64 protein-coding genes, 1 tRNA gene and 1 riboswitch (1 of these 66 cut by a window edge) are annotated in these 53,412 nt (G+C 58.4%); of the genes, 33 read left to right on the forward strand and 32 right to left on the reverse strand.

Annotated elements, in window-relative coordinates; translation table 11 throughout:
• Window positions 1-23, reverse strand: partial view of an O-succinylhomoserine sulfhydrylase gene (metZ, locus tag AC2FLZ_RS00540; protein WP_480476516.1) — the 5' end (the start) only. It extends 1,168 nt beyond the left edge of the window; the window shows 23 of its 1,191 coding nt (coding positions 1-23); its start codon is at window positions 21-23; its stop codon lies beyond the left edge, outside the window.
• Window positions 24-84: 61 nt separating this feature from the next.
• Window positions 85-162: riboswitch (SAM riboswitch) on the reverse strand.
• A gap of 123 nt (window positions 163-285) precedes the next feature.
• Between metZ and AC2FLZ_RS00545 the strand changes: the two genes are divergently transcribed.
• A complete protein-coding gene (locus tag AC2FLZ_RS00545) occupies window positions 286-984 on the forward strand; it encodes a glutathione S-transferase N-terminal domain-containing protein (RefSeq protein ID WP_480493443.1) in 699 nt (232 codons plus the stop codon).
• A 133-nt stretch (window positions 985-1,117) separates the two neighbouring features.
• Window positions 1,118-2,074 (forward strand): calcium/sodium antiporter, encoded by a 957-nt coding sequence (locus tag AC2FLZ_RS00550; protein WP_496881593.1) that lies wholly within the window; start codon window positions 1,118-1,120, stop codon window positions 2,072-2,074.
• Window positions 2,075-2,223: 149 nt separating this feature from the next.
• Here the strand turns inward: AC2FLZ_RS00550 and AC2FLZ_RS00555 are convergent, their stop codons facing one another.
• Complete coding sequence (locus AC2FLZ_RS00555; protein ID WP_480624312.1) at window positions 2,224-2,721, reverse strand: hypothetical protein; 498 nt, start codon at window positions 2,719-2,721, stop codon at window positions 2,224-2,226.
• Between the two features lie 240 nt (window positions 2,722-2,961).
• Window positions 2,962-3,333, reverse strand: coding sequence for an OB-fold nucleic acid binding domain-containing protein (locus tag AC2FLZ_RS00560; protein ID WP_480476508.1), 372 nt, complete (start codon window positions 3,331-3,333; stop codon window positions 2,962-2,964).
• Between the two features lie 127 nt (window positions 3,334-3,460).
• On the opposite strand from AC2FLZ_RS00560, the gene AC2FLZ_RS00565 reads away from it, so the two are divergent.
• Both AC2FLZ_RS00565 and AC2FLZ_RS00570 read left to right on the forward strand, forming a co-directional pair.
• Complete coding sequence (locus tag AC2FLZ_RS00565) at window positions 3,461-3,784, forward strand: 2Fe-2S iron-sulfur cluster-binding protein (protein ID WP_209504265.1); 324 nt, start codon at window positions 3,461-3,463, stop codon at window positions 3,782-3,784.
• Entirely contained in the window at window positions 3,784-4,527 is a 744-nt protein-coding gene (locus tag AC2FLZ_RS00570) for an FG-GAP repeat domain-containing protein (RefSeq protein WP_480516608.1), read from the forward strand. The genes AC2FLZ_RS00565 and AC2FLZ_RS00570 overlap by 1 nt, the downstream gene beginning before the upstream one ends.
• Before the next feature lie 134 nt (window positions 4,528-4,661).
• Here AC2FLZ_RS00570 and purD read toward each other — a convergent pair whose 3' ends face one another.
• On the reverse strand, window positions 4,662-5,930 hold the full coding sequence (purD, locus tag AC2FLZ_RS00575; RefSeq protein WP_496881594.1) for a phosphoribosylamine--glycine ligase: 1,269 nt from the start codon (window positions 5,928-5,930) through the stop codon (window positions 4,662-4,664).
• A gap of 76 nt (window positions 5,931-6,006) precedes the next feature.
• On the opposite strand from purD, the gene xseA reads away from it, so the two are divergent.
• Both xseA and AC2FLZ_RS00585 read left to right on the forward strand, forming a co-directional pair.
• The gene (xseA, locus tag AC2FLZ_RS00580; protein WP_496881595.1) at window positions 6,007-7,491 is read left to right on the forward strand and encodes an exodeoxyribonuclease VII large subunit; all 1,485 of its coding nucleotides are present in this window, start codon (window positions 6,007-6,009) and stop codon (window positions 7,489-7,491) included.
• A 3-nt stretch (window positions 7,492-7,494) separates the two neighbouring features.
• Window positions 7,495-8,136, forward strand: a complete 642-nt coding sequence (locus AC2FLZ_RS00585; protein ID WP_496881596.1) for a glutathione S-transferase family protein — start codon at window positions 7,495-7,497, stop codon at window positions 8,134-8,136.
• Here the strand turns inward: AC2FLZ_RS00585 and AC2FLZ_RS00590 are convergent, their stop codons facing one another.
• Complete coding sequence (locus tag AC2FLZ_RS00590) at window positions 8,137-8,517, reverse strand: hypothetical protein (protein WP_480516600.1); 381 nt, start codon at window positions 8,515-8,517, stop codon at window positions 8,137-8,139. It lies immediately after the preceding gene.
• Window positions 8,518-8,672: 155 nt separating this feature from the next.
• Between AC2FLZ_RS00590 and AC2FLZ_RS00595 the strand changes: the two genes are divergently transcribed.
• The 5 genes from AC2FLZ_RS00595 (at window position 8,673) to AC2FLZ_RS00615 (ending at window position 12,907) form a co-directional block, all read left to right on the forward strand.
• Window positions 8,673-9,311 carry a lysoplasmalogenase family protein gene (locus tag AC2FLZ_RS00595; protein WP_480554672.1) on the forward strand — a complete coding sequence of 213 codons (639 nt, stop codon included), beginning with the start codon at window positions 8,673-8,675 and terminating at the stop codon, window positions 9,309-9,311.
• A gap of 58 nt (window positions 9,312-9,369) precedes the next feature.
• Complete coding sequence (gene ftsY / locus AC2FLZ_RS00600) at window positions 9,370-10,512, forward strand: signal recognition particle-docking protein FtsY (RefSeq protein ID WP_480554670.1); 1,143 nt, start codon at window positions 9,370-9,372, stop codon at window positions 10,510-10,512.
• An 88-nt stretch (window positions 10,513-10,600) separates the two neighbouring features.
• Window positions 10,601-11,503 carry an EamA family transporter gene (locus AC2FLZ_RS00605; protein ID WP_480554669.1) on the forward strand — a complete coding sequence of 301 codons (903 nt, stop codon included), beginning with the start codon at window positions 10,601-10,603 and terminating at the stop codon, window positions 11,501-11,503.
• Between the two features lie 16 nt (window positions 11,504-11,519).
• Window positions 11,520-12,125: an inner membrane-spanning protein YciB gene (locus AC2FLZ_RS00610; RefSeq protein WP_480476490.1), complete on the forward strand. Its 606-nt coding sequence runs from the start codon at window positions 11,520-11,522 to the stop codon at window positions 12,123-12,125.
• A 113-nt stretch (window positions 12,126-12,238) separates the two neighbouring features.
• Window positions 12,239-12,907 carry a Crp/Fnr family transcriptional regulator gene (locus AC2FLZ_RS00615; protein ID WP_480476488.1) on the forward strand — a complete coding sequence of 223 codons (669 nt, stop codon included), beginning with the start codon at window positions 12,239-12,241 and terminating at the stop codon, window positions 12,905-12,907.
• A 218-nt stretch (window positions 12,908-13,125) separates the two neighbouring features.
• On the opposite strand, the gene AC2FLZ_RS00620 is transcribed toward AC2FLZ_RS00615, so the two are convergent.
• The 6 genes from AC2FLZ_RS00620 to rpiA form a co-directional block, all read right to left on the reverse strand.
• Window positions 13,126-14,619: a Do family serine endopeptidase gene (locus AC2FLZ_RS00620; protein WP_480554668.1), complete on the reverse strand. Its 1,494-nt coding sequence runs from the start codon at window positions 14,617-14,619 to the stop codon at window positions 13,126-13,128.
• 127 nt (window positions 14,620-14,746) lie between these two features.
• Entirely contained in the window at window positions 14,747-14,941 is a 195-nt protein-coding gene (locus AC2FLZ_RS00625; RefSeq protein WP_496822408.1) for a DUF2065 domain-containing protein, read from the reverse strand.
• Window positions 14,941-15,837, reverse strand: coding sequence for a protease modulator HflC (gene hflC / locus AC2FLZ_RS00630; RefSeq protein ID WP_480476482.1), 897 nt, complete (start codon window positions 15,835-15,837; stop codon window positions 14,941-14,943). The genes AC2FLZ_RS00625 and hflC overlap by 1 nt, the downstream gene beginning before the upstream one ends.
• A complete protein-coding gene (gene hflK / locus AC2FLZ_RS00635; RefSeq protein WP_480476480.1) occupies window positions 15,837-16,979 on the reverse strand; it encodes an FtsH protease activity modulator HflK in 1,143 nt (380 codons plus the stop codon). The genes hflC and hflK overlap by 1 nt, the downstream gene beginning before the upstream one ends.
• Window positions 16,980-17,051: 72 nt before the next feature.
• Window positions 17,052-18,410, reverse strand: a complete 1,359-nt coding sequence (gene gor / locus AC2FLZ_RS00640) for a glutathione-disulfide reductase (RefSeq protein WP_480604143.1) — start codon at window positions 18,408-18,410, stop codon at window positions 17,052-17,054.
• A 124-nt stretch (window positions 18,411-18,534) separates the two neighbouring features.
• A complete protein-coding gene (rpiA, locus tag AC2FLZ_RS00645) occupies window positions 18,535-19,323 on the reverse strand; it encodes a ribose-5-phosphate isomerase RpiA (RefSeq protein ID WP_209504279.1) in 789 nt (262 codons plus the stop codon).
• A 167-nt stretch (window positions 19,324-19,490) separates the two neighbouring features.
• On the opposite strand from rpiA, the gene AC2FLZ_RS00650 reads away from it, so the two are divergent.
• From AC2FLZ_RS00650 to AC2FLZ_RS00665, 4 genes are read left to right on the forward strand one after another with little or no spacing between them, the layout of a single operon-like run.
• Window positions 19,491-20,192 (forward strand): glutathione S-transferase family protein, encoded by a 702-nt coding sequence (locus tag AC2FLZ_RS00650; RefSeq protein ID WP_480604141.1) that lies wholly within the window; start codon window positions 19,491-19,493, stop codon window positions 20,190-20,192.
• Between the two features lies 1 nt (window position 20,193).
• Window positions 20,194-21,567 carry an L-serine ammonia-lyase gene (locus AC2FLZ_RS00655; protein ID WP_496881597.1) on the forward strand — a complete coding sequence of 458 codons (1,374 nt, stop codon included), beginning with the start codon at window positions 20,194-20,196 and terminating at the stop codon, window positions 21,565-21,567.
• A 20-nt stretch (window positions 21,568-21,587) separates the two neighbouring features.
• Window positions 21,588-22,004: a GFA family protein gene (locus AC2FLZ_RS00660; protein WP_496881598.1), complete on the forward strand. Its 417-nt coding sequence runs from the start codon at window positions 21,588-21,590 to the stop codon at window positions 22,002-22,004.
• Window positions 22,005-22,049: 45 nt separating this feature from the next.
• Entirely contained in the window at window positions 22,050-22,964 is a 915-nt protein-coding gene (locus tag AC2FLZ_RS00665; RefSeq protein ID WP_480624306.1) for a DMT family transporter, read from the forward strand.
• Here AC2FLZ_RS00665 and AC2FLZ_RS00670 read toward each other — a convergent pair.
• Window positions 22,909-23,616, reverse strand: a complete 708-nt coding sequence (locus AC2FLZ_RS00670) for a thiamine diphosphokinase (protein ID WP_480493467.1) — start codon at window positions 23,614-23,616, stop codon at window positions 22,909-22,911. The genes AC2FLZ_RS00665 and AC2FLZ_RS00670 overlap by 56 nt on opposite strands.
• 207 nt (window positions 23,617-23,823) lie before the next feature.
• Here AC2FLZ_RS00670 and AC2FLZ_RS00675 point away from each other — a divergent pair, with 207 nt between their 5' ends.
• Window positions 23,824-25,443, forward strand: a complete 1,620-nt coding sequence (locus AC2FLZ_RS00675; protein ID WP_496881599.1) for a hypothetical protein — start codon at window positions 23,824-23,826, stop codon at window positions 25,441-25,443.
• Window positions 25,444-25,643: 200 nt separating this feature from the next.
• Here AC2FLZ_RS00675 and AC2FLZ_RS00680 read toward each other — a convergent pair whose 3' ends face one another.
• The 5 genes from AC2FLZ_RS00680 to nthA form a co-directional block, all read right to left on the reverse strand.
• Window positions 25,644-25,880, reverse strand: coding sequence for a DUF2842 domain-containing protein (locus AC2FLZ_RS00680; protein WP_496714538.1), 237 nt, complete (start codon window positions 25,878-25,880; stop codon window positions 25,644-25,646).
• Complete coding sequence (locus AC2FLZ_RS00685; RefSeq protein WP_480516578.1) at window positions 25,880-27,175, reverse strand: adenylosuccinate synthase; 1,296 nt, start codon at window positions 27,173-27,175, stop codon at window positions 25,880-25,882. Before AC2FLZ_RS00685 ends, AC2FLZ_RS00680 begins: the two co-directional genes overlap by 1 nt.
• A gap of 215 nt (window positions 27,176-27,390) precedes the next feature.
• Entirely contained in the window at window positions 27,391-27,729 is a 339-nt protein-coding gene (locus AC2FLZ_RS00690; protein ID WP_496881600.1) for a nitrile hydratase accessory protein, read from the reverse strand.
• A complete protein-coding gene (nthB, locus tag AC2FLZ_RS00695) occupies window positions 27,726-28,403 on the reverse strand; it encodes a nitrile hydratase subunit beta (RefSeq protein WP_496881601.1) in 678 nt (225 codons plus the stop codon). The genes AC2FLZ_RS00690 and nthB overlap by 4 nt, the downstream gene beginning before the upstream one ends.
• Window positions 28,400-29,014: a nitrile hydratase subunit alpha gene (gene nthA / locus AC2FLZ_RS00700; protein WP_480476456.1), complete on the reverse strand. Its 615-nt coding sequence runs from the start codon at window positions 29,012-29,014 to the stop codon at window positions 28,400-28,402. The genes nthB and nthA overlap by 4 nt, the downstream gene beginning before the upstream one ends.
• Window positions 29,015-29,164: 150 nt before the next feature.
• Here nthA and secG point away from each other — a divergent pair, with 150 nt between their 5' ends.
• The 4 genes from secG to AC2FLZ_RS00720 all read left to right on the forward strand — a co-directional run bounded on the left by secG (window position 29,165) and on the right by AC2FLZ_RS00720 (window position 32,854).
• Window positions 29,165-29,524 carry a preprotein translocase subunit SecG gene (gene secG, locus AC2FLZ_RS00705; RefSeq protein ID WP_496881613.1) on the forward strand — a complete coding sequence of 120 codons (360 nt, stop codon included), beginning with the start codon at window positions 29,165-29,167 and terminating at the stop codon, window positions 29,522-29,524.
• Window positions 29,525-29,684: 160 nt separating this feature from the next.
• Window positions 29,685-31,328 (forward strand): CTP synthase, encoded by a 1,644-nt coding sequence (gene pyrG / locus AC2FLZ_RS00710; protein ID WP_480476454.1) that lies wholly within the window; start codon window positions 29,685-29,687, stop codon window positions 31,326-31,328.
• 112 nt (window positions 31,329-31,440) lie between these two features.
• Window positions 31,441-31,923, forward strand: a complete 483-nt coding sequence (locus AC2FLZ_RS00715; protein WP_496881602.1) for a bacterioferritin — start codon at window positions 31,441-31,443, stop codon at window positions 31,921-31,923.
• A 160-nt stretch (window positions 31,924-32,083) separates the two neighbouring features.
• Window positions 32,084-32,854 (forward strand): isocitrate lyase/PEP mutase family protein, encoded by a 771-nt coding sequence (locus AC2FLZ_RS00720; RefSeq protein WP_480554648.1) that lies wholly within the window; start codon window positions 32,084-32,086, stop codon window positions 32,852-32,854.
• 161 nt (window positions 32,855-33,015) lie between these two features.
• Here the strand turns inward: AC2FLZ_RS00720 and AC2FLZ_RS00725 are convergent, their stop codons facing one another.
• Window positions 33,016-34,056 (reverse strand): methyltransferase domain-containing protein, encoded by a 1,041-nt coding sequence (locus tag AC2FLZ_RS00725; RefSeq protein WP_480554646.1) that lies wholly within the window; start codon window positions 34,054-34,056, stop codon window positions 33,016-33,018.
• Window positions 34,057-34,147: 91 nt separating this feature from the next.
• Here AC2FLZ_RS00725 and AC2FLZ_RS00730 point away from each other — a divergent pair, with 91 nt between their 5' ends.
• The 7 genes from AC2FLZ_RS00730 to AC2FLZ_RS00760 all read left to right on the forward strand — a co-directional run bounded on the left by AC2FLZ_RS00730 (window position 34,148) and on the right by AC2FLZ_RS00760 (window position 39,355).
• A complete protein-coding gene (locus tag AC2FLZ_RS00730) occupies window positions 34,148-34,597 on the forward strand; it encodes a tellurite resistance TerB family protein (protein WP_209504295.1) in 450 nt (149 codons plus the stop codon).
• 20 nt (window positions 34,598-34,617) lie between these two features.
• Window positions 34,618-35,055 (forward strand): tellurite resistance TerB family protein, encoded by a 438-nt coding sequence (locus tag AC2FLZ_RS00735; protein WP_480476448.1) that lies wholly within the window; start codon window positions 34,618-34,620, stop codon window positions 35,053-35,055.
• Window positions 35,052-35,801 carry a phosphate/phosphite/phosphonate ABC transporter substrate-binding protein gene (locus AC2FLZ_RS00740; protein WP_496881603.1) on the forward strand — a complete coding sequence of 250 codons (750 nt, stop codon included), beginning with the start codon at window positions 35,052-35,054 and terminating at the stop codon, window positions 35,799-35,801. Before AC2FLZ_RS00735 ends, AC2FLZ_RS00740 begins: the two co-directional genes overlap by 4 nt.
• A gap of 128 nt (window positions 35,802-35,929) precedes the next feature.
• Complete coding sequence (locus AC2FLZ_RS00745) at window positions 35,930-36,706, forward strand: ABC transporter ATP-binding protein (RefSeq protein ID WP_209504298.1); 777 nt, start codon at window positions 35,930-35,932, stop codon at window positions 36,704-36,706.
• 34 nt (window positions 36,707-36,740) lie between these two features.
• Complete coding sequence (locus tag AC2FLZ_RS00750; RefSeq protein WP_480476444.1) at window positions 36,741-37,490, forward strand: transporter substrate-binding domain-containing protein; 750 nt, start codon at window positions 36,741-36,743, stop codon at window positions 37,488-37,490.
• 79 nt (window positions 37,491-37,569) lie between these two features.
• A complete protein-coding gene (locus AC2FLZ_RS00755; protein ID WP_480517728.1) occupies window positions 37,570-38,457 on the forward strand; it encodes an ABC transporter permease in 888 nt (295 codons plus the stop codon).
• A 91-nt stretch (window positions 38,458-38,548) separates the two neighbouring features.
• Window positions 38,549-39,355: an ABC transporter permease gene (locus AC2FLZ_RS00760; protein WP_480554643.1), complete on the forward strand. Its 807-nt coding sequence runs from the start codon at window positions 38,549-38,551 to the stop codon at window positions 39,353-39,355.
• Window positions 39,356-39,449: 94 nt separating this feature from the next.
• On the opposite strand, the gene AC2FLZ_RS00765 is transcribed toward AC2FLZ_RS00760, so the two are convergent.
• Window positions 39,450-39,526: transfer RNA gene (locus tag AC2FLZ_RS00765), tRNA-His, on the reverse strand.
• A gap of 48 nt (window positions 39,527-39,574) precedes the next feature.
• A complete protein-coding gene (locus AC2FLZ_RS00770; RefSeq protein ID WP_496881604.1) occupies window positions 39,575-40,057 on the reverse strand; it encodes a GNAT family N-acetyltransferase in 483 nt (160 codons plus the stop codon).
• Between the two features lie 77 nt (window positions 40,058-40,134).
• Here AC2FLZ_RS00770 and AC2FLZ_RS00775 point away from each other — a divergent pair, with 77 nt between their 5' ends.
• Window positions 40,135-40,323, forward strand: a complete 189-nt coding sequence (locus tag AC2FLZ_RS00775) for a DUF6324 family protein (RefSeq protein WP_117869403.1) — start codon at window positions 40,135-40,137, stop codon at window positions 40,321-40,323.
• Window positions 40,324-40,328: 5 nt separating this feature from the next.
• Here the strand turns inward: AC2FLZ_RS00775 and AC2FLZ_RS00780 are convergent, their stop codons facing one another.
• Window positions 40,329-40,760 carry an MmcB family DNA repair protein gene (locus AC2FLZ_RS00780; protein WP_480493473.1) on the reverse strand — a complete coding sequence of 144 codons (432 nt, stop codon included), beginning with the start codon at window positions 40,758-40,760 and terminating at the stop codon, window positions 40,329-40,331.
• Window positions 40,761-40,874: 114 nt separating this feature from the next.
• Between AC2FLZ_RS00780 and AC2FLZ_RS00785 the strand changes: the two genes are divergently transcribed.
• Together AC2FLZ_RS00785 and AC2FLZ_RS00790 are read left to right on the forward strand one after the other, a co-directional pair.
• Complete coding sequence (locus AC2FLZ_RS00785) at window positions 40,875-41,195, forward strand: ArsR/SmtB family transcription factor (protein ID WP_480476940.1); 321 nt, start codon at window positions 40,875-40,877, stop codon at window positions 41,193-41,195.
• Window positions 41,192-41,617, forward strand: a complete 426-nt coding sequence (locus tag AC2FLZ_RS00790) for an SRPBCC family protein (RefSeq protein WP_480604119.1) — start codon at window positions 41,192-41,194, stop codon at window positions 41,615-41,617. The genes AC2FLZ_RS00785 and AC2FLZ_RS00790 overlap by 4 nt, the downstream gene beginning before the upstream one ends.
• Before the next feature lie 214 nt (window positions 41,618-41,831).
• Here AC2FLZ_RS00790 and AC2FLZ_RS00795 read toward each other — a convergent pair whose 3' ends face one another.
• From AC2FLZ_RS00795 to AC2FLZ_RS00815, 5 genes are all read right to left on the reverse strand, one after another.
• Complete coding sequence (locus AC2FLZ_RS00795) at window positions 41,832-42,137, reverse strand: hypothetical protein (RefSeq protein ID WP_480476434.1); 306 nt, start codon at window positions 42,135-42,137, stop codon at window positions 41,832-41,834.
• 59 nt (window positions 42,138-42,196) lie between these two features.
• Window positions 42,197-42,679 carry a transcription antitermination factor NusB gene (nusB, locus tag AC2FLZ_RS00800; RefSeq protein WP_209504306.1) on the reverse strand — a complete coding sequence of 161 codons (483 nt, stop codon included), beginning with the start codon at window positions 42,677-42,679 and terminating at the stop codon, window positions 42,197-42,199.
• Window positions 42,676-43,227 carry a 6,7-dimethyl-8-ribityllumazine synthase gene (locus AC2FLZ_RS00805; protein WP_480476432.1) on the reverse strand — a complete coding sequence of 184 codons (552 nt, stop codon included), beginning with the start codon at window positions 43,225-43,227 and terminating at the stop codon, window positions 42,676-42,678. The genes nusB and AC2FLZ_RS00805 overlap by 4 nt, the downstream gene beginning before the upstream one ends.
• Window positions 43,228-43,229: 2 nt before the next feature.
• Window positions 43,230-44,351, reverse strand: a complete 1,122-nt coding sequence (ribB, locus tag AC2FLZ_RS00810; protein WP_480476430.1) for a 3,4-dihydroxy-2-butanone-4-phosphate synthase — start codon at window positions 44,349-44,351, stop codon at window positions 43,230-43,232.
• Window positions 44,352-44,455: 104 nt separating this feature from the next.
• Entirely contained in the window at window positions 44,456-45,043 is a 588-nt protein-coding gene (locus tag AC2FLZ_RS00815) for a riboflavin synthase (RefSeq protein ID WP_480476428.1), read from the reverse strand.
• A gap of 141 nt (window positions 45,044-45,184) precedes the next feature.
• On the opposite strand from AC2FLZ_RS00815, the gene AC2FLZ_RS00820 reads away from it, so the two are divergent.
• The 3 genes from AC2FLZ_RS00820 to AC2FLZ_RS00830 all read left to right on the forward strand — a co-directional run bounded on the left by AC2FLZ_RS00820 (window position 45,185) and on the right by AC2FLZ_RS00830 (window position 49,701).
• Entirely contained in the window at window positions 45,185-46,483 is a 1,299-nt protein-coding gene (locus AC2FLZ_RS00820; protein ID WP_480554637.1) for a capsule polysaccharide biogenesis protein, read from the forward strand.
• Window positions 46,484-46,563: 80 nt separating this feature from the next.
• Entirely contained in the window at window positions 46,564-47,697 is a 1,134-nt protein-coding gene (locus tag AC2FLZ_RS00825) for a polysaccharide biosynthesis/export family protein (RefSeq protein ID WP_480622381.1), read from the forward strand.
• Window positions 47,698-47,700: 3 nt separating this feature from the next.
• The gene (locus tag AC2FLZ_RS00830) at window positions 47,701-49,701 is read left to right on the forward strand and encodes a capsule polysaccharide biogenesis protein (protein WP_496881605.1); all 2,001 of its coding nucleotides are present in this window, start codon (window positions 47,701-47,703) and stop codon (window positions 49,699-49,701) included.
• 2 nt (window positions 49,702-49,703) lie between these two features.
• Here the strand turns inward: AC2FLZ_RS00830 and ribD are convergent, their stop codons facing one another.
• From ribD to AC2FLZ_RS00860, 6 genes are all read right to left on the reverse strand, one after another.
• A complete protein-coding gene (gene ribD / locus AC2FLZ_RS00835) occupies window positions 49,704-50,804 on the reverse strand; it encodes a bifunctional diaminohydroxyphosphoribosylaminopyrimidine deaminase/5-amino-6-(5-phosphoribosylamino)uracil reductase RibD (RefSeq protein ID WP_496881606.1) in 1,101 nt (366 codons plus the stop codon).
• On the reverse strand, window positions 50,801-51,271 hold the full coding sequence (gene nrdR / locus AC2FLZ_RS00840) for a transcriptional regulator NrdR (RefSeq protein ID WP_267367325.1): 471 nt from the start codon (window positions 51,269-51,271) through the stop codon (window positions 50,801-50,803). Before nrdR ends, ribD begins: the two co-directional genes overlap by 4 nt.
• Window positions 51,272-51,391: 120 nt before the next feature.
• Entirely contained in the window at window positions 51,392-51,805 is a 414-nt protein-coding gene (locus tag AC2FLZ_RS00845; protein ID WP_480476418.1) for a secondary thiamine-phosphate synthase enzyme YjbQ, read from the reverse strand.
• A 21-nt stretch (window positions 51,806-51,826) separates the two neighbouring features.
• Complete coding sequence (locus AC2FLZ_RS00850) at window positions 51,827-52,231, reverse strand: hypothetical protein (protein WP_480476416.1); 405 nt, start codon at window positions 52,229-52,231, stop codon at window positions 51,827-51,829.
• Between the two features lie 78 nt (window positions 52,232-52,309).
• Window positions 52,310-52,912 carry a DUF4166 domain-containing protein gene (locus tag AC2FLZ_RS00855; RefSeq protein WP_496808163.1) on the reverse strand — a complete coding sequence of 201 codons (603 nt, stop codon included), beginning with the start codon at window positions 52,910-52,912 and terminating at the stop codon, window positions 52,310-52,312.
• A complete protein-coding gene (locus tag AC2FLZ_RS00860; RefSeq protein WP_496822273.1) occupies window positions 52,858-53,247 on the reverse strand; it encodes a thiol-disulfide oxidoreductase DCC family protein in 390 nt (129 codons plus the stop codon). Before AC2FLZ_RS00860 ends, AC2FLZ_RS00855 begins: the two co-directional genes overlap by 55 nt.
• Window positions 53,248-53,412: the final 165 nt, after the last annotated feature.

Consider the following 53,412-nt stretch of genomic DNA (forward strand, 5'->3'; position numbering starts at 1 on the left):
CGTTTGTTCCAGTTCTCGCTCATCTCAATCCTTTCAGCCTCGGGTGGAGGCAAACAAAAAACCCCAGACGCGGCCAAGCGAAAGGGGTCTTTCATCCTGACCTTTTAGCGGTGTTGTTTAGCGTGGCCCGCAATCCGGTAACAAATCGCCACGTAGCTTCAGGATCGCAATACGCCTCGGGCGGTTCTCGGTCAAGCCCGGCCTGCGGTTCGGTCACGCTTTCGTAAGCGGTACTTGCCGAACCGGCAGAAACCCGCATGATCCCCGTCAACATCAGGAGAACACATGGCTGACCCGATTGATCTGTATTTCTGGCCGACACCGAATGGCTGGAAAGTTTCCATCGCCTTGGAAGAGATGGAGCTGCCCTACACCACCCATCTGATCAATATCGGCAAGGGTGACCAGTTCGACCCCGGTTTCCTGAAGATCGCGCCCAACAACCGGATGCCCGCCATCGTCGATCCCGACGGGCCGGACGGCGCACCTATTTCGGTTTTCGAAAGCGGCGCGATCCTGATGTATCTGGCCCGCAAGACCGGGCGGTTCTATGGCAGGACCGAGCGCGACCGGATCGCGGTCGAGGAATGGCTGATGTGGCAGATGGGAGGCGTTGGCCCGATGGCGGGTCAGGCGCATCACTTCCTGAAATACGCCCCGCAACTGGACCCGCCACAGGACCTGCCCTATGCCAAGGACCGCTACCGCGCCGAGGTCGCGCGCCTTTACGGCGTACTGGACCGGCGGCTGGCCGAAAACGAGTATGTCGCGGGCGATTTCTATTCCATCGCCGACATGTCGATCTGGGGCTGGGCCAGCCTGTGGGAAGGTCAGCAGCAGGTACTGGAGGACAAGCCGCACTTTGCCCGCTGGCTGGAGACCGTCAGCGCCCGCCCAGCCGTTCAGGCCGGACGCGCGCTTTATGCCGAGTTGCGAGGGGATCACCGGGACAAGCAGGCGCAGAGCGTTTTGTTCAAGCGGTAGGCTTGTTCCATGGCCGGTTTTGAGGTCAATCTTACGTATGCTGCGTGATGCGCGAATATCCGCCTTTGCTATTGTATAGGTTTGGCAAATCATTACATGAGCGACGGAAATCCTTCAGAAAGACCCACTCAAGATGTACGCGGCATTATTTGTCGTTTTTGGCCTTGTTGGCTTAGTGGTCGGTGGCGAATTGGTGGTGCGCGGATCGGTTTCTGCTGCCAAGTCGTTCGGTATTTCACCGATGGTCATTGGACTGACACTGGTTGGCTTCGGAACGTCAACACCGGAACTGGTTACAAGCTTGCAAGCCGCGCTTTCCGGTTCTTCAGGCATTTCAATTGGGAATGTTGTTGGCAGCAACATTGGGAACATTCTTCTAATACTCGGCATCGCAGCACTCATCGCGCCTATCGCCGTGAACCCGAGAGCACTCCGCCGGGACGGCACGGCGGTCGTGATAGTAACTCTCCTTTGTTTAAGCGTAGTTCTATACGGCGAAACCAGCCGGCTGATCGGCGCAGGGCTTGTCGTCACCTTAGCGGCCTATCTGGGCTTCACACTGTGGTCTGAGTATAGGTCCGAAGGCACGCCAGCCGCAGCTGTCTACGAGAACGAAGCAGAAGCCGTAGTCGGCCCAGAAACATCACTTGCCGTGTCGTTACTGATCACCGTTGCAGGGCTGGCGATCACCATATTTGGGGCAAAGCTCTTGGTGACAGGTGCCGTGTCTCTTGCCGAGACAGCGGGGCTTTCGGAGACGGTAATTGGGCTGACAATTGTTGCAATCGGAACCTCAATGCCGGAACTCGTCACTTCAATCATCGCAGTTCGGAAAGGTGAGGGAGATGTCGCACTCGGGAACGTCTTGGGCAGTAACATCTTCAACATCTTGGGTATCCTTGGCGTAACTGTCCTGGTGCAACCTATGGTCATTCCTGGCGAGATTATTCGTCTCGATATCTGGGTTCTGTGTGCCTCAACGCTTGTCCTTATCGGGTTTGCCCGAAGCGGCTGGTCAATCAGTCGGCGCGAGGGCGGGCTCTTTGTGCTCGCTTACGTTGTCTATCTTGGTGTGCTTCTGGCTCGATAAGCGTTCACTCGAATAGCCTAGCTGTCTAATGAAGCGGACCTTTACAGCGGTGCAGTTATGGCCCGCTTTGTCCCCGTACCAGGTTACTCCGCCCCGCACCAACACGACCAGCACCCCCGGGCGGCGAATTCTTAGCGCAGGGTGACCTGTCAGCGAAACTGGAATTCAGGTTCCGCGGCGAAAGACATGGATATGCCTGTCCAGTGCCCATTGCGCAGCCTTGCAACGTTCCGCCCGTCAACGCGCATCCGGGTTGTCAGGACAAATGTGGCCTGCCCTTTGTTCGCTCCGGCTTTCTGGGCTGCGCCGTCAGAACGCTCTGCCCTTTCGAAAAGCATCCCATCGGGTTTTGCCGACCGACGGGACCGAAAGCTCGGGATCAAATGCGGCTTTCGATCCGCTTTCTCCGCCGAGCGCGACGCCTCCATCCGCTTGAGTTGCTGCAACTCCGACCGAAGCCTTTTTGCAGTCTCAACCTGCCTGCGTTCAAAGGAATAAGCGCTCAACGCCTCATCAATCATTCGGGCGGTATGAACATATCCCGCTGAACGCGTGAGTTCCGAGAGCTCAGCCAGACGGTCGGAAATCCGGCTTTCGTCCAGAGAGACGGTATTTTGGAGCGATCCTTGGTGTGTTGCGTTGGGCATCCGAACTGACTCTGAAAAGACGTTGAGTGATGCGCAATCCGGCCCGAGCTTTGACACAAGCCGATGCGCAAAGATGCGTGTCACTACGCGCCCGGTGCCAAAGAGTCGACCATCCCGCGTTCAAGTGGCGGAAAAGCGCCTTAATCGCGCATTTGGGGCATAGAAAACATATCGCCCGCCCTTCAGGCGCGGGTTTGAGGCACTGCGACGGACAATGTCGGATTGATCCGCACAGCAGGCCTAACCCTGCCCCTGCACCAGCAGGTCCAGCATGCCCGAGATATCCTCGATCTCTTCCGCGATCACATGGGTCACCGAATGCGCCCGCTGCATCCGGCCCGTCACCTTCAGCAACCGCCCCGAGATCACCGCACGGCGGAAGCGTTCGTAGATTTTGCGCCAGACCACCACGTTGACGATCCCGGTCTCATCCTCAAGCGTCAGAAAGATCACGCCTTTGGCTGTCCCCGGCCGCTGCCGCAAGATCACCAGCCCGGCCACGGCCACACGCGCCCCTTCGGGCGGAGCCTCCAGCTGGGCGGAGGGCAGACAGGACGGCGGTCGCGGCCAGTCCCGGTTTGAAATCGCGCGGTGAAAAGGGGCAGTAAACATAAGAACAAAAATAGAACAAAATACAGGAAAGTCCAGACACGGCGCAAGGAGTCGCAAATGAGGCTGGAAACACCTAACTCCCTTCACTAAGGAAGGTTTCGAACATCGCAAAAGGAAGACGCACGCAATGGCAAAGATCACCTATGTCGAGCATGGCGGTACCGAGCACACTGTCGAGGTCGCCAACGGACTGACTGTCATGGAAGGGGCCCGAGACAACAATATTCCCGGCATCGAGGCCGATTGCGGCGGTGCCTGCGCCTGCTCGACCTGCCATGTCTATGTCCACCCCGACTGGGTCGAGAAGATCCCGGCCAAGGACGACATGGAAGAGGATATGCTGGATTTCGCCTATGAGCCCGACCCGGCCCGCTCGCGCCTGACCTGCCAGATCAAGGTGACCGACGCGCTGGACGGTCTGATTGTCCAGATGCCCGAAAAGCAGATCTGATGCTGTCCAAAGCGCCGCGTCAACCCGCCCGCCTGTGGCAATGTCGGGTGCGCAGCGCTTTGCTCCCTTTTGGCATGTGGTGCGCGCTGCCAATCGCAGTCCCGGCGGACACCATCACCGACGCTCGCTTCACGGAACCAACCACGCGATACGCGCATGGTGTTTTGGGCGACAACATCGAATACGGCGCGCTGGAACTTGTGGTCAATGACACAGTCGTAACGGTTCGCCTGCCACAGGACCGTGTATTCGAAGACCTCGCGCCGCGTCTGGCAGACATCGACAGGGACGGCGCGGTTGAAGCAATTGTCGTTGAAACGCAGGACACAACAGGCGCTCAGCTTGCGATCTACAACGCCGCTGGCGAAAAAATCGCGGCCACACCTCATATCGGCGCACGTTTCCGCTGGCTCGCCCCGGTCGGTGCTGCTGATCTGGACGGTGACGGCAATATCGAAATCGCCTATATCGACCGCCCCCACCTGGCCAAAACCCTGCGCATCTGGCGCTTCAAAGATGGCGGCCTGACCGAAATCGCCGCTCTGCCCGGCCTGACCAACCACAAGATCGGTGAGGATTTCATTTCCGGCGGCCTGAGGAGCTGTGGTGAACCCCCTGAGATGATCCTCGCAAGCGCCGACTGGTCGCAGATCATCCGTGTTTCCTATCAGGATGGCTGGCATCTGACGGACCTGGGCCCGCTCAAACACCGCGACAGTCTCACATCAGCCCTAAAGTGCTGATCCGCTTCTTCATCTGGCCAAAAATATCCTGGGGGTGAGCGGTTGAAAGGAAATCGTCCAGTGGACGATTTCGACCGCGAACGCGCGCAGCGTCGGGAGGCCGCAAGGCCGAGGGGGCAAAGCCCCATGCCCGATCATCCCTCCAAAGCGCGCCAGCCGATATCGCTACGATAGAACCCTTCGGGCCAATCCACGGCATCAACCATCTGATACGCCCGGTCGCGCGCCTCTTGCAGCGTTTTTCCGCGCGCGGTCACGTTCAGAACGCGCCCGCCGACAGCCTGCACCTGCCCCGCAGCCTCGCTAGTGCCGGCATGAAACACCATATTGCTGCTGTCCTCGGGCATGCCGTCCAATCCTTTGATGACCGTGCCCTTCTCGTAGGTTCCCGGATAACCTTTGGCCGCCATCACGACCGTCATCGCGTGATCATCAGCCCAGTTGACCCGCATCTCGCCCAGCCGCCCTTCGGCGGTGGCATGCAACAGGTCCATCGCCTGCGCGCCCAGACGCATCATCAGGACCTGACATTCCGGGTCCCCAAAACGGACGTTGTATTCCACAAGGCGCGGCTGGCCGTCCTTGATCATCAGCCCCGCATAGAGAATTCCCTGAAACGGTGTGCCCCGGCGCTTCATTTCGGCAATGGTGGGGCGCACGATTTCTTCCATCGCGCGCGCTTCAACTTCCACACTCAGAACCGGCGCCGGAGAATAGGCACCCATCCCCCCGGTGTTCAGGCCGGTATCCCCTTCGCCCACCCGCTTGTGGTCTTGGGCCGTGCCGATGGACAGGATGTCTTGGCCGTCGCACAGAACAAACAAAGACGCCTCTTCGCCGTCCATAAACTCTTCGATCACGACCTCGGCCCCGGCCCCGCCAAAAGCACCGCCGAACATGTCGTCAATGGCGTCAAGCGCCGTGTCTTCGTCCATGGCCACGATCACGCCCTTGCCGGCGGCCAGACCATCGGCCTTAACCACGATGGGCGCGCCCTGTTCGCGGATATAGGCCTTGGCGGGCTCGGGCGCGGTGAACCGCGCATAAGCGGCGGTGGGCGCGTGTGCCGCGTCGCAGATTTCCTTGGTAAAGCTTTTCGAGGCTTCCAGCCGGGCCGCTTCGGCAGACGGTCCGAAAACCAGCACCCCGGCTTCGCGCAGGCGATCCGCCACTCCGGCGGCCAAGGGGGCCTCGGGACCGACAATCACGAAATCAATCGCGTTTTCCTCGGCAAAGCTGACGACGGCCCCACCGTTTTCGATATCCAGAGCGGCACACTCCGCGATCTGAGCGATCCCGGCATTGCCCGGCGCCACGATCAGACGGTCGCATTTTGGGTTTTGCATCACCGCCCAGGCCAGGCTGTGTTCGCGCCCGCCGCTGCCGAGAATAAGGATGTTCATGGGGTCGTCTCCGATCTGCTTGGCCTCGCCTGCGCGGCGTTCTAAGCTGGGTGAGCAATTGAAACAAGGCGCTGAAATGTCCGACCTGCTTGATGACCCGATTCCGGGCCAAAACACCCCTGAATACACGGTTTCCGAGGTCTCGGGCGAGGTGAAGCGCACGCTGGAAGGCGCGTTCGGGCGAATCCGCGTGCGCGGCGAAGTTGGCCGCGTGTTCAAGGCCCGGTCCGGGCACCTGTACTACGACATCAAGGACGACCGGAACGTTTTGGCCTGCACGACATGGAAAGGTCAGGTTTCCAGCCTCTCGGTCGTGCCAGAGGAAGGGCTGGAGGTTGTCGTCACCGGTCGCCTGACCGCTTTTGGCGCACAGTCCAAATACAACCTGAATGTCGATGAAGTTGCGGTCGCTGGTCAGGGCGCGCTCATGGCCTTGCTGGAAAAGCGCAAGAAACAGCTTGAGGCCGAAGGTTTGTTTGCGCCCGAGCGCAAGAAGCCCCTGCCGTATCTGCCGCAGATCATCGGCGTTGTGACATCGCCTTCGGGCGCGGTGATCCGTGACATTCTGCATCGGCTTCGGGACAGGTTCCCGCGCAAGGTACTGATCTGGCCCGTGGCCGTGCAGGGCGCAAACTGCGCCCCCGAGGTTTCCCGCGCCATCGAAGGGTTCAACCAGTTGACACCCGGCGGTGCACTGCCCCGTCCTGACCTGATCATCGTGGCCCGTGGCGGTGGGTCGATCGAAGATCTTTGGGGCTTCAACGAAGAAAGTGTCGCGCGCGCCGCCGCCGCATCGGACATACCGCTGATTTCGGCCGTTGGGCATGAAACCGACACGACCCTGATCGATTTCGTCTCGGACCGCCGCGCGCCTACACCCACAGCTGCGGCAGAGCTGGCCGTGCCGGTCCGCATCGAACTGCTGGCCTGGACCGGCGAGCAAGGCGCCCGCTTGTCGCGCGCGGCAACGGACGCGGTGCAGCGCCGTTCGCAAAGGCTGCGCGATTTGTCCCGCGCCCTGCCGCGCCCGGACAGTCTGTTGAACTCCCCCCGACAACGCCTTGATTTGATTGCAGATCGCCTGACCCCGGCTTTGAAGCGAGGAGTGCAAAACCGTCGCCTGCAAGTGGTGGAACTGTCAGCGCATCTGCGCCCGTCAACTCTGCGCGGGGTGGTCTCGGCCCGGCAGGAATCACTGCGCAACCTGTCGTCGCGCCTGTCCCTGCGCCCGCTTCAACGCGAGATCGGCCAGCACGCGCAAAACCTTGCCCGGCTTGGTGATCGGATGAACGCGGCACAGACCACGCGGCTGGATCGTCTGAAACATCAGTTGGAGGCCACAGACCGCCTGCGCGAAACGCTCAGCTACAAGGCGACGCTGGAACGCGGATATGCTGTGGTCCGCGCAGATGGGAATGTCATCACGACCAAGGCCGAGGCCGCAAAACACACAGTGCTGGACATCGAATTCGCCGATGGCATTCTTGGCACCGGGACAGCCGCAAAGCAGACCAACCGGAAATCCAAACCGGATGCACCAGATCAGGGATCGTTGTTCTAAGCCATGCTGACAATCTGGGGCCGTAAAACGTCATCGAATGTTCAGGCCCTGATGTGGTGCGTCGGAGAGCTGGATCTGCGCTTTCATCGCCACGATGCAGGGCACAGGTTCGGCGGGCTGGACACCGATGCCTTTCGCAAGCTGAACCCGAACGGCACCATCCCAGTACTACAGGATGGCGATCACCCACCGCTGTGGGAGACCGGCGCAATCCTGCGCTACCTGGCGAATGCCTATGGCGGGAATGCGTTCTGGCCACGCGACCCGGTTCAACGGGCCGAAGTCGACAAATGGGCGGAATGGGCCAAGATCAATGTCGCAATGGATTTCACGGTGCCCGTGTTCTGGCAGGTTGTGCGAACTGCTCCGGCGCAGCAGGACCAACACGCGATTAAACAGGCCGTTGCCGCACTGGAAAGCAAACTGGCACTTGCCGATACCCGGCTATCAGAAAACACCTACCTGTGCGGGTCCGATCTGACGCTGGCCGATATTCAGCTGGGACATATCCTTTATCGCTATTACGACATCGCCATATCTCGCAGGGTCCTGCCCAACCTGCGGCGCTATTACGAAAAGCTGACAGAAAGACCTGCATATCAGGAGCATGTCATGCTCAGCTATGATGAGCTTCGGGTGATCTAGTCAGACACCGACGTCGGGGCCATAACACACCATTTCTTCACCGATATCTTCCGCCTCGTACAGCTCGGTCGCCTGCGGGTCACCTTCAAACTGCGCGACGAGGCCACCGCCGGATCGCGTAAAGACCCAGCATTGCGGATCAAACCGGTCTTCGTAGATGAAACAAATCTGCTCTTCCTGCTGATACCAGACACCTTCCTTGCAATCGCCATCCAGAAAAGACCAGATCACGCGGCGGTTGGGCAAATAGCGTTCGACCCCGTAGACCTGCCCTTCGAACCCGTAAAACAGGGTCTTGCCCCGCGTATAGGTGTCGAATTCGGGGCCGGACAAAGGGGTCTGGGCCACAGCGGGCGGTGCGGCAAAACAGGCGAGAATCATCAGCGCTCGGAACATACGCCCATTGTGTCAGATGCGATCCGGCGACGCCATTCACCCTTTGGCCGAGGGTTGGCGAAACACGCTTAACTCCACGTAAGCGCTTGATTATTTGCCCCACTCGGGATGATGGTATTCGAAAACCGCAGTGAGGTGACATGACAACCTTTCTCTTCTGGATCGCCCTTGGCTGCGCATTGGGATACCTGCCCCTGACGGTCCGACCAGCCAGTTCCTTGCGCACTGTGCTGAAAACCGCCTCGGTCGCCGTGTTGGCAGTCATTGCGGTTCTGCAGGGCGGCCCATGGATGCTGGCCGTTGCGCTTGCACTGTGCGCGACCGGGGACGCGCTGTTGTCGCGTGAAACGGATGCCACGTTCATGGCTGGTATTGCCGCTTTTGCCGCCGGGCATCTGGCCTATATCGCCTTGTTTCTTTCGCATCCCGCCAGTTCCGCCAGCCTGATCTGGGACGCCCCCGCGATCGTGTGGTCTCTGATCATTCTGGGCATTGTCATGGCCACCTTGCTTGCCTCTCGGGCCGGAGATCTCAAAGGCCCTGTTCTGGCCTATATACCGATCATCCTTGGCATGGGGATCACCGTGCTGGCGCTGCCCCAGACAGGTGCCCTGCGATGGGCGTTTCCGGCTGCAATCGCCTTCATCGCGTCCGACCTGATCCTTGCAACGGAAAAGTTCCTGCTGCCTGCGAACCATCCCGCCCACAAGCTGACTCCCTATCTGATCTGGCCGCTCTACTGGGGCGCGCAATTTGGGTTCGTCTTCGCTTTTGCGTGACCCTTTGCAACTGCCGCAAATCCGCATTAGGTGAAAGGAACACCTGCGGAGACCAAATATGGCGTTTTTCTCAAAGCTAAAGGACAAGCTGTTCAAATCCTCATCCCGCCTCGAACAGGGGCTGGACGCCATCGTCGAGGATGGTGGCGAGGAAATCGCCGCACCCGACCCAGTCCTCCCCGAACCAGAGCCCGAGCCGCAACCGGTCCCGGAAATTCCGGCCCCTGAACCGGCGCAGGAACCGTCTGAACAACCTGCCCCCGCGCCGGCAGACCCCAAGCCCATTGCCCCACCGCCGGAAATTCCCGAATCCAAAGGCATCCTGAACCGCCTGTTCAGCCGCGGCGGCGACGCCACTGAAATGCGCCGCACGCTGGATGACGACATGCTCGAGCAGCTCGAAGAGCTGCTGATCGCTTCTGACATGGGCGTCGACACCGCCCTCCGTGTCACCTCGAACATGGCCGAGGGGCGCTTTGGGCGCAAACTCTCGACCCGGGAAATCAAACAGCTTTTGGCGCAGGAAGTGTCCCGTGTGATGGAGCCCGTGGCCAAGCCACTGCCGATTTACCCCAAACGCCCGCAAGTGGTGCTGGTCGTCGGTGTCAACGGCTCGGGCAAGACCACGACCATCGGCAAACTGGCCAGCCAGTTCAAGCAGGCTGGAAAAAAAGTCGTCATCGCCGCCGGTGATACCTTTCGTGCTGCGGCCGTCGAACAGCTGCAAGTCTGGGGCGACCGCGCCGGGGTTCCGGTTCTGACCGCGCCCGAGGGCTCGGATCCCGCCAGCCTCGCCTTTGACGCGCTGACCCGGGCACAGGCCGAAGGCGCGGACCTGCTGATGATCGACACCGCCGGACGCCTGCAAAACCGCACGGATCTGATGGAGGAGCTGGCCAAGATCGTCCGCGTCATCCGCAAGGTTGACGAGACCGCGCCGCACAACACCTTGCTGGTCCTCGATGCCACCACAGGCCAGAACGCGCTGAGCCAGGTGGAAACTTTCCGCAAGCTGGCCGATGTCTCGGGCCTGATCATGACCAAGCTGGACGGAACCGCCAAGGGCGGCGTGCTGGTCGCTCTGGCCGACAAGTTCGGCCTGCCGATCCATGCAATCGGGGTGGGAGAGCAGATTGATGACCTTGCCCCCTTCGACCCCGAAGAATTCGCCGCCGCCCTGACCGGGCTCGACAAGGGCTGATCCGCCACTTCATCTGGCCCTAAATATCCTCGGGGGTGTGGGGGCAGACAGCCCCCACCCCTTTCCGCCCGGCAAAAGGTTTGCGTATTTGAGCGACTGGCTGATCTCACTTGAAGGCACCGAAACCGGTCACCAACTGGCGCTGGCACTGGCGTTGATGGCTGCCTTCCTGCACGCCGCGTTCGGGGCGCTGCAGAAAGGCCGCCATGATCCATGGCTGTCCCGCGGTGCCATTGACGCCAGCTATGGCCTGATGGCCGCCCCGTTTGCCTTTTTTGTGGTGCCTTGGCCTGAACCACATATGTGGCCGATCTTCGCCCTCGTCTGGCTGATCCACATTGCCTACAAGACGCTGCAGGCCGCGGCGTACACCAAGGGGTCCTACACGGTCGTCTATCCCGTCGTGCGCGGGACAGGCCCGCTGTTTACGGTCATTGGTGCCTATCTCCTGTTCGGTGAAACATTCTCGACCGTGCAGTGGCTGGGCGTCGCAACCCTGCTGGCCGGGATATTTGGCCTGGCCGCCTATAATTTCCGGTTTCTCGAAACCAACCGGGACACACTGGGGATTGCGCTGGTCCTGGCGATCATTACGGGCCTGTTTGTAGCGCTTTACACCACCTATGACGCTTATGGCATACGCGCCACCGCCGACCCGTTCACATTTCTGGCCTGGTTCTTCATGATCGACGGCGCGGCGATGCCGGTCTACGCCTTCCTCAGATGGCGCGCGATGACACATCGCCCTGCACCCGGCCCGCTGATGCTGCGGGGTCTGGCTGGGGGCATCATCGCGCCTTTGTCATTTGGGTCGATCATGCTGGCCACACGGCTGGACAAAGTCGGTGAAGCCGCCGTGCTGCGCGAAACCTCAACCGTCTTTGCGGCGCTGATCGGCTGGCTTGTCCTGAAGGAGACCGTTGGCCCAAGACGCATTGCATTGATGGCATTGATTGCACTCGGCGCCGTAATAGTTGAAATGGGCGGGTAAGCAGCAGGACATACCGATGACAGGCAAAAAAGATATCAACCCATTTCTGAAACAGGTGCTGGAGCTTGGCCCGCCGCTGGCCTTCTTCTTCATCTACCTGCGCTTGCGTGATGACAGCTTTCTGATCGGTGGCACCGAGTATTCCGGCTTTATCATCGCCACGATTATCTTCGTCCCTTTGATGCTGGGGGCAATGGGTATCCTGTGGTATCTGACCGGCCAGCTTAGCCGGATGCAGATTTTCACGGCCTTCATGGTCATTTTCTTTGGTGGCCTGACCGCATGGTTCAATGACGAGCGGTTTTTCAAGATGAAAACCACGCTTGTCTATGGCCTGTTCGCCCTGATCCTTGGCATCGGGTTGCTGCAAAAGAAATCTTATCTGGCCTACGTACTGGATGAATTGCTGCCGATGAAGCACGAAGGGTGGATGATTCTGACGCGCCGCCTTTGCGCCTGTTTCGCCGTTCTGGCCGCCGCAAACGAGTTTGTCTGGCGCACCATGTCGACCGACCTTTGGGTCAAAATCGAAACCTTCGGATTTCCCATCGCGCTGATGGCCTTCCTGATGCTGCAATTCAGCATCCTGCAACGCTATATGGACGACCCGGAACAGAAATAGCTGTCCTGACGTCGCAATACCTGCAAAACAAACAAAATTCTTGGCTTAGCCGCCGAGCTATGGGAAGTTGTGCCACCACCCACACTCACACCTTACCCAAGATCGGTGTATACATGACGGCCTTTCCCACCAGCGGCTTCCTTTCGGAGGCCTCCGACGGGCTTAGAGAGATGCTTTCGGCGCAGGCGACCGACATCTCGCTGGCTCAAGGCGAAACCCTATTCGAACAGGGCGATGAAGGCGATTCGCTCTACGCCATTCTGGAAGGCACGCTTGAAGTGTCCTTTCTGGCGATGAGCGGGCGAAAGCTGACGCTGACCCTGATGCGCCCTGGCGAAGTCTTTGGCGAAATTGCACTGTTTGACAACGGCCCGCGCACGGCGACTATTGCGGCGGCCGAGCCATCGCGCGTTTTGCGCGTACGTCGCAATGACGTCATGAACCAGATCAGAAAACAGCCTGATCTTGCCGTGGATCTGATCCGGTTGGCCGGGGTGCGTATGCGATGGATGGGGTTGCAGCTGAACGAGCAGGTCTTTTTGCCCATGCCCATTCGATTGGCCCGAAAGCTGTTGCATCTGTCGGAATTGCAGGACGACCCAACGCAGCGCATCACCCTGTCGCAGAGCGAACTGGCCGAATTCGTCGGGGCCACACGCGAGGCCGTTTCCAAGACGATCTCGATCTGGAAACGCGACAATATTGTCGAATCCTCGCGCGGCGGATTGCTGATTCAGGATTTCGACGCTTTGCGGGAACTGGCCGATTCCGAACTTATCTGACCCAGTGTGATCTGGTTCACATACGAAGAGGTCGGCGTTGACCTAAGGTGAAGTTGTTACCGTAGGAGGTCAGAGAATCATCCCCGATATCTGTCCACTGATCTCTCCCTGTATCTGAGCCATACGCAATTACCGCGTATGGCTCATTTTCTTTCTGCATGCCTCTTCAGGTGTTCAGGCAATGAAAAAGGCCGGGTGCTTGTCCCGGCCTTTTCTAATCACTCTTCCAGGCTTAGCGCCACAAATCGCGGCTCGCCCCCCCTGCGAACCAAAAGCAGCAGGGATTTCCGCCCAGCCTCTCGCGATTGGTCCATTCGGGCCTCCAGATCCGCGATGGTTTCCACCTTTTGCTGACCCGCTTCGGTAATCAGGTCACCCGCGCGCAACCCTTTCGCGTAGGCTTCAGACGCTTCGTCGACATTCGAAATCACCAGACCTTCGGCATCTGCATCCAATCCCATATCCGCGCGCAGCGTATCTGTGAGCGGGGAGATGGTCAGCCCGAGAATATCGGCGTTTTCTTCGACCGGAGCATCTTGCGTTTCTTCTTCGTCATCTTCTTTGCTTTCTGCGTCTTCGCGGCGTCCCAGCGTGACCAGAATTGTCTGCGTGCCGCCATCGCGATGCACAATGACCCGGACAGCTTTGCCGACTTCTGTTTCGCCAACCTGACGGACCAGACCACGGGTGTCTTCGACCTCGACACCGTCAAAGCTGATGATCACGTCGCCTGCTTTCAGACCGGCCTCCTGGGCGGGGCCTTCCGGAACATCGCTGATCAGCGCGCCACCGGGCTTTTCCAGCCCCATGGCCTCGGCCATGTCCTCGGTCACGTCCTGAATGCGGACACCCAGCCAGCCGCGCCGGGTTTCACCAAACTCGCGCAGCTGATCGACAACCTTCACTACCACGTTCGACGCCATCGAAAAGCCGATGCCGATCGAGCCACCGTTGGGCGACAGGATGGCGGTGTTCACGCCGATCACTTCGCCGTCCATGTTGAACAACGGACCGCCCGAGTTGCCCCGGTTGATCGCCGCATCCGTCTGGATGTAGTCGTCATAAGATCCGCTGAGCGCCCGGTTGCGGGCGGATACGATACCAGCGGATACAGAAAAGCCCTGACCAAGCGGGTTGCCCATGGCAATAACCCAATCACCCACACGCGCCACGTCGCTGTCGCCGAATTGCACGTATTTCAAGGGGCCGGACGCTTCGACCTTGAGCAGCGCGATATCGGTTTTCTCATCGGTTCCGATGACCTTGGCCACCAGTTCTTTTTTGGGCTGCCCGTCGCCGGGGAAGAATTCTATGAGGATTTCATCAGCTTCCGCAATGACGTGATTGTTGGTGACAATAAAGCCATCCTCGGAGATCACAAAACCCGACCCAAGGGCGTTGCTGCGTCGGGGCGGGCCGTTGTCATTGCCGCCGTTGCGATCCTGAAACTCGCGAAAGAAATCCTCGAACGGAGACCCCTCGGGCACGATGCCCTGCGGACCTGTCTGACCTTCGATCAGGGTGCTTGTGGTGATGTTCACCACGGCCGGGCTGATCTTTTCCGCCAAGGGCGCAAGGCTTTCGCTTCTGGCCTGAGCGGAAACCGACTGCGCCAGCACAAGCAGTGTACCAGCAAAGGCCAGCCACATTAGCCGCATCCAAACACTCACGTCGTCCCACCGGACGGATAAACTGCGCGCTTTTGCCTGCACTTGAGCTCTCCTTGTCGACAATCTTGCCAAGGCCTGTATCGGCCTTTCTTAGTTTCCAATGTAGTCAGTTTAACCCGGTGAGCAACTCGGGATCGCAGCGAAATCACCCGCACGTGAAACCGCCCCGTCAAAAGCCCAGTTGATATGCCCCCCAGAGCAGGATCAAACCACTGACAACACAAAGCAACCCGGCCAGACGCCGGGCCTGTAAGGGCATGGCGCGCAGCGCCTCCAGCATCCGTTCGATAAGCGAAGGGGCCAGCGCATAGGCCAGCCCCTCGACAATCAGTACCAGCCCGAAGGCCAGAAGGATCATGCCCATTATTCAGAGACCGGAGCCGCCGGAACACTCCGCCCTGTGGGTGAACCCAGGTAATTGAAAAACTCGGAATCCGGGCTCAACACCAGCGAGCTGTTACCGCCTTGCAGCGCATTCTGATAGGCCGTCAACGAGCGGTAAAATTCAAAGAACTCCGGATCGGCGCTATAAGCTTCGGCAAAGATCGCGTTGCGTTCGGCGTCGGCTTCACCGCGGGTGATCTCAGCCTCACGGCGCGCATCCGACACCAGTTCAACCACAGTCCGGTCAGCCTGCGCGCGCACACGTTGCGCCGCCTCGTTACCACGTGCGCGTTCATCTGTCGCTTCACGTTCCCGCTCGGCCTTCATCCTGTCAAATGTGGCCTCAAGGTTGGCCTGCGGCAAGTCGGTCGCTTTCAGGCGCACGTCGATTACGGTGACGCCTAACGCCTGCGCTTCGGCAATCGCGCTATTTCGAATCCGCAGCATCAAGGCTGCACGGTCCGAGCTGAGGATGTCACGCGAGGAAACCGAACCCAGTACTTCGCGGGTTTCAGCACGCAGAATGCGGTCCAGACGATCCTCGGCCACCGGGATACCACCGACGCCAACGGCCTGACGGAACTGTTCCAGATCAGAAATTCGATAACGCGCAAACGCATCAACCACCAGACGACGATCATCCAGCGGAGTAACTTCCAGCGGGTGGACATCGATGGACAGGATGCGGTTGTCATAGCGCACTACTTCTTGAATCACCGGTATCTTGAACGCCAGACCTGGCTCCTCCTTCACCGCGACAACGCGGCCAAATTGTAAAACTAGAGCACGTTCGCGCTCGTCCACGATGAAAATCGAGGAAAGAACACCGACTACCGCGATGAAAACGATCGGCAAAATAAATGTCGTCTTACGCATCAGTTGCTCTCCCCAGAAGGACTACGGCGCAGCTCATTCAGTGGCAGGTAGGGCACGACGCCCTGCCCTTGTCCACTCGAACTCGGGTCTAGAATGATCTTGTCGACGTCACCCAAAATCTGTTCCATCCGCTCCAAGTACAGACGCTTGCGAGTCACGTCCGGTGCCTTGGAGTATTCTTCCAGAACCGCGCTAAAGCGGCTGGCCTCACCCTGAGCACTATTGATTTGTTGGGCGCGGTACCCTTCAGCCTCTTCCAGAATCTGTGCGGCTTCACCGCGTGCCTCGGCCAGCACACGGTTGGCATAAGCGTCTGCCACGTTCTGCAACCGGTCACGTTCTTGCGCGGCAGCCTGGACATCGCGGAAGGAGGCGATCACGTCCTGTGGCGGGTCGGCTTTGTCAAAGTTGACGCGAATGATGTTCACACCCGAATCGTAGCTGTCCATTGTATCCTGAATCAGCACCTGCAAACGGTCGGCGATTACGCCGCGATCACGGTTAAGGATCGGTGCAAGCTCGCTTTGCGCAATGATCTCACGCATCGCGGATTCGGACACGGCTCGGATCGTCTGGCGCGGATCACGCAGATTAAACAGGTACTTGGCCGGGTCGTTGATGTTCCAGACAACCTGATAATCTATGTCGACCACATTCTCGTCGCCGGTCAGCATCAGGCCATCGTCGCTACCACGCGCGCCACCCATGTCTTCGTTCTGTTCGCGGGTCACCGGAATAACCTCGGCGGTTACAAACGGCCATGGCGCAAAGTTCAGGCCCGGATTGCCGACGGCCGAGAATTCACCCAGAAACAGTTCGACAGACTGTTCTTCGGGTTTGACAGTATAAAAGCTCGCAAGCCCCCAGACTACTGCAGCTGCAACAAGGCCAATCGCAACTGTGCCCTTGGTAAAGGCCGGACCGCCACCGCCCTGACCACCGCTACCGCCACGGCCACCGCCGCCACGGCCGCCCATGAGGACGCGCAGCTGTTCCTGGCCTTTTTTCATCAGTTCATCGATCTCGGGAATATGCGGGCCATCGCTTTCGGGAGGCTTGCGCCCGTTCCCGTTGTTACCCTGATTTCCTCCGCCACCGGATGAGCCTCCGCCCCCCCAGGGGCCGCCGCTGTTGCCCGCCATATGTATCTTTTCCTTCGTTTTGGACCGTGTGATCACGGGTTCCCTTGTAACCTGTGTGCGCGCGCTTGCAAATCAAGCCGTGCGCACAGGTTGCCGCATTGTCACCAGTTCTTCGGCCATGACCGGGTGAACTGCAACCGTGCGGTCAAAATCTTCCTTGGTCGCGCCCATCTTTACGGCGATTCCCGCCAGCTGGATCATCTCGCCGGCACCGGGGGCGACAATATGGCAACCCAGCACCTTGCGCGTGGCCTGAGAGACGATGAGTTTCATCAGTACCCGCTGCGTGCCGCCAGCAAAAGATTTCTGCATCGGCTTGAAAGATGTGGCATAGACCTCGATCGGTTCCTGTTCTGCTGCCTCTTCTTCGCTGAGGCCGACAGTTCCCATCTCGGGCTGAGTGAAGATCGCAGTCGGGATCAATTCGTGATCTACCGGTGTCGGATTGCCTTTGAACACGGTTTCCACAAAGGCCATCCCCTCGCGGATCGCGACCGGGGTCAGGTTCACCCGATCGGTCACATCGCCAATGGCAAATATCGAGGGAACGGCGGTCTGGCTGTATTCATCCACGATGATCTCACCCTTACGACCGCGTTCAACGCCCAAAGCCTCCAACCCAAGGTTATCGGCATTCGGCGCACGGCCCGTGGCATACATCACCACATCAAAACTCTGCTCGGAGCCGTTGGTGGCCTTGACCCAGATCTTGTCGCCTTGCTTTTTCATCTCAAGCACATTGGTGCCCAGATGCAGGTCGATGCCGTTCTGGCACATTTCTTCGCTGATCAGTCCACGCGCCTCGTCATCAAAACCCCGAAGGATCTGTGCGCCGCGATAAAATTGAGTCGTCCTGACCCCCAGCCCGTTCATGATCCCGGCAAATTCACAGGCGATATAACCGCCCCCTACGATCAGGATGCTTTCTGGCAGCTTACCCAGATGGAATATCTCGTTCGACGTAATCGCCAGTTCCGAGCCCGGAAAATCCGGAACAACCGGGCGACCGCCAGTGGCGATCAGAATGTGTTTGGCGGTTTTGCGGGTTCCATCGGTCAGCTCGACCGTGTGGGCATCCACAAGGCGCGCACGCTGGTCAAAGCTTTCGACGCCGTTGTTCTTCAGGATATTGCGATATATCCCTTCCAACCGATCAAGCTCGGCCACCAGCTTGCCGTGGAAAGTGTTCCAGTTGAACGCGCCGGGCTGAATGTCCCAGCCATAGGCCTGCGCATCCCCGACCATGCCCGAGTATTCGCTGGCAAAGACCATCAGCTTCTTTGGCACGCAGCCCCGGATCACACAGGTGCCGCCATACCGGTCTTCTTCGGCCAGCGCGACCTTGGCGCCGGTTTCGCCCGCCGCAACACGCGCCGCGCGGACCCCGCCCGAACCTCCGCCGATGACAAAAAGATCATAGTCAAAGCTCATGCCGGGTTCCTTCGTTCAACTTTCAAAATTCTCTGGATATCTGGGCGTAAAAAAGCCTGTGCCAACCCCCGGCGCGGAAAATTCGAACTTTCATAGCCACTTGCCGAACGGAACTGCACGAAACTCAGTCCGAAAAATCGGAGAACAGATTGTCGCGCGACCCGCTGAGCAGCTGATCCAGTTCGACCGTGCCCGCATTGATATCCCGCAGCTCGACCCGGCCATCGCCATGGCCGATCACGACCTTGTCGCAGATGTCGATGAACAGGCCATTTTCCACAACACCGGGCACCTGGTTCAGGATCAGCGCCATCTGGCGTGGGTTGCCGATGCGCTTGAGGTGCAGGTCAAGGATGTGGTTACCCTCATCCGTTACAAACGGGGCCTCACCATTCATACGCAGCGCCGAGGATGTCCCAAGCACATCCATTGTATCCAGCGCTTCCTCAATCAATGTGCGCGTTGTCTGCCAGCCAAAGGGAATGACCTCGACAGGCAGTGGAAAGGCCCCCAGAGTTTCAACTTCTTTGCCTGCATCGGCGATGACGATCATCTGATCGCTGGCCGTGGCCACAATCTTTTCCTGCAAATGCGCACCGCCGCCCCCCTTGATCAGGTTCAGGTCCTGATCGAACTCATCCGCGCCGTCGATGGTCATGTCCAGCCAACCGGCCTGATCCAGTGAAATGACGTCAATACCAACCTCGCGGGCAAGCTGCGCCGTGCGGGTCGAGGTTGGAACACCCTTAATCCGCAGGCCGTCTTCGCGCACCCGTTCACCCAGACGGCGCACCAGCCAGGCGGCTGTCGATCCTGTGCCAAGGCCCACGCGCATCCCGTCTTCGACCATGTCGGCGGCACGGTACGCGGCAACATATTTCGCGGTGTCGATTGGCGACAGATCTCTGGTCATAGCAGCTTTCCCAGTTTATTCTGACGGAGTTATAGGGAATGCGTCAGGCGACTGCGACCCCATTTTGCGATCCGACAGGCGTTAAGATGTCTCAGGACTACGCGTTTCCTGTCGGAAAAGTCGCAATCATGTCTTACACCCACATCTTTGCGCTGTAAGTTGCGCGCATGTTGACCCCGTACCGCCTGCACTATGCCCCTGACAACGCCTCGCTGGTGATCCGGCTGGCGCTGGACGAGATGGGCGTGGCTTATGAAACGGTGCTGGTGGACCGCCGCCAGAACGAGCAGGACAGCGACGCGTATCGGTCGCTTAATCCCAACGGGCTGATCCCGGTTCTGGAAACGCCGCAGGGCCCGATCTTTGAAACCGCGGCGATCCTGCTTTGGCTGACGGAGCGCCATGGTCAACTTGCCCCGACGGCGGATGATCCTGAACGCGCCGGATTTCTGAAATGGCTGTTTTTTGCGTCCAACACGTTGCATGCGGATCTGCGCATCCTGTTCTACGCTGAAAAATACATAGACGCCTCACAGGCCGACACGCTGCGCGCGGGCATCCGACCCCGGTTGCTGCAGCACCTGCGGCTGCTGGATGCGCTGGCGCAACGCGGGCCTGAGTGGTTTCGCGCAGGTGTCCCATCGGTTCTGACCTATTATGTCGCCTGCATGATGCGCTGGATGGCCCTGTACCCCGTAAGTGCTAACCGTAGCTGGTATCAACTGGCCGACACGCCGCATCTGCAGAAAGTTCTTCTGCACCTTGAGACATGCCCCGCCACCCGTTCGGCAATCGCTGCGGAAGGTTTGGGCGTTACACCTTTCACATCCCCTACTTACGCTAATCCCCCGGAAGGCTCGGCTATCTGATATGTTCCTATCTGTCTTCGATATGTTCAAAGTGGGCATTGGCCCGTCTTCATCGCACACAATGGGCCCGATGGTGGCCGCGGCGCGCTTTTTGGACATGATGCGCGCCTCCCCCTTTGAATTTACAGGCCTGAAAGGATCGTTGCACGGCTCGCTTGCCTTCACCGGTGTCGGTCACGCGACCGATCGGGCGACCATTCTGGGTCTGGCGGGTTTTGTTCCTGACACCTATGACAATGAAAAGGCCGAGGCCGCGCTGGCTGATATCGCCCGCACGCACACGGTCACGCCCGAAGGCCTGCCGACGCTTCATTTCGATCCCAAGGCGGATCTGATCTTTGACTACGACAACAATCTGCCCGGACACGCCAACGGGATGATCCTGATGGCCACCGACGCACAGGGCGATGTGATCCTGCGGCAGGTGTTCTATTCGATCGGCGGCGGCTTTGTCCTGACCGAGGAAGAACTGGCCGAGGGGAAAGACACCGACGAAGGCGACCCGGTCCCGTTCCCGTTCAAATCCGCCGCAGAAATGCTTGAGATGGCCAAATCCAGTGGCAAAAGCATTGCCGGGATGAAGCGCGCGAACGAGATCGCGCGGGGCTGCGCCGACAGTTTCGCGAAAGGCTCGGCCCGCCTGTGGGACGTCATGAATTCCTGTATCGAACGTGGCTTGACCACTGACGGCATCCTTCCGGGCGGGTTGAAAGTGCGCCGCCGCGCGAAAGGCATCTATGATGCGCTGATGGCCGAGCGCGGCATGAACCTGACCGCGCCGCACACGATCAACGACTGGATGAGCGTCTATGCCATGGCGGTCAACGAGGAAAACGCGTCGGGCGGGCAAGTTGTCACCGCGCCCACCAACGGGGCCGCAGGTGTTCTGCCCGCTGTTCTGCGCTATTATCTGGATCACGTACCGGGCGCGTCCGAGAGCCATATCGAGGATTTCTTGCTGACCGCAGCGGCCATTGGTGGATTGGTGAAATACAACGCCTCAATCTCGGGTGCCGAAGCGGGATGTCAGGCCGAAGTTGGCAGCGCGGCCGCCATGGCGGCAGCCGGGCTTTGCGCCGTGATGGGGGGAACCCCCGAACAGGTGGAAAATGCCGCCGAGATCGCGCTGGAGCATCATCTGGGCATGACCTGCGACCCTGTTGCCGGGCTGGTTCAGGTTCCTTGTATCGAACGAAACGGGCTGGGGGCCATCAAAGCGGTCTCAGCGGCCTCGCTGGCCTTGCGCGGGGACGGTCAGCATTTCGTGCCGCTGGACGCGGTGATCGAGACGATGCGCCAGACCGGCCATGACATGCATGAGAAATACAAGGAAACGTCGCTGGGTGGTCTGGCTGTGAACGTACCGAACTGCTGAAACAGAAAGCGAGGGGCGACATGCGTGGACATTGTCTGTGCGGCAAGATCCGGTTCGAGGTCGACCCTCCGGTACTGTCATGCGTCAGCTGCCATTGCGACAGTTGCCGTCGCCAATGCGCAGCGCCGATGACAACGTATTTCGGAGTTCACGATGGCCATTGGCGGTGGACCGGTGAAGAGCCCAAGCGTTTCAACTCCTCTCCCGGTGTCGAGCGCAGCTTCTGCCCGCACTGCGGCACGCCAATGTCCTTCCGTTCAACCGCCATGTCGGATGTGATGCACCTTTTTGTCGCGACACTGGACTCTCCTGACACGCTGGAACCTACGTTGCATGTCGCGCATGAAGAAAAGCTGAAATGGCTGAAATTGGAGGATGGTTTGCCTACCTGCAACGGGCCGGATTACACCAAGGTTCAGCCCCTGGCCGACCGCTGACAACAGCGCTTCCCTCTGCGTCGCGAAACAGTTAGCGTCGCGCTCGTGACTCAGGACAGACCCGTCTTTGGCATCTTTTTGATGCTCGGTTTTTGCGTGCTCGCGCCCTTGGGGGATGCGATGGCGAAGCTGTTGGGCGAGACCACGCCGCTGGGTCTGCTGGTCACGGTGCGTTTCGCGGTGCAAGCGGTGATCCTGATCCCGCTGGTTGCGGTGACGGGGCGACCCTGGCGGATGCGCGGACGGATCCTGCGGCTGACCCTGCTACGGACGCTGCTGCATATCATCGGCATTTCGGCCATGTTCAGCGCGCTGCAATTCCTGCCCTTGGCGGACGCCGTTGCTATTGCTTTCGTCATGCCATTCATCATGCTGCTGCTGGGCAAATATGTTCTGGAGGAAGAGGTCGGTTCCCGCCGTCTTGCCGCCTGCATTGTCGGGTTCATCGGCACATTGCTGGTCATTCAACCCAGCTTTGCCGAGGTGGGTGCACCTGCGTTGCTGCCACTGATCGTTGCCGTAGTCTTTGCCTTGTTCATGCTGGTCACACGGCAAGTCGCGAAAGAGACCGATCCGGTGTCGTTGCAAGCCGTGTCCGGCGTATTTGCGACAGTCCTTCTGGCTCCGATCCTTCTGATTGGCACGCAAATGAACATTCAAGAGCTCTCGATGACCCTGCCGTCCAGCGACCTGAACTGGCTGCTGATTGCGATCGGGGTGTTGGGTACGGTCGCCCATCTGCTGATGACTTGGTCGCTGCGCTATGCGCCCTCTGCTACACTGGCCCCGATGCAATATCTGGAAATCCCGGTTGCAACCCTGATCGGATGGGTGATCTTCAGCGACCTGCCCGACGGATTGGCTGCAGTTGGCATCGTCATTACCATTGCCGCAGGCCTGTACGTCATTCTGCGCGAGCGGGCCAGCGCCCGGTCTGCCCCGACAGAAACACCTGCATAAGCGGATCGAGTGCAGCGCGCGGGATCATCACCAGCAAGCCCGGCCCATCCATCTTCAGCTCGACAGGTGCCAGTGCGCGGTTGGACGTTCCCACCTGCCCGTCCGGCCGAAAGGCCAGATCGTCAATCGGCCATTCCAGCCCGGTACTACGCCCCGTCACTGACTGCATCGGAAACAGCGAGACCACATCGCCGGGCGCAACCGGCAGCTTGATCTCTGGCGGTGCGTGAAAAACCAACTCACGTTCGCCCAGCAATATGCAGGCCTGATCCTGCCGTCGGACCAGAACATTCAGAACGGCCAGTTGATGATCAAGCCGCCCGCCAAGAAACCCTGCCCCCAGAACCAGCGGAGCGTGCAGATTGCGCAGAGCCTTGTCGAAATCGGTACTGTCCTGTTCGCGGATGGCAAACAGGCGATCCGCGGGAATTTTTGCTTGCGTCGCTTGGCTCAGCGAATCGAAGTCACCAATCACCGCATCGGGAATCCGGCCTGATTCTGTCAAAACGTCCGCTCCGCCATCGGCGGCAACGACCGAATTGACGCGATTCAGCACCAGATTCAGGTCTCCATATCCGATAAATCCCCCTCCGAACAACCCAATTGGATCGGCAGAGCGTACAATTGGCTTGATTTTCCTAAGATTGGCCATTTTTCCCGGATTTGGACACATTAAGACCACAAAATGATAGGTTCATGCATAAAGTTCAGAGCCTTCGTGTGCTCCCGATTCCGGGTAAGTGGGCTCTCGTAGTTTGTAAAGGACGTGCGTCTGATGGTACAGAATAACAAGGTATTAACCGTTTCATATGGAACCTTCTCCTGCACTTTGGAAGGATTTGATGATTCCTTTGAAACGATGAAAGCCATCGCCGAGTATTTCCGCGATCTCGCAGCGGATGACCGTTACTTCGGCTCGGAACCCCCGCAACCGGATGCCGAAATGCTGACCCGCATCGCCCGGCGCGATGCATCACAGCGCGTCGAAGCCCGTCAGAACGAATCCGGCCTGTTGCTGCGCGCCACTCAGACCACCGAAACTCCTGTCGCTGCTGAAGAACCGGCCCCGCACACGGCCGCTATCAAGGCTGCCGAAACTCCCACTCATGTTCAGCCGCAACCGGCCCCCGCGCAGACCGGGTTCGCCGAAGCGGAACCTGTCGCGGACACCCCGCCACCGGCTGCTGACAGCATCGCGGCGAAACTGCAACGCATTCGCGCGGTCGTCTCTCATTCCGACGTGCCCGCTGCCGAGTATTCCGAAGACGAAGAGTCGCCGCTGCTGGCCAATACCGCCCCCCCGGTAGATGCTGTGGCCGCTGCGTTTGAGGCCGGTGCGCTCAGCGCAGAAGACTTTGCCGAACCCACAGAGCCTGAATCCCAGGAAACCGAAGAGCCCGCGGCACCTGCGATTGATGAGTTGCAGGATCAGGAAGCTGAAGAACCGCAAGCGGCTGAGACAGCAGAAGCGCTGATCCCCGAAGGTGCTGAAACTCAGATCGAAGAAACCGTTGACTTGCAGGCGCCCCTGACCCCCCAGCCCCTGCATATCGACGAAATCGAAGACGCGCCGGTGGCGGATCAGTCCGCTGCCGAGCCTTTGTTCGCTGATCTTGAAGACGTTGCCGAAGACGATTTCGACGAAGAAGATGCCCCCAACATCCTCAACGTTGAAGACGTAGCAATTGAATCCGACGATGAACCGGTCGAGGAAGACCTGACGCAGGGTGTATTGACGGCAGAAGACGAAATGCACCTGTTGACCGAAATTTCCGAGATCGAACAGCACCTGTCCGGTCGTTCGAGCCAAAAACTGGCTGACGATGCGGATCCCGATCAGGATATGTCGCGCCTGATGGCAAAGACCGGCGAGCATATGGATGACCCCAGCAGCAGCGATGCGCGCGAAACCTATTCGCACCTGCGCACCGCCGTCGCAGCCACCGAAGCCGACCGCGACGGTCAGGCGCGCTCGAAAGAGGCGGCCGACCGGGAATACCGCGGCGATCTGGCATCCGTGGTCAGCCCACGGCGACCCGAAATCAAGGTAACCAGCATGCGTCCGGCACCGGAAGCTCCGGCGCCACTCAAGCTGGTGGCCGAGCAGCGCGTGGATGAACACGGAACATCCGCAAGTCCGGTCTTGCCACGTCGCGTCACTACAGACCAGGAAGCAACCGGATCAGAGGAAGGCGGTTTTGCACAGTTTGCACAGGAACAGGGTGCGCAATCGCTGCCTGATCTTCTGGAAGCGGCTGCCGCCTATCTGTCCTTCATCGAAGGTCAGGAGCAGTTTTCGCGCCCGCAGCTGATGAACAAGGTGCGTTCGCTGAAACAAGACGAGTTCAATCGCGAAGAAAGCCTGCGTTCTTTTGGGCAGTTGCTGCGCGATGGTAAAATCGAGAAAGCCGGAGGCGGGCGTTTCGCGGCGTCCAACCTGATCGGTTTTCGCCCCGATGACGAGCGTGCCGTAGGCTGATCACGCTTGAAGGTTATCAATCAAGGCCGGGTTTACCCCCGGCCTTTTTGCTTTTGGCCATTGGACCAAACGCCCGTCCTGAATGACAAAGCCCGAACGTTTCGACTGTTACCAGACGGTCGTCACCAAAGCGCCGAGGACCACGCGTTTTCCCGCACGGCACTCAGCAGGCCCGGTCATTTACACGTACCTCACGAGCGCTAGGACTGATCGGGGTCTTCTTTACCGACGCCGCGAAACACGAACTTGAACGGCAGGGCCCAAAGGATGCCCAGCACGATATAAACCAGCAACTCAATCCAGATCGGAGGACGCCCCAGCAAGTTCACGATCGTCACCACGGCGATGATGTACAGCGGAAGGCCAAGCACAAGGATCACCAGCGACCAGCGCCGGCGTGCCTTGTAACTCAACCCTTTCTTCTGTTTCTCGCGCATCAGTCAGCAAAGGGGTCCGTCACCAGAATGGTGTCGTCCCGCTCCGGGCTTGTGGACAAAAGCGCAACCGGGCATTCGATCAGTTCTTCGACCCGACGCACATATTTGATCGCATTTGCAGGTAAATCCGCCCAGCTGCGCGCGCCTTCGGTCGATTCGCTCCACCCCGGCATTTCTTCATAAATCGGGGTACAGCGGGCTTGCTGATCAGCAGCGGTCGGAAGGTAATCCAAACGTTCGCCATCCAGCTCATACCCGGTACAGATCTTAAGTGTCTCAAACCCGTCCAGAACATCCAGCTTGGTCAGCGAAATACCGTTCACGCCGCTGGTTGCGCAGGTCTGGCGCACCAGACAGGCGTCGAACCATCCGCAGCGGCGCTTGCGGCCTGTTGTCGTGCCGAATTCGTGCCCGCGTTCACCCAGACGCTGACCGTCTGCGTCTTCCAACTCGGTCGGGAACGGCCCTTCTCCAACACGGGTGGTATAGGCCTTAACAATGCCAAGCACGAAATTGATCGAGCCTGGGCCGATACCAACACCGGTTGCCGCCTGCCCCGCAATCACGTTTGACGACGTCACAAAGGGATAGGTGCCGAAATCGATATCCAGCAGCGCGCCCTGCGCCCCTTCAAACAGGATGCGTTTCCCGGCCTTGCGCTTTTCGTTCAGCACTTTCCAGACGGGAGCTGCAAACGGCAGAATTTGTTGCGCGATCTCTTTGAGTTGAGCAATCAGCGCGTCGCGGTCAACCGGCTCGATACCCAGACCCTTGCGCAACGGATCGTGATGTTGCAATGCGCGGTCCACGCGGGCCTCCAGCGTGGCTTCGTCCGCCAGATCGGCAACGCGAACAGAACGCCGCCCAACCTTGTCTTCATAGGCCGGGCCAATTCCGCGACCGGTTGTTCCGATCTTGGTGCCTTTGCTCGCAGCTTCCTCGCGCGCACGGTCCAGCTCGCCATGAATGGGCAGAATCAATGGCGTGTTTTCAGCGATCATCAGCGTCTCAGGAGTGATCTCAACACCCTGCGCCCGGATGGTTGCGATCTCATTGACCAGATGCCAGGGGTCCAGAACCACGCCGTTGCCAATAACGCTCAACTTGCCGCCGCGTACCACGCCCGAAGGAAGCGCGTGCAGCTTATAAACCTCACCGTCGATCACCAGCGTATGACCGGCATTGTGACCGCCCTGAAAACGCGCGATTACGTCCGCCCTTTCGCTGAGCCAGTCGACAATCTTGCCTTTTCCTTCGTCGCCCCATTGGGCGCCGACAACAACCACGTTGGCCATATCCGGTCCTTTTCGTGCTGAGTGATCAAACCCGGCTCATATAGCGGGGCAAAAACGGCAGGGAAACCGATATTTCGCCGCAGAGGAAAATCGGGCTCGCGCGCGATGCCTCCAGCGGGGATATTTGTAGCCAGATGAAGAGTGGATCCCCTGCTTCACCTGGCTGTAAATATCCCGGGGGAGGCGCCCGGAACGGGCGGCGGGGGCAGAGCCCCCTAACCCTGTCGCCGTAAGTGGACAGGTTGCCCATGCGGAGTGGTCAGGTAAGCCTCTTCCCAGGCCTTATGCAGATCAAGCACATCTTTCGGCCTTGCAGCGCCCTGTTCGGCCAGCAATGCCTCAAGCGTTTCCAGCCATGCGTGGAAGTAATCGTCACCGCCATCCAATTCCCGGGCAAGCCCATTGTGTTTCAATGTCGCTGAAAAGCGCGCCGCCCAATCCGCCCACTCGAACCGCCCAGCCTCGTTCAGCGCGACGGTGACGGCAAAGACCTGAGCGTGCCAGGGCTCAGCAAAAACCGGCTCGGGGGCTCCGTATGTGATACAGTCGTTCATGCCGGTTGCAGGTAGCTTTGCCAGAGGTCCAGAACCACCTGGTCAGCGGGATGTTCGGGGGCGGCCCAGAGTTCTGATGCCGCAAAGACCACTGCATAAATCGGCTCTGGCGCCTCACCCAACCCATGCGCATTGGAATCGGGCAGAACATGGGTTCCGTGCAGGCGCAGGATTCGGCCCCTGGCACCGGATGCATAGACAGGCAGGCGCGTGTGACCTCCATCCACGAGGCGATTTGCTGTCGGCCGGACCGTGACAACCTCTTGCCCCACAGAATACAGCGCCGCGACATTGGAAGGCCTGTCCGCAGGCCCGCCTTTGGCCAGCGCAGCGGACACCGCTTCGGCCTTGAGCGCTCTGTCTGCAAAGGGGTGCGGATTGTCGCCGCTCACGCCACGCAGATCATCCAATGTCAGAACACCCTTTTCGACCAGCAGATCGGCCAGACCGGATATCCATTTCTCATAATACGAAAACCGGGTGTAATCCTTCGGAGACAAGCGTTCGCGCGCGTGGCGCGAAACGTCGATGTTCCACTGCCCCAGAAACCCGGATGCAAGTGTCACCGCAAGAGCGCGGGCGTGCCAGTCTTCGGCAAAAACAGGCGCGTCCTCTGCCTCGGGGTGTATCGGACCATCACCGAAACGGCCTCCCATATCGTGAACGCGGGTCATGATGGCACCTTGGGAAGGCCCGTGCCGATCATGCTGTCGCGCGTCACAAGCGCAGCAAGCTCATCTTCGCTCATTCCGTCTGTGCCTTCAGGGCGCATGGGCAAGACGAGATAGCGAATCTCGGCCGTCGAATCCCAAACCCGTACAGAGGTGTCTTGGGGCAAGGTGACGCCGAATTCGGCCAACACCTTGCGCGGTTCTCGCACTGCGCGGGCTCGGTAGGCGTCGGATTTGTACCATCCGGGCGGGATACCCAGCAGCGGCCAAGGGTAACAGCTGCACAGGGTGCAGACGACCATATTGTGCCGGTCCGGTGTATTCTCGACCACCACCATATGTTCGCCCTGGCGGCCATAGTAGCCAAGGTCCGCTACGACCGGAGTGGCGTCTTCAAGCAGGGCAGCTTTGAAGGCAGGGTCGCTCCAGGCTTTGGCAACGACGCGCGCGCCGTTTTGCGGCCCGATCCTGTTCTGATAAGTGTCGATGATCTCATCCAGAGCCGCCGGATCGATCAGCCCTTTGCGGGTCAGAATCGTCTCGAGCGCTTTGACGCGCAATGCGGGTTCAGGTGGCAACAGGGCATGCGGGTGGTCGTGATCGTCATGTGGCATGGCCGCAGCCTGCGTCACAAATCAACACACTGTCCAGTCCCTTTGACGTGATGGGATACATCAAAGAAGTTGATGCCAACTCCTGACTTGCCCCCGCTGGCAAACTTGCATAAGTACCACGCGATACACGCCACGCTGTACAGGACCACCATGGAAAACGTCGTTCTCATTATCCATCTTCTTCTGGCTCTGGGCCTGATCGCCGTTGTCCTGATGCAGCGGTCTGAAGGCGGTGGCCTGGGTATGGGTGGTGGCGGTGCCATGGCCGGTCGCGCAGCAGCGACGGCATTGGGCAAGCTGACGTGGATTCTGGCGGCCTGTTTCATCGTCACCTCGATCACGCTGACCATTCTTGCGGCTCAGAAATCTTCGGGCAGCTCGGTAATCGACCGTCTGGGCGCTCCGGCACCGGCTTCGACCGAGGAAAGCGCACCGGCGATTCCGTCGGTTGATGATCTTTTGCCGCCGGCACAGGACGACAACGCGCCTCTGATCCCGCAGGCGGATTGATCCACAAAACCTAGAAACATGAAAGAGGACTGCAACAGCATCTTGCGGTTCTCTTGCGCTTTTGGCGCGAATCCTTTATACGTGAAGTCCCGTGATGCAGCGGTTTTTCGGAACCGCCGGGCAGCTGATTTTGACGTCTCACGGGAGCAGCCGAAAAACTATGGCACGTTTTATTTTCATCACCGGTGGTGTGGTTTCGTCCTTGGGCAAAGGGCTGGCTTCGGCAGCTTTGGGCGCTTTGTTGCAGGCCCGCGGTTATTCGGTGCGTCTGCGCAAGCTGGACCCCTATCTGAACGTCGATCCCGGCACGATGTCGCCCTTTGAGCATGGCGAAGTGTTTGTCACCGATGATGGCGCCGAGACCGATCTGGACCTTGGCCATTACGAACGGTTCACCGGTGTCGCAGCGCGCAAGACCGACTCGGTCAGTTCCGGGCGGATTTATTCAAACGTGCTCGAGAAAGAACGCCGCGGCGATTACCTTGGCAAGACCATTCAGGTGATCCCGCACGTCACCAACGAGATCAAGGATTTCATCGCCATCGGCGAGGATGAGGTTGATTTCATGCTGTGTGAGATTGGCGGTACCGTGGGTGACATCGAAGGCCTGCCCTTCTTTGAAGCCATCCGACAGTTCAGTCAGGACAAACCGCGCGGCCAGTGTATCTTTATGCATCTGACGTTGCTGCCCTACATCAAAGCGTCGGGTGAGTTGAAAACCAAGCCTACCCAGCACTCGGTGAAAGAACTGCGCTCGATCGGTCTGGCCCCCGATATTCTGGTCTGCCGGTCCGAAGGGCCGATCCCGACCAAGGAACGGGAAAAGCTTGCCCTGTTCTGTAACGTGCGTCCGGACAGCGTGATCGCGGCGCAGGACCTGTCCACCATTTACGACGCGCCGCTGGCCTATCACCGCGAGGGGCTGGACCAGGCCGTTCTGGATGCCTTCCAGATCAGCCCCGCCCCCAAACCTGATCTGGCCAAATGGGAAGATGTCAGCGACCGCATCCACAACGCCGAAGGCGAAGTGAAAGTGGCCATTGTCGGCAAATACACGCAGCTTGAAGACGCCTATAAGTCGATTGCCGAGGCGCTGACCCATGGCGGTATGGCCAACCGTGTGAAGGTCAAGATCGAGTGGGTGGATGCCGAAGTTTTCGACACCGAAGACGCAGCTCCGTATCTGGAAGGCTTCCACGCCATCCTCGTCCCCGGTGGTTTTGGCGAGCGTGGCACCGAAGGCAAGATCAAGGCGGCGCAATATGCGCGCGAGCACAAAGTCCCCTATCTGGGCATTTGTCTTGGCATGCAGATGGCGGTGATCGAGGCAGCGCGGAACGTTGCGGGTATTACCGAAGCCGGGTCCGAGGAATTCGACCATGAGGCCGGGAAGAAACGGTTTGAACCGGTGGTCTATCACCTCAAAGAGTGGGTACAGGGCAACCACAAGGTCGAGCGCAAGGTCGGCGACGACAAGGGCGGCACAATGCGCCTTGGGGCTTACAACGCAGTATTGGCGGATGGATCCAAAGTGGCCGAGGTTTATGGCGGCACGCAGATCGAGGAACGACACCGTCACCGCTATGAAGTGGACATCAAGTATCGCGACAAGCTTGAAAAAGCGGGCCTGAAGTTTTCGGGCATGTCGCCGGACGGACGTCTGCCCGAAATCGTGGAATGGGCGGATCATCCGTGGTTCATCGGCGTTCAGTACCACCCGGAACTGAAGTCCAAGCCGTTTGACCCGCATCCGCTGTTTCGCGATTTTGTGCGGGCCGCGAAAGACACCTCGCGCCTGGTCTAATCTCTGACTGTGTCGGACTGTCACCCCACGTTGTTTCGTGGGGGCTGACCTCTTAACTGTGTGGAGAGGCAGGTTTTCTGCTTTTGCATTTCACGGTTTCAGGAGATTTCCGATGAGCAACGCAACAACGATCACCAACCTTCAGCAAGCGCTTCACATGGAGCTTACTGCCGCGCACCAATACCAGTTGCACGCACACGTACTGGACGACTGGGGCCTTGATATTCTGGCCGATAAAATGCGGGGCGAGATGCAGGAAGAGCTGGTGCATTCTGACGCCTTTATCGAACGTATCCTGTTTCTGGGTGGAACCCCCGAGCTTGCGTTTCAAAAAAGCCCGGCCGCAGCGGGCACACTGGAAGAAATGTTCGCGTCTGATCTCAAAGACGAGAGTGAGGCCGTCGATTTCTACACCAATGCAGCGCAACAGGCGGCCGAAGTCGGTGATGTTGGTTCGCGTACATTGTTCGAACGTATCCTGATGGAAGAAGAAGGTCATAAAGCCTGGCTGGAGACACAGCTGAGCCTGCTGCAACGTCTTGGCGAATCTGCGTTTAGCGCGAAATTCGTCTCTGGCGCTGCGGGCGAAGCCTGAGGCCTTGGTTTCAAACCGGTGGATGTCACAGGTACTTTGCACAGCTGACGCAATCTGTGCCTGTGCCGTCACCTCAAAGTGACCTGTCTGGGTGCAAAAACTCTGGCCGGGTCATTTTCACAGCGTTAGCTGTAGGATACGCGACAACAGGAGAGTTCCGATGACCAGCCAGTCCCAGAAAGCCGTGACCTTTACCAGCCTTCACAAGAAAGGCGATCCTGTCATTCTGTTCAATATCTGGGACGCTGGCAGCGCTGGCGCTGTTCGGGACGCTGGTGCCCAGGCCATCGCGACCGGCAGTGCCCCTGTTGCCATGGCGCAGGGCTATGGCGACGGGCAGAACATTCCACTTGAGGCCGCGTTGGACAATGCACGCCGCATCGTTGCAGCGGTTGACTTGCCCGTAACACTGGATTTCGAGGGCGCTTATGCCGAAGACCCGCAAGGGATCGCGCAAAACGTTCAGCGCGCGCTGGACTGCGGTGTTGTTGGTTTCAACTTTGAAGACCAGATCATAGGTGGAGACGGCCTCTTTGACATCGCCACTCAGGCCAAACGTGTTGAAGCGATGTGCGACGCCTGCGCGCGCGCAGGCATTCCCGCCTATGTCAATGCGCGCACAGATATCTTCCTGAAGGCAGCAGCGGACACCCATGACGACACGATGCTGGATGAGGCCATTGCCCGTGCCAATGCCTATGCTGATGCAGGTGCCAGCGGATTCTTTGCACCTGGGCTAAAGAACGAAGCCCTGATCGCCCGGCTTTGCGAATCCACGGCCTTACCGGTCAATATCATCGCCCTGCCCGGCACGCCGGATACGCCCACCCTGGCAAAACTGGGGGTTGCGCGGATCAGCTACGGTCCGGTTCCCTATCGCCAAATGCTGGCCTGGTTGCAAACCGCAGCCAAAGAGGCCCTGACCTGGTAATCACGTCAAAAGCCTGACCGAAGCCATTTCACCGGATCCTGAGTGATCTGGGTGGTAATTTATCTTCAAAGTTGGCTAGGGTTTTCATTGAAAATCCCCGACCAACTAAACCGATCAAGACACCTGAATCCCCGTAAACCCTGACTGGTCGAAAGATAACGTTAAGTTTTTGAACGCCTTTTTTTAAGGCGCCGATAGTTCATATTCCGAAGTATCTGACCAATTTTGGATCCTCGTAATTGATACCTTTTGCCGCCGGGAAACAACGCCAACTTTCCATGAACAGCACCGAACTGTGTTACACGCCAGCCCTGATCCTTCCAGACCCGGTGCAGAAGCTCCAATCGAACATCTGCGTAATCTTCGGCATTCAAAACCTGAACGTCTTGCGCTGGCTTACGCATCACGACCATGAATTCGATACCCTTGGGTTCCTGCACGTCTTCGATTTGCAAAGATGTCAAGCCCAAGTATTGGCAGTCTTGCAGCATCAAGCGCAGCGAACTGGGTGTCATAACAGTGCAATGAGCATCCTGATAAGGAGATTCTGGCGTTGTTTGCTGCCACTGTTCCCACAAAACAGCGGGATCAAATTGCAGTCTGTGAAGTTCAGGTGGTGTTTGATGGTTAACAGGCTTGAACTCTGCGCCGCAGGCCTCACGGGAGAGAACGTAACGCGAGTCAAAAACCTGCTTTTCTGTCGGTTTCTTGCGATCTTCCCGGTAGGCTTCAAGCCATTCTGACGTAGTTGTCGGGGGGCGGAAATGGTCGAAACATAACCGCCCATCCGGTACGATCATGATCAAGCGCCCCCCTGACTTCAGTAGCGCCTCACAAGCTTGAAGAAATTTGATCGGATTCGGCAAATGTTCAAAATTATGGGAACTATATATATAATCGAAACTGCCATGTTCGTCTTTTGGCACAACTGAACCCAACTCGGTGGCGCTGCCGACGAAGTCTATCTCCTCTATTAGGCCGTAACTATCAGGGTTAATTGTGTCATTTCCCTCCGCCGACGCCAAAAGTTCTTGCGCGGTCAGTACGTCTGCTATTTTGACATTGTAGCCTTCAGCTTTCGAAACGAGCGGATTGAACCAAGGTGCGATTTCCAGCCCCTTGTCTGATTTACTGATCCCCATTGCACCAGGTAAACGCGGTATCATCTGAAACTTCCTTTCAAATACAACTTTATCGTGCACAGGTCCGACACGGCGCTGGATACATGCAATACTGTATCAAGACCAGCATTTCGTGCTTGGCCGATCACGACCTGTCGTCTAGGTGTTTGTTATGTTGAAAAGGTTCTTTAAGGCGCTCAGACCGCCTCATCATGAACAGTTGCCGGACCCGGATGCAGAACTTGCTCTGGGCGCCCTCATGGTGCGCGTCGCGCAGGCAGATCGCGATTACAAGCTGGAAGAGATCAGTCTGATCGACAAGATACTGGCCCGTCTGTACCAGCATAACGCGATTGAGGCAGCCAAGGTGCGTGCCACCTGTGAAAAACTCCATGCTGCGGCACCGGAAACAGATACGTTCGGCAAACTGATCCGGGAAACCACGGATCTGAAAGAGCGGCTGGCAGCCCTTGACGCGTTGTGGGAAATCGTTCTGGCGGATGGCAGTTCGGACGAGGGCGAGATAAAGATCGTCGAAGAAGCCCGCATTGCCATGGGCCTGAGCTACAATGACAGTCAGGCAGCGCGCGAGCGCGTCCAAAGCCGCTTGGATGTGAGTTAAGCGCCCGCTATATCTTACCCATGTTCAGTGACTTTCTTTCCAGGCTCACACAGCCCAAGCCCGACCCGCTTGTCGAAGATGATGCCCGCCTGGCCCTGACGGCCCTGCTGGTGCGTCTGGCACGATCTGACAACGATTATTCTGCCTCAGAAATGTCGCGCATCGACCGCATATCGGCAGAACGATACGGTTTGTCCCCATTCGAAAGCGCGGCTTTGCGCGCCCGTGCCGAAGATCTGGAGGCTGAAGCCCCCGACACGGTCCGTTTTACCCGCGCCATCAAGGAAGCAGTCGCTTATGAAAACCGGCTGGCGGTGGTTCAGGCGCTGTGGTCAGTGGCCCTGGCTGATGGCCACCGCACGGGTGAGGAGGACTCGCTGCTGCGTCTGGTTGTCAGCCTGCTGGGGGTCAGCGACGTGGATTCGGCTTTGGCCCGGCAAAAGGCCGCCAAATCTTGATAGCCATGCTTGGCATGTACGACATGCCCGAGGTTCAGGCCGCCAATGGTCGGTTCTGGGGGTTGATTCGCACGAATCTGGGTTACGGGCCAGAACAGCTGACCCGAGACGCCGATGTTTGGCAGGTTTGGCTTGATCCCGATCTGGTGCTGGCACAGACCTGTGGAATGCCCTATCGCACACGCTTGCATGGTCGTGTTCAACTGGTGGGCACCCCGGATTACGGCCTGCCCGGTTGCCCTGCCGGGCATTATTGCTCGGTCTTTGTGGCGCGGCGCGACGACGACCGCACGCTGGCGGGAATGACTGACGGTATCTTCGCATATAACGAAGCATTGTCCCAATCCGGCTGGGCGGCACCCATCACGCATTTATCCCGGGAGAACCTGTATCCTGCGTCGTTGTTGGAGACAGGCGGTCACGCGCTGTCAGCGCAGGCGGTCTCGGAGGGGAAGGCAGATTTCGCGGCGCTGGATGCGTTGACCTGGATGATGTTGCAAGAACATACCGATCTGGGCGAAAGCCTGCGCGAACTGGCAAAAACCGCTTTTACACCGACCCTGCCCTATATTACCGGACCCGACCAAAACGCGGATCTGGTCGCAGACGCAGTTCGGGCAGCAATAGAAAACCTTGCCGAACACGACCGCAAAACGCTGCACATTCAGGGGCTGATCGACATCCCGGCGGAGGAGTACCTGTCCGTACCGACCCCGCCACCGCCATGCGCCCAGCGGATAATCTGATGGCCAAATTGTCGGGTGCATTTGGTCAATTTGACAGTTTCCGACCCTGAATTTGCGAATTGCGCATTGCATTGAGCAAATTTTTCGGCCCTAGTACCGCACCAACACCACAAACTACTGGACTGCCCGTGACAGAAACCGCTCCCGTCATCGAAATCAAAAACCTTCACAAAAGCTTCGGCAATCTGGAAGTGTTGAAGGGGGTGGACATCACAGCGCATGGCGGCGACGTGGTCTCGTTGATCGGGTCATCGGGGTCAGGAAAATCAACTTTGCTGCGCTGCTGCAATCTGTTGGAAGACAGCCAGCAGGGCGAAATCCTGTTCAAAGGCGAACCTGTCAAATGGTCGGGCGATAGCCATGGGCGCCGCCCCGCGGACCCCAAGCAGGTCCTGCGCATCCGCACCAACCTGTCGATGGTGTTTCAGCAGTTCAATCTGTGGGCGCATATGACCATCCTGCAAAATGTCATGGAAGCCCCCGTGACCGTTCTGGGCCGCGACAAGGCCGAAGTGGAAGACAGCGCGCGCAAATACCTTGAGAAAGTTGGCATTGGCGACAAATGCGACGCCTATCCGGCGCAATTGTCCGGCGGTCAGCAACAGCGCGCCGCTATCGCGCGGGGGCTGTGCATGGAACCACAGGCGCTGTTGTTCGACGAACCGACCTCGGCGCTGGATCCCGAACTGGAACAGGAAGTGATCAAGGTGATCAAGGATCTGGCAGCCGAAGGGCGCACCATGATCATCGTGACTCATGACATGAAAATGGCGGCAGATATCTCGAGCCACGTGGTATTTCTTCATCAGGGCCTGATCGAGGAAGAAGGTTTGCCCGAAGATATCTTTACGTCACCCGAATCCGAGCGGCTTCGGGGCTTTCTCTCCGCCACTCAGGCGGCTTAACTTCAAGAACAGAACCAAAACTGGGGAGTAACCAATGAAAAACCTGATTCTGTCCACTGCGGCCCTGGCGCTGACTGCTGGTATCGCCATGGCCGACACGATCCGCATGGGCACCGAGGGCGCCTACCCTCCGTACAACTTCATCAACGATGCAGGTGAAATCGACGGGTTCGAGCGTGAAGTCGGCGACGAGCTGTGCAAACGCGCCAACCTGGAGTGTGAATGGGTCAAGAACGACTGGGATTCGATCATTCCGAACCTGGTCTCGGGCAACTACGACACCATCATCGCCGGTATGTCGATCACAGCCGAACGTGATGAGGTCATCGACTTTACCCAAGACTATTACCCGCCGACCGCTTCGGCCTATGTTGCGACCTCTGACTCGGCAGACGTAACTGGTGGTGTCGTTGCGGCGCAAACCGCCACGATCCAGGCAGGCCACGTTGCCGAATCCGGTGCAACCCTGGTCGAATTCGCGACCCCGGAAGAAACCATTGCAGCTGTCCGTAACGGCGAAGCCGATGCAGTTCTGGCCGACCGCGACTATCTGGTGCCGCTGGTCGAGGAATCGGGCGGTGAGCTGGTCTTTGTCGGCGATCCGGTTCCGCTGGGCGGCGGCGTCGGCATGGGCCTGCGTGAAAGCGACGGTGAACTGCGCGGCAAGTTCGACGAAGCCATCACTTCGATGAAAGCCGACGGCACGCTGAACGAGATGCTGATCAAGTGGTTCGGTGAAGGCACCGCCACATACGGTACTGACGGTTCGGTCGTCACCAACTAAGACCTGACCAATCCCGGTCCGGTGCCTCGGCACCGGGCCGATTCCGGCCTAGCCGGAACAGACGTTGGAAAGACGCCATATGTTCTCGTACTGCGCTGATCCTGACACGCTGGGCACGTTCCGCTGGTTTTCATGCTACCTGACCAATGGCGTACACTGGTCGTTCTACCTGTCTTTCATCAAGGTTTTGGCCCTGCTGGCTGTGACCGCGCCCGTCGCACTTGGCTTCGGGTTTGCAGGTGCCATGGCGGCGCGCTCGCATTTCCCCCCGCTCAGCTGGCTGGGCAAAGGGTATATCGCGATTGTGCGCGGCGTGCCCGACATTGCGTTTTTCCTGTTTTTCGTCATCGCACTGGATCAGGCGTTCGAGTGGACGCGGCATAAGATATTGTGCCCGGACTGGACCGACCCAATCCGCCAGGGCAATGATTTCCTTGTTTGTCAGGCTGCCAAGCTGCCACTCGGGACCGCGCCTGAATGGATGCATGAAACCTATGGGTTTTTCCTGGCGGTCATCACGTTCTCTATCGTTTTTGGCGCCTTTGCGGCCAATGTCCTGTTCGGGGGGATGCGCGCCGTACCACATGCGCAGCTGGAAACGGCCGAAGCTTATGGTATGAACCGCCGCCAGACCTTCTGGCGCATCCTGGTGCCTCAGATGTGGGTCTACGCGCTGCCCGGCCTGTCCAATCTGTGGATGGTGCTGATCAAGGCGACGCCCCTGCTCTTCCTGCTGGGTGTTGAAGATATCGTGTATTGGGCGCGCGAACTGGGCGGCACCAAAACCTCGAAATTCACGCAATACCCGCATGGCGACTGGCGCATGTGGTATTTCCTGTTCCTGCTGATCTTCTACCTTGGCATGACCCGTTTCTCGGAACTTGGGTTGGAAAAACTGATGCGGCGATTGTCCCACGGACAGGCCACTTCGGGCGGAGAGCTTCTGCGCAAGGAGACCACGGCATGATGATCCGCGTTCAAGACCGCATCCGGGTGCCGCACGCGATTGCACAGCAATCTGATTCGCGCACGCAATCTCCTTTTCAGGGAGCCCGAGCATGAGCTGCATCCAGACCATTCAGGATTACGGCCTGCGTTCGCTTGGCATTGGGGAGCGCCTGCTGCCCAAGACCGATTTCACCCTGTGCGAACAGTTCACCCTGATCGGCTCGGGCATGATCTGGAACATCTATTTCGGCGTCATGGCGCTGACGACCGGGTTCTTTCTGGCCACTGCACTGGCCGTCGGCAAAGCCTCGACCAACAAATGGCTGCGCAAACCTGCCGAATGGTTCATCTTTCTGTTCCGGGGCTCGCCGCTCTTTATCCAGTTCTTCTTTGCCTATTTCTTCTTCCTGTCGCTGAAGAAAACCTATCCACTGTTTGACGCCTTCACCTCGGCTTGGCTCGGCGCACTGATCGTGCTGTTCCTGAACACCGCAGCCTATTCAGGTGAGATTTTTTATGGTGCTCTGCGCTCGATCCCCAAGGGAGATATCGAAGCGGCAGATGCCTATGGTATGTCCGGCTGGTCGCGGTTTCGGCGGATCGTCTGGCCAACCATGTTGCGGCTGGCCTGGCCTGCCTACACGAACGAAGCCATCTTTCTGTTCCACGCCACCACGCTGGTCTTCTTCTCGGCCTTTCCGGCCTGGCAGCAGCGCGGCGACGCGCTCTATTACGCCAGCTATTTCGCGGACAAGACGTTCAACCCGTTTATCCCCTATCCAATTCTGGCGTTCTATTTCATCTTGCTGACATTGGTGATTGTCGGGGGTTTTGGCCTCATAAACAAACGCCTGAACCGCCACCTGCCCACTGCGAAACGGGTGAAAATGCGGTTCAAACTGAACCTGGCGCGCTAAAGATCAGCGCGCTGGACATTCAGGCGTTCAAGACCCGCATATTTGCTTTTAATGCACTAGGCATCGCGAGCACTGACAGTCGATATTGGGGGAATGGTACCGCCTCCCTGGCTTGAACAGGGGACCTCTGGATCCACAATCCAGCGCTCTAACCAACTGAGCTAAGGCGGCACTTCGTGAGGGGCGATGTACCGAACGCGCCGGGGGAATGCAAGAGGATTAAAGCCGAATTCTCCAGCTTTGTTCGACAAGATCGACCCCAAAGGAATGCACCGGTTTGCTGTCGATCAGTTCCCAGTCAAACGCCCTGTAAAGCGCGCAGGCAGCCGTATGGCTTTCATGGGTCCACAGAACCATTTCCCGATATCCAGCCTCGCGTGCGAAGTCTGTACAGGTCTGTAACAGCCGTTTCCCCAACCCAAGTCCGCGCGCCTCGGGGACAAGCAGGAAGAGGCGCAGTTTGGCGGTCGTCTGGTCCACGCGCACGCAGAAGATGCTACCCAATCTTTGTCCAGCCCGTTCACCAATCCAGCCTTTTTCAAAGGACGGGTCGTTGTCTGCAATGAACTCCTCAAGGATGCGCGCAACCAATGGGGCAAAGCTGTCATCAAATCCTTCGTCGCGCGCATAGAGCAACCCGTGCTGTTCAACCAGCCACGCGGCATCATCGGGGCGAAACGTTCTGAGAACCACTTTATCCATGTCTTATCTGACCGCAAAGGTGACTTGATTCTCAACCCCGTGCGCGTTAGCACGAACGCTCAGGCTCGGAGGCACAGATGGGCATCAATACCGAACGCGATATACAGGCCAACCTGCAAATCGGCCCGACCGATCAGGGGATGGTACGCTTGTTCATCGAAGCCGACGGCATCGAGATTCCGATGGATTTCGATCCCGAGGAAGCCGAAGAAATCGCAGACGAGATCCGCGCCGCGATACAGGCCGCCCTCGCCGTCAAAGGCTGAGCTTTTTACAAGCGCGGATCGCGCAGTGCATGCAGTCGGCGTGCTGCATCTGTTGCAAATTTCTGGATCATCTTTTTGCGCCGCGCTGGAGCAAGCTTGTCCTCGGGCGCCATGCGCACGATCTCGGCATCATAGGCATCAGCAATGATCAAGCCCGTTTCGTCAGGTAACAGATCGGTCGGAAACTCGGTATCCACGGCCCAGAAGAATCGGTCGCACCATTCCAGATAGCCCTGCCATTTGGCATCCGATTGATAATCGGCACGGCTGGATTTGCATTCGATCACCCAAATCTCACCTTTGGGACCCAGGCCCATTACATCGACACGCAGACCACGTGCCGGAACGAATTCTTCAACAGAAACAAAACCATGCGCGGCAAGGTGGCGTGCGACGCCACGCGCCAGTTTCTGTCCGGGCTGCAGATCTAAAGTCATGTCAGAAATGTGAACAATTAGGGAACAAAAGTAAAGTGCTGCGTCGTACTTGACATGATACCTTTGGGTGTCGCATTAATATGATACCAAATGGTATCTCTTCTGGGGTTGCTTATGGATAACCGAACTCAAAACGCGTTTCGTGCGCTGGCCGATCCCACACGTAGGGACATTGTGCAATTGCTCTCGTCTCAAGACATGACCATAGGGCAGTTGACAGACCGGTTCGACATGACCCGGGCCGCGGTCAAAAAACATCTGACCGTGCTATCCGACGGCGGCTTGATCACCGTTGAAACCCGCGGCCGCGAACGCATTAACCGTCTTGAACCACAGGGGATGGCCCCCGTTCTGGACTGGCTCAGATATTTTGACCAGTTCTGGGACGATCGCCTCAACTCTCTCAAGGAAGCTGTTGAAAGGAAATCGAAATGACCGATGCAGTTCTGAATAAATCGATCTTTCTGAGGGCCGAGCCGGAAACGGTTTGGGCTTATCTTACAGACCCGGATCGTCTGGCGGAATGGTTCCACAAACCTCAACATACTCTGTCTGCCGGTCAAAAGCTGGAGATGTTTGGCACAACAAGCGGCGACCTGTTGATCTGGGGTGAGGTTCGCGTTGCCAACCCTCCCAAATATCTGGAATACACGTTCACCGTAAAACCGATGGGCGACGCGGTGAGCGTGGTCAAGTGGACCCTGGAACCCGTCGCAGGCGGGACGCGCCTTGACCTGCGGCATGAAGGCCTGCCGCAGGGGGCCGATGCCTTTGGCCTGATCCTGGCGCTGGACAAGGGTTGGGACGAGCACTTTGGCAAGATGCGCACGGCATTGCACGAAACTGTTGATGCCTGACCCCTTGTGCGAACCCGTCATACGCCCTACTTAAGCGCGTGGCGGGTTCTGCCCTTCTTGTGAAAGGTAGCATTCTGGTGGCCTTAAGCAATTCCGAGGGGGCTGGCTCTGTTCAGGTCCTGGCCTGATTACCTGGCGCCCACCTGTATATACAGGTCCTCGGGAATCAAACCACACGGTTGTTTGGTGGTCCCGCCACATTTTCCACGGAAGTTCAGCGCCCTGCGCGGGCTTCCTGCTTTGCAACCGCCGGTTCAAAGCTGTGTACAACAGGTGTCCCCCGGCGCGGGCCTTGCGGCTTTTCTGCCATGCTCATGATCTTGTAGGCGAACTGAACACCGGCAAAGACAATGCCGTTCATGAACCAGATCATCACCAAAGCGATAAAGCCGATTTCCGAACTGGTTATCAGATGGCGCAGGTTTGCGACATTCAGCGCCAACAGAACGCCGACAAACACAGCCGAAATGACAAAGCCCCAGGCAACTTGCGTGATATAAAGGCGGATCAGTTTGGGCATGGCGAACCTCTTTGCGCTATGACATTCAGGTTAGCGCATATTTGGTTCTCGTAAAGGCGTCAGAATGCCTCGGGCTGTGCCTCGCGCGCCATGTGATCCAGCACGGCATTGACGAATTTCGGCTCTTTGCCTTCCGGAAAAAACGCACGCGCCACATCGACGAATTCGGTGATGACAACCTTTGGCGGCGTGTCGCTTTGGGTCAGCTCGGCACCTGCGGCACGGAACACCGCACGAAGGGTCGGATCGATGCGCGCGATCGGCCATTTGGCCACCAACGCACGGTCAGTCATCTGGTCGATGGCCGCTTGATAGTTCACCGCATTGTCAACCAGGGACCTGAAAACCGAGATATCGCCGTCCAGCATCTCCTCGCCCTCATACACGGCGCCAAACCGGTGATCCAGAAACTCGTTCACGACAGCTTCGGTCGTTTGCCCGGACTGTTCCATCTGGAACAGCGCCTGCACGGCATAAAGCCGGGCGGCGGATTTCATCAGGCGTTTCTGGTTGGCCGGTTTCGGCGCGTCTGTCTTGGTCATGCTGTCGAGGGTCCGTTGCTGTCGCCCGCCACAAGGATGGACTCGGACGGCGGCTTGAAACCAACGCCCTTTTTGGAAGAGCCCCACTTACGGCTGAGCGCGATCAGATGCAAGGCCGCAGCAGCAGCCCCACCCCCTTTATTCATCTTTTTAGGGTTCGCGCGGACTTCGGCCTGCGCGTCGTTTTCCACAGTCAGAATGCCATTGCCGATGCACAAGCCCTGTAGGCCCATCAACTGGATGGCCCGGCTGGAGTCGTTGCAAACGGTTTCGTAATGCGTGGTCTCACCGCGAATGACGCAGCCCAGCGCGACGTAGCCGTCAAAGTTGCATTGACGGTCGGCCATAGCGATGGCGGTTGGGATTTCCAGCGCGCCGGGTACCTCGACCACTTCGCAGGTGCCACCCGCGGCTTCGATTTCGGCCTTCGCGCCCTTGATCAGGTTATCGGCAATCGCACGATAAAACGGCGCCGCCACGATCAGCAGCTTGACCGGCTTGTCAAATGTCGGTGTCGGCAGAACGCCATGTTCGTCTTGAGCAGCCATGATCAGTCTTCCTTCAGAATCGAACGGGTGCCGACGATGGACAGGCCAAACGCGTCAAGCCCCAGATATACGGTTTGCGGCGAGTCGGTCAGCAGGACCAGTTCCTGAATTCCCATCTTGGACAGGATCTGCGCCCCCAGACCGGTTTGTTTGATGGTGCGCGGCCCCTCGTCACCCGTGGCGTATAGCGAGTTGCGCGGTTGACGGAACAGGCAGACCACGCCCCGTCCTTCTTCAGCAATCTTTTCCATGGCGCGCGGCAGTTCGCGCGAGGATTTCGGACCAAGACCCAGAATATCGGGGGCCTCGTGCAGAGCATGGGTGCGGGTCAACACCGGTTCGGGTGTGGTGATGTCGCCCTTGATCATGACCACATGTTCGATGCCGTGGGTCTGATCGGTGAACAGCCGCATCTCCCACTCGCCGCCATATTCTGACGTCACCATCTGACGCGAGGTTTCGACCACCAGATTGTCATTGCGCGACCGGTAGGCGATCAGGTCACTGATCGTGCCGATCTTCATGTTGTGCTCTTGCGCAAACTCAACCAGATCGGGCAGACGCGCCATGGTGCCGTCGGGTTTCATGATCTCGCAGATCACGCCCGAGGGGTTCAGACCGGCCAGACGCGAGATATCAACGGCAGCCTCGGTATGACCGGCACGCACCAACACCCCACCCCGCTTGGCGCGCAAGGGGAAGACGTGGCCAGGCGTTGCGATATGGGCCATCGTGTTCTGCTCGTTGATTGCAGTTGCCACGGTCAGCGCACGGTCGGCGGCAGAGATCCCGGTACTGACCCCTTCGCGCGCTTCGATGGACACGGTGAATGCGGTTTCGTGCCGGGACGAGTTGTTCACCGCCATCATCGGCAACCCAAGCGCTTCTACACGTTCTGCTGTCATCGGCAGACAGATAAGGCCACGGCCATGGGTGGCCATAAAGTTAATGGCCCCGGCATCAGCGAACTCGGCAGCAATCACCAGATCGCCCTCGTTTTCGCGATCTTCGTGGTCGACCAGGATATACATCCGGCCCGCACGCGCCTCTTCAATAATGTCTTCGATCGGGCTGATCGCGTCGCGCAGCCGGGCCTCGACCGGGCCGGGTGTCTCAAAGCTCATTGGGCAGCCTTTCGCATGGCATGTTTGAACGGCGGAATAGACCACTGAGGGCACAAAGACCAGTCCACAAACGGCGCAGGTCTGCTCCGACGCGACGTATCGTATCAGGACATCTCGGCCAGACGCGACACATAACGGGCCAGCGTATCGATCTCAAGATTGACCCGGTCACCGACCTGCACGTCACCCCAGGTGGTGACCTCTTTGGTGTGTGGGATGAAGTTGATGCCGAAATCGCAATCTGTCACGTCATTGACCGTCAGGGATGTGCCATTCAGTGCCACCGACCCTTTGGGCGCAATGAACCGTGCAAGATCCTTTGGTGCGCGCAGGGTGACGCGGGTGCTGTCGCCGTCTTCCTTGATCGCGATCACCTCGGCTACGCCATCCACATGGCCCGAGACGATATGACCGCCCAGTTCGTCACCAACCTTCAGGGCACGTTCCAGATTGACACGCTTGCCGACAGTCCATGTGTCGAGATTGGTTTTCGAGACGGTTTCCGCGCTGATCTGGACATCATACCAATCGTCGCCCAGCGCGATCACGGTCAGACACACACCGTCACTGGCAATCGAGGCCCCGATATCGATGCCCGCAGTGTCATAGGCGGTCTTGATCCGCGCGCGCAGGTCACCCTGCTGCTCCAGCTCGGCGACGGTGCCCATGTCGGTGACGATCCCTGTAAACATTCCGTTAACCCTCAGTTTCTAACCTGTGCCTGACTATCACCGTCGAGGTAAGGCCAACGGGCCGCGCGGGCAAGCCCTGCCTTGCCGTACACCGACCAAACGGGCATAGTTTTGGCAACAACAACAATACGAGCAGTTCGGATGCAGCACCCGCCTTTAAGGTCTCATGATCGGGTCTTCCTGTTCCTTCAGGGCCCGCACGGACCTTTTTTCCCGGCCTTGGGGCGTATGTTGCGCGCGACGGGGGCTCGGGTCTGGCGAGTTGGATTCAATGCAGGCGATCAGGCGTTCTGGTTTGACAAAGCAAGTTACATCCCGTTTCAGGACAAACCGGAAAACTGGCCCGCAACACTGTCCTCTTTAATCGCTGAAAAAGCTGTTACGGACATTGTACTATATGGCGACACCAGACCCATACATGCGCGTGCGGTCGAAATCGCACGGTCTTGCGGAGTTACCGTACATGTATTCGAGGAGGGGTATCTGCGCCCCTGGTGGGTGACCTATGAGCGGGACGGGTCAAATGGAAATTCCCGGCTGATGACGCTGGACGTTCAGCAGATGCGTCAGGCCATGGCCCTGTCCGACCGAAAGGCGCCGCCGCCCCCGTCGCATTGGGGAGACATGCGGCATCATATCTTCTATGGCGCCCTTTATCATTGGTTCGTGATGACTCTGAACAGCCGCTACCGAAACTTTCAACCGCACAGGGAATTACCTGTCTCGCAAGAATTCAGATTGTACCTCAAGCGCCTGTTTTTGATGCCTTTTCATCGTCTTCAGCGAAGTGTGGCGACGGCGCGGGTCAGATGGGGCGGATACCCCTACCACCTCGTTCTGTTGCAGCTTGGGCATGACAGCTCGGTGAAAGCTCATTCCAGCTTTTCGGGCATGTGTGAATTTCTTGAGCTGGTAATCGAAGGATTTGCGCAAGGCGCGCCGACCCATCACAGGCTGGTGGTAAAGGAACACCCCCTGGAAAACCATCGCGAACCGTTGCGACGCCGGGCCCGTGAGATTGCCAGAAAACACGGCATCGACGACCGGGTTCATTATGTGCCGGGCGGCAAGCTGGCCAGATTGCTGGATGAGGCGAATTCGGCCGTCACCGTGAATTCCACCGCCGGACAGCAGGTCCTGTGGCGGGGCATTCCATTGCGCATTTTCGGGCGTTCGGTTTATGACAAACCCGATTTCGTCTCGCAGCAGCCGATCGCGGCGTTTTTTGCCGATCCTTGCCGCCCCGATTCCGAAGCCTATCGCTGTTATCGGCAATTTCTTCTGGAAACCAGTCAGGTACCCGGCGGGTTCTATTCAAGACGAGGGCGCCGTCAGCTGCTGCGCCGCGCCGTGGATATGCTTTTGGACACCAACGATCCCTACCAATCGGTTCTGAATACGAACGAGGCGCGAACGACACAGTTGAAAGTCGTCGAATGAAACGGGTGGTGTGTGACTGGAAGTTAAGCAACTTACCAGCTAATCTGCACGCAACTACAAAAGACTGAGGATATCGGGCGGTGAAAGTCTCTCCTAGGCGATGGATTCGGGGCGTGTCCTTTGTGGCTGCAATTGGCCTGCTGGCCGCGTGCCAGCTGCCAAAATCCGGACCGAACAAATCCGAAATTCTGGCCGGTTCAGTTCAAAAAGGGGGCAACGCATTTGTCGTTGAAGTTGATGACAACGTCACACGCGCGACATCCGCTATTCCTCAGTATGGTTTTTCTTCCTCCTTTAGCAGTGCCCAGACATTGACCGCGGATACCGTCCGCCCTGGCGACGTGCTGGGGCTGACCATCTGGGAAAACGTCGACGATGGCCTTCTGTCCGGCGAAACCGGTCTTGCAACCGCGTTGAATGAGGTTCAGGTCGACAGCGACGGATTTATCTTTGTTCCCTATGCAGGCCGGATTCGGGCTGCGGGAAACACGCCGGAACAGCTGCGCGTTCTGATCACAGACAAGCTTCAGGAGCAAACGCCGGACCCGCAGGTCGAAGTGCGGCGCGTCGCTGGTGACGGGTCCACCGTCTCGCTGACGGGCACGGTTGCCGCGCCGGGCATTTATCCGATTGAACGGCCAACCCGGTCGCTGCTTGGTATGTTGTCCCAGGCAGGCGGAGTCTCGGTCGCGTCTGACATCGCGCTGGTGACCCTGATCCGGGGCGATCAGAAGGGTACCGTCTGGTACGAGGACCTGTTTCGCAACCCCAAGCTGGACGTCGCCCTGCGCGGTGGCGACCGCATTCTGGTGGAAGAGGACAGCAGATCGTATATCGCCCTTGGCGCAACCGGGGGCCAGTCGCGCGTGGCATTTGAAAGCCAGGACCTGTCGGCACTGGAAGCCTTGGCACAGGTCGGTGGTCTGCTGACGCTGTCCTCAGATCCAACGGGTATCTTTATCCTGCGCAAGGAACGTCAGGATGTCGCCCGCAGTATCACCGGACGCGCCGACCTCAAAGGGGATCAGCGCATGATCTACCTGCTGAACCTGACAGCCCCCAACGGCCTGTTCATTGCACGCGATTTCGTGATCCGGGACGATGATACGATCTACGTGACCGAAGCGCCCTATGCACAATGGAGCAAATCGATCTCACTTATCGCAGGCGGTCTGACACCCGTTGCAAACGTTGCCACCCTAACTGGCAATTGATGCATGAGGCCCGATCCCGACACGTCAGCCGGGAGCGGGCAAAATCGGCTGTTCGTCTATAACGGCGGCTTTCTGACCCAGAAACGTCTGAGACGAATCCTGTCGCTTTCGGGTTACGACATTCGTCTGGGATATCCCAAAGACGGCGATTGCGTAGGCGTCTGGGGTAACAGCCCGACAGCACATCGCGGCCTTAAGATCGCCGAAAAACACGCTGCCCCGGTTCTGCGGGTCGAGGACGCCTTTCTCAGATCTCTGCACCCGGGCCGGAATGGCGAGCCCCCTTTGGGGCTGTTGCTGGATCGTTCCGGCCTGCATTTCGATGCCGCCACGCCGTCTGAGCTTGAAACATTGCTGGCCACGCACCCGCTGGATGACACGGCCCTGCTGAACCGGGCCCGCGCCGCGATCACGCGGATCAGGGAGCTTAACCTCAGCAAGTATTCCGCCTTCGATCTCGATCTTGACCCACCCGATCCGGGTTATGTTTTGGTGATTGATCAGACGGTTGGCGATGCGTCGGTAACAGCAAGCGGAGCGGACCGCGCCCGGTTTCTTGAAATGCTTGTCTTGGCGCAGGAGGAAAACCCCGGCGCGCGTATCCTGATCAAGACGCATCCTGAAACACTGGCTGGTCACCGTCAGGGGCATTTTACCAATCAGGACCTGTCAGACCGGATATCGCAGTTCAGCGACCCGATCAGCCCATGGCCGTTGCTTGAAGGGGCTGTCGCTGTCTATACCGTGTCCTCGCAACTGGGGTTTGAGGCAATTCTGGCTGGCCACAAACCGCGTGTTTTCGGCCAACCTTTCTATGCAGGATGGGGCCTGACGCAGGATGACCGCCCCGTTCCGCGTCGTCAGCGCAGCCTAACACGGGCACAATTGTTCGCGGCCGCCATGCTGCTTTACCCGACTTGGTACGATCCCTATCGCGATCAGCTGTGCGAGCTGGAAACGGTACTGGACACGTTAGAGGCACAGACCCGCGCCTGGCGACAGGACAAAAACGGCTGGACGGCATCCGGGATGCGCTTGTGGAAACGCAGGCATTTGCAACAGTTTTTCGGGCAACATGGAAAGCTGAGCTTCACGGCAACTCAACCCGGCACACCGGACCGCCCCCACATGGTCTGGGCCAGCCAGGCAAGGAACACCGAAGGGGCGGTTCGGGTCGAAGACGGGTTCCTGCGTTCACGCGGGCTTGGGGCGGCACTGGTCCCGCCACTGTCGCTGGTGACGGACGAATTCGGTATCTATTACGACCCGACAAAACCCAGCCAGTTGGAAGAGTTGATCACTTCGCGTGAAACGTTGAGGCCGGATCAGGACCTGCGCGCAGAGCGTCTTATCGAGAACCTCTTGGCCGCAGGCTTGAGCAAATACAATACCGGCAATCCCACCAGCCCCCTGCCCGAAGGCCATCGTATTCTTGTGCCCGGACAGGTCGAGGACGATGCCTCGATCCTGTTGGGTACCAGCGCGGTTCGCAACAATCTGGACCTGCTGAAAGCTGCGCGGGACGCCAATCCCGACGCGATCCTGATTTACAAACCCCACCCCGATGTCGAAGCGGGTTTGCGCGAAGGCAGGATCGATGCCGAGGCAATTGCCGACATCGTCGCAACCCAAACAGACCCCGCATCATTGTTGCTGCACGTGCAGGAAGTATGGACCATGACGTCGCTTCTGGGGTTCGAAGCTTTGCTGCGCGGCGTGAAGGTTACAACTCTGGGCGCGCCCTTTTATGCGGGTTGGGGGCTGACCACGGATCTGGGGGCTGTTCCTGCCCGGCGTGGTGCGCGACCGACGTTGATGGGCCTCGTCCATGCCACCCTGATTGATTACCCTCGCTATTTCGACCCGGTCACGGGGCAACCCTGCCCCGTCGAGGTTGCCGTTGAACGTCTGGCGCAGGGCACTTGTGCCCCGACCGGTCCCTTCAATCGTGTTCTGTCAAAACTTCAGGGCGTGTTTGCGACACATGCGCACTTGTGGCGCTAAACCTAGTCAGACGCCCTGCGCCAACGGTGCAGGATATCCCCACCCACCCTATTGGTTTCCATCAGCTCGAATCTTGGCGCCGCGTCCAGCGTCGTTAACCCCAATGTTCCAACTGCCGCCAGCCCCTCGGCACCGATGGTCAATCCGGCAGTAAATCCGACCAGTTCATCCACCAGATCCTCTGCCAGCAGTGACGCCGCCACCGCCGCCCCCCCTTCGCAGAAGACGCTGGTCAGACCGGCTTGCCCCAACTGATGGAGCAGATCGACCGCGTCAATCTGATGATCTTTCAACGCGCATGGGATCAGCCTTGCGCCCAGTCCTTCCCAGGCTTTCGCGCGCTCGGCGTCCGGGTGATGCGCATGGCAGAGCCAGACAGGTGTCTTTGATGCTGTGCGGGCCAAATGTCCCATCAGGGATATGTCCATATGGCGCGAAACGACAACGCGCACCGGTTGATGTTCAACGCCAAGATCCCGAACCGTCAGTGACGGATCGTCGGCCCGCGCGGTACCCGCTCCGACCATCACCGCATCGTGACGCGCACGCATGGCATGGACGACACGACGCGCCTGTGGCCCGGTGATCCATTGGCTGTGTCCGGTCGAGGTTGCGATCCGCCCATCAAAACTGCTGGCTAGCTTGAGGGTCACGAAAGGTCGGCCTTGTTCCGTCTTCAGGAAGAAGCCTTCCAGATCACGTTCCGCCTGCTCTGCGAGGACACCGGTTACGACCTTAATTCCGGCCTCGCGCAACTTGGCAAAGCCCTGCCCTGCGACGCGCGGATCACTGTCTTCCACGGCGGCCACGACACGGGCGACACCCGCAGCAATCAAAGCCTCGGCACAGGGGGGTGTCTTGCCGTGATGGGCGCAGGGTTCCAAAGTTACATAGGCGGTCGCACCGTCCGCGGCCTGCCCGGCTTGCGCCAAAGCCTCGGTCTCGGCATGGGGGCGACCGCCCGGCTGGGTCCAACCGCGCCCGACAATCCGGCCTTTGCGCACGATAACACAACCCACTGCAGGGTTTGGCCAGCACATCCCCTGGCCGCGCCGCCCCAGTGACAGGGCCAGCGCCATGAATCGCTTATCTGTTTCGCTCACTCGTCCGTCGGTGGCTGCGGCGGGCGCAGTTCGTGGACAAACTCCTCAAAATCATCGGCCGCCTGGAAATTCTTGTACACACTCGCAAAGCGAACATAAGCGACGGTATCGATCCGCGCCAGAGCTTCCATGACGATCTCGCCGATCTTGTGGGACGGGATATCCGTATCGCCCATGCTTTCCAGCCGACGTACGATACCCGATATCATCTGATCGATCCGCTCGGGATCAACTGGCCGTTTCTGCATCGAGATACGGATCGAACGTTCCAGTTTATCGCGATCGAAATCCTCGCGCTTCCCATTGGTCTTTATGACAACCAAATCACGCAGTTGCACACGTTCATAGGTCGTGAACCGCCCGCCACAGGCCGGGCAGAACCGGCGTCGGCGGATTGCCACGTGATCCTCTGCCGGACGTGAATCTTTTACCTGAGTATCGATATTTCCGCAAAACGGGCAGCGCATCCGCCGTCTCCTCGTCCCTTGTTCCGCCTCTTTTTGTAAGCGCTGCGACTTACTTATCCACAACTATAGGGCAGCAACTAGGATTTGGGTAGTCGGAAATTTCAACCGCTAGATAAAGGGTCAGGCCAGGTGCGCTGCAATCCGTCTCTGGTGTGGTGCCGTGCGGTGTTCAAACAGATATATCCCCTGCCATGTTCCAAGGCATGGGCGACCCTGCGACACAGGTATCGACAAGGATACAGGCAACAGCGCAGCTTTTATATGCGCGGGCATGTCATCGGGGCCTTCATAAGTATGCCTTAGATACGACATTGACGGGTGATTGGATGGCGGCACCAGCCTTTCGAAGAACGCCCGAAGGTCGGTTTGAACTTCGGGATCCGCGTTTTCCTGAATAAGCAACGAACAGGAGGTGTGGCGAACGAAAAGCGTCAGTAAGCCATCCGTCGCCACCTGCCCCAGCCAATGCGTCAATTCGGCCGTGAACTCGTAAAGACCTGAACCTTGGGTCTGTATTACAAATTCAGTCTGCATTCACGGTGTCTCGCCGTTTTGTCAGTCGTTAAAGAACGGTCGATAGTTACACCTGGCATTCGCGCCTTGTACAGACATGCTGTACCCCGGCTGAAAACCAACCGAAACAAAGCTGCTTGGCTGCGCACCGACATTCTGTGGCGGCTTGATCGAAAACTGAACCGCTGTTTTACGCCCTGTGGTGACGCTTGGCCCATACCCGCGCAACACGTAGATCGGATCGCGCCAGCCCGCGCCCAAAGTACGCCGTGCATAATCCGCTGCCGCGCACCAGTATCCTTCGGTACGCTGGTCGCCGCGCGGAATAACCTCGAAGTCAGTGGCGTTTATCGGCTCGGTCCGGTACCCGTGCGGCGCTGCGTCAGCAGCCATGGGAATGCTGAACGCCAGGGCGGCAATCGCGGCAAATGTCCGTGTATGTTTCATTGTCATTACTTCCCTGATTGTGTGTGTCAAAAAGGTTAGGCCATTAGCTTCGTCGGCACAGGGTCGCTCACGTTCTGTTTAATCTGTCTCGTGCGATACGTGAACCGGCGTGAGCCATCCCTGATACCTGATCAACATTCCCAGTCCCGGCGCGCCAGCAGACACATCAAACCGAAAGCGCCCCGTTTTGTCCTGCCATTCGCGCGTTCTTGATCGCGGCAAGGTAAAAGCTGGCATCGGAATACCAAACACGGTCAGGCGGAGGATTTTGATATCCATTCCGTTTTCCCGCCAAATGGGCTTTAACCAGATTGAGATCGAGCCGAAAGATTCCCGAACACACTCTCTTTTCGTATCATATTTCAGAGTTGATCGGGTTTTGTGGCCCGCGAAATTCCGGTCCCATGACCAGAATTCGCCATTTGCACCAATGTGCAGAGAAACGGGGACGTCTTTGCCGCTTCGCGGAAATCCGGCCAGACGTGTTGCAAGGGCAACCCATAGCCCTTTGCCACGTTCGATGTCGCAGCGCCCCGTAAAGTAGCCCTCGCTCGTGTGCAGAACTCGAACCGCCCTTGGCAACCTTTCGGTCGATCCTATCGCCTTAAGAAAGGGATCTCCCATCGCTAGTACCCGTTTTCGGCAAAACGAGCCCTGATATCGGGACAGGGAACCAGACATGTCTTGGAACGCCCAAAGAACGCGTATCTGTTTCGTGCGATCAAGCGATAGGCCGGATCCTTGATGGGCCGAGGCAGAAACCGGCATATTGATAACAGCGACCACGGAGCGCGCAACTGTCGCATCGCCTCAGAAAATGCATCCAGATGCTGAAAAACAGCGCCATCCACGACCACCAGATTGGTTTGAAAATCCTGTGTGGGAAGGCCGAGATCTCGGTACAGTTTTTGCCCAAGCGGGGACTGCGCCGTGGCAAATTGGAAAACATGGCGCCGGTCACGTTTCAGCATAAACTGGAAAAACCCCGAACACAGCACGCATTCGCCGTCAAACACAATCAGGTTTTGGTCATAAACCCCTGTATTCTCAAAAACATCTTGCAAGGTTTTTCACCGGTATTTTTGACTTAAAGCCAGCCTGACAAAACCACCTGAGCGAAGCAATGCGACATGTACGAAAGGTATGGGGGCGTGCCGGGGAGCCTTGACCAGAGGCTGGTG

Source organism: Ruegeria sp. YKSF131 (genome assembly GCF_059612645.1).

Bases quoted from the DNA above. Each gene is read 5' to 3' on its own strand.
- nthA (WP_480476456.1), bottom strand. From the start codon at position 29,014: ATGCCACATGACGATCACGACCACCCGCATGCCCTGTTGCCACCTGAA.
- AC2FLZ_RS00610 (WP_480476490.1), top strand. From the start codon at position 11,520: ATGACAGGCAAAAAAGATATCAACCCATTTCTGAAACAGGTGCTGGAG.
- AC2FLZ_RS00555 (WP_480624312.1), bottom strand. From the start codon at position 2,721: ATGCCCAACGCAACACACCAAGGATCGCTCCAAAATACCGTCTCTCTG.
- AC2FLZ_RS00685 (WP_480516578.1), bottom strand. From the start codon at position 27,175: ATGGCCAACGTGGTTGTTGTCGGCGCCCAATGGGGCGACGAAGGAAAA.
- AC2FLZ_RS00670 (WP_480493467.1), bottom strand. From the start codon at position 23,616: ATGGCCAATCTTAGGAAAATCAAGCCAATTGTACGCTCTGCCGATCCA.
- AC2FLZ_RS00650 (WP_480604141.1), top strand. From the start codon at position 19,491: ATGTTGACCCCGTACCGCCTGCACTATGCCCCTGACAACGCCTCGCTG.
- AC2FLZ_RS00750 (WP_480476444.1), top strand. From the start codon at position 36,741: ATGAAAAACCTGATTCTGTCCACTGCGGCCCTGGCGCTGACTGCTGGT.
- AC2FLZ_RS00560 (WP_480476508.1), bottom strand. From the start codon at position 3,333: ATGTTTACTGCCCCTTTTCACCGCGCGATTTCAAACCGGGACTGGCCG.
- AC2FLZ_RS00815 (WP_480476428.1), bottom strand. From the start codon at position 45,043: ATGTTTACAGGGATCGTCACCGACATGGGCACCGTCGCCGAGCTGGAG.
- AC2FLZ_RS00680 (WP_496714538.1), bottom strand. From the start codon at position 25,880: ATGCGCGAGAAACAGAAGAAAGGGTTGAGTTACAAGGCACGCCGGCGC.
- xseA (WP_496881595.1), top strand. From the start codon at position 6,007: ATGTCCGACCTGCTTGATGACCCGATTCCGGGCCAAAACACCCCTGAA.
- AC2FLZ_RS00660 (WP_496881598.1), top strand. From the start codon at position 21,588: ATGCGTGGACATTGTCTGTGCGGCAAGATCCGGTTCGAGGTCGACCCT.
- hflK (WP_480476480.1), bottom strand. From the start codon at position 16,979: ATGGCGGGCAACAGCGGCGGCCCCTGGGGGGGCGGAGGCTCATCCGGT.
- AC2FLZ_RS00715 (WP_496881602.1), top strand. From the start codon at position 31,441: ATGAGCAACGCAACAACGATCACCAACCTTCAGCAAGCGCTTCACATG.
- AC2FLZ_RS00570 (WP_480516608.1), top strand. From the start codon at position 3,784: ATGCTGTCCAAAGCGCCGCGTCAACCCGCCCGCCTGTGGCAATGTCGG.
- AC2FLZ_RS00550 (WP_496881593.1), top strand. From the start codon at position 1,118: ATGTACGCGGCATTATTTGTCGTTTTTGGCCTTGTTGGCTTAGTGGTC.
- AC2FLZ_RS00830 (WP_496881605.1), top strand. From the start codon at position 47,701: ATGAGGCCCGATCCCGACACGTCAGCCGGGAGCGGGCAAAATCGGCTG.
- AC2FLZ_RS00845 (WP_480476418.1), bottom strand. From the start codon at position 51,805: ATGCAGACTGAATTTGTAATACAGACCCAAGGTTCAGGTCTTTACGAG.
- ribB (WP_480476430.1), bottom strand. From the start codon at position 44,351: ATGAGCTTTGAGACACCCGGCCCGGTCGAGGCCCGGCTGCGCGACGCG.
- AC2FLZ_RS00585 (WP_496881596.1), top strand. From the start codon at position 7,495: ATGCTGACAATCTGGGGCCGTAAAACGTCATCGAATGTTCAGGCCCTG.
- nthB (WP_496881601.1), bottom strand. From the start codon at position 28,403: ATGACCCGCGTTCACGATATGGGAGGCCGTTTCGGTGATGGTCCGATA.
- AC2FLZ_RS00785 (WP_480476940.1), top strand. From the start codon at position 40,875: ATGGATAACCGAACTCAAAACGCGTTTCGTGCGCTGGCCGATCCCACA.
- AC2FLZ_RS00590 (WP_480516600.1), bottom strand. From the start codon at position 8,517: ATGATTCTCGCCTGTTTTGCCGCACCGCCCGCTGTGGCCCAGACCCCT.
- AC2FLZ_RS00760 (WP_480554643.1), top strand. From the start codon at position 38,549: ATGAGCTGCATCCAGACCATTCAGGATTACGGCCTGCGTTCGCTTGGC.
- AC2FLZ_RS00675 (WP_496881599.1), top strand. From the start codon at position 23,824: ATGAAAGCCATCGCCGAGTATTTCCGCGATCTCGCAGCGGATGACCGT.
- AC2FLZ_RS00690 (WP_496881600.1), bottom strand. From the start codon at position 27,729: ATGAACGACTGTATCACATACGGAGCCCCCGAGCCGGTTTTTGCTGAG.
- gor (WP_480604143.1), bottom strand. From the start codon at position 18,410: ATGAGCTTTGACTATGATCTTTTTGTCATCGGCGGAGGTTCGGGCGGG.
- AC2FLZ_RS00820 (WP_480554637.1), top strand. From the start codon at position 45,185: ATGCAGCACCCGCCTTTAAGGTCTCATGATCGGGTCTTCCTGTTCCTT.
- AC2FLZ_RS00770 (WP_496881604.1), bottom strand. From the start codon at position 40,057: ATGGATAAAGTGGTTCTCAGAACGTTTCGCCCCGATGATGCCGCGTGG.
- AC2FLZ_RS00615 (WP_480476488.1), top strand. From the start codon at position 12,239: ATGACGGCCTTTCCCACCAGCGGCTTCCTTTCGGAGGCCTCCGACGGG.
- AC2FLZ_RS00755 (WP_480517728.1), top strand. From the start codon at position 37,570: ATGTTCTCGTACTGCGCTGATCCTGACACGCTGGGCACGTTCCGCTGG.
- AC2FLZ_RS00790 (WP_480604119.1), top strand. From the start codon at position 41,192: ATGACCGATGCAGTTCTGAATAAATCGATCTTTCTGAGGGCCGAGCCG.
- AC2FLZ_RS00720 (WP_480554648.1), top strand. From the start codon at position 32,084: ATGACCAGCCAGTCCCAGAAAGCCGTGACCTTTACCAGCCTTCACAAG.
- rpiA (WP_209504279.1), bottom strand. From the start codon at position 19,323: ATGACCAGAGATCTGTCGCCAATCGACACCGCGAAATATGTTGCCGCG.
- nusB (WP_209504306.1), bottom strand. From the start codon at position 42,679: ATGACCAAGACAGACGCGCCGAAACCGGCCAACCAGAAACGCCTGATG.
- AC2FLZ_RS00735 (WP_480476448.1), top strand. From the start codon at position 34,618: ATGTTCAGTGACTTTCTTTCCAGGCTCACACAGCCCAAGCCCGACCCG.
- AC2FLZ_RS00730 (WP_209504295.1), top strand. From the start codon at position 34,148: ATGTTGAAAAGGTTCTTTAAGGCGCTCAGACCGCCTCATCATGAACAG.
- nrdR (WP_267367325.1), bottom strand. From the start codon at position 51,271: ATGCGCTGCCCGTTTTGCGGAAATATCGATACTCAGGTAAAAGATTCA.
- ftsY (WP_480554670.1), top strand. From the start codon at position 9,370: ATGGCGTTTTTCTCAAAGCTAAAGGACAAGCTGTTCAAATCCTCATCC.
- hflC (WP_480476482.1), bottom strand. From the start codon at position 15,837: ATGCGTAAGACGACATTTATTTTGCCGATCGTTTTCATCGCGGTAGTC.
- AC2FLZ_RS00855 (WP_496808163.1), bottom strand. From the start codon at position 52,912: ATGTCTGGTTCCCTGTCCCGATATCAGGGCTCGTTTTGCCGAAAACGG.
- AC2FLZ_RS00850 (WP_480476416.1), bottom strand. From the start codon at position 52,231: ATGAAACATACACGGACATTTGCCGCGATTGCCGCCCTGGCGTTCAGC.
- AC2FLZ_RS00565 (WP_209504265.1), top strand. From the start codon at position 3,461: ATGGCAAAGATCACCTATGTCGAGCATGGCGGTACCGAGCACACTGTC.
- AC2FLZ_RS00625 (WP_496822408.1), bottom strand. From the start codon at position 14,941: ATGGGCATGATCCTTCTGGCCTTCGGGCTGGTACTGATTGTCGAGGGG.
- AC2FLZ_RS00780 (WP_480493473.1), bottom strand. From the start codon at position 40,760: ATGACTTTAGATCTGCAGCCCGGACAGAAACTGGCGCGTGGCGTCGCA.
- purD (WP_496881594.1), bottom strand. From the start codon at position 5,930: ATGAACATCCTTATTCTCGGCAGCGGCGGGCGCGAACACAGCCTGGCC.
- pyrG (WP_480476454.1), top strand. From the start codon at position 29,685: ATGGCACGTTTTATTTTCATCACCGGTGGTGTGGTTTCGTCCTTGGGC.
- secG (WP_496881613.1), top strand. From the start codon at position 29,165: ATGGAAAACGTCGTTCTCATTATCCATCTTCTTCTGGCTCTGGGCCTG.
- AC2FLZ_RS00775 (WP_117869403.1), top strand. From the start codon at position 40,135: ATGGGCATCAATACCGAACGCGATATACAGGCCAACCTGCAAATCGGC.
- AC2FLZ_RS00595 (WP_480554672.1), top strand. From the start codon at position 8,673: ATGACAACCTTTCTCTTCTGGATCGCCCTTGGCTGCGCATTGGGATAC.
- AC2FLZ_RS00795 (WP_480476434.1), bottom strand. From the start codon at position 42,137: ATGCCCAAACTGATCCGCCTTTATATCACGCAAGTTGCCTGGGGCTTT.
- AC2FLZ_RS00805 (WP_480476432.1), bottom strand. From the start codon at position 43,227: ATGGCTGCTCAAGACGAACATGGCGTTCTGCCGACACCGACATTTGAC.
- AC2FLZ_RS00655 (WP_496881597.1), top strand. From the start codon at position 20,194: ATGTTCCTATCTGTCTTCGATATGTTCAAAGTGGGCATTGGCCCGTCT.
- AC2FLZ_RS00545 (WP_480493443.1), top strand. From the start codon at position 286: ATGGCTGACCCGATTGATCTGTATTTCTGGCCGACACCGAATGGCTGG.